Source organism: Emticicia sp. SJ17W-69 (assembly GCF_051209875.1).
Lineage (GTDB): Bacteria > Bacteroidota > Bacteroidia > Cytophagales > Spirosomataceae > Emticicia.
Window position 1 is genome coordinate 5,093,528 of the sequence record NZ_JBNTQY010000001.1, and the last position, 57,671, is coordinate 5,151,198.

At 35.5% G+C, this 57,671-nt stretch carries 41 protein-coding genes (1 of these 41 cut by a window edge); 14 read left to right on the forward strand and 27 right to left on the reverse strand.

What is annotated here, in order from left to right; translation table 11 throughout:
- Together ACQUQZ_RS20860 and ACQUQZ_RS20865 are read right to left on the reverse strand one after the other, a co-directional pair.
- Nucleotides 1-698, reverse strand: the 5' portion of a protein-coding gene (locus ACQUQZ_RS20860) for a glycosyltransferase family 4 protein (RefSeq protein ID WP_435357027.1). The gene continues 430 nt to the left of window position 1, outside the view; only the first 698 of its 1,128 coding nucleotides appear in the window; it begins with the start codon at nt 696-698; its stop codon lies off the left edge, out of view.
- 11 nt (nt 699-709) lie between these two features.
- Nucleotides 710-1,078, reverse strand: coding sequence for an Hpt domain-containing protein (locus ACQUQZ_RS20865; RefSeq protein ID WP_435357028.1), 369 nt, complete (start codon nt 1,076-1,078; stop codon nt 710-712).
- Nucleotides 1,079-1,199: 121 nt separating this feature from the next.
- On the opposite strand from ACQUQZ_RS20865, the gene ACQUQZ_RS20870 reads away from it, so the two are divergent.
- From ACQUQZ_RS20870 to ACQUQZ_RS20880, 3 genes are all read left to right on the forward strand, one after another.
- A complete protein-coding gene (locus ACQUQZ_RS20870) occupies nt 1,200-1,787 on the forward strand; it encodes a Crp/Fnr family transcriptional regulator (RefSeq protein ID WP_435357029.1) in 588 nt (195 codons plus the stop codon).
- 71 nt (nt 1,788-1,858) lie between these two features.
- Complete coding sequence (locus tag ACQUQZ_RS20875; protein ID WP_435357030.1) at nt 1,859-2,530, forward strand: hypothetical protein; 672 nt, start codon at nt 1,859-1,861, stop codon at nt 2,528-2,530.
- A 249-nt stretch (nt 2,531-2,779) separates the two neighbouring features.
- Complete coding sequence (locus tag ACQUQZ_RS20880; RefSeq protein WP_435357031.1) at nt 2,780-3,022, forward strand: hypothetical protein; 243 nt, start codon at nt 2,780-2,782, stop codon at nt 3,020-3,022.
- Between the two features lie 72 nt (nt 3,023-3,094).
- On the opposite strand, the gene ACQUQZ_RS20885 is transcribed toward ACQUQZ_RS20880, so the two are convergent.
- A complete protein-coding gene (locus ACQUQZ_RS20885; protein ID WP_435357032.1) occupies nt 3,095-3,490 on the reverse strand; it encodes a winged helix-turn-helix transcriptional regulator in 396 nt (131 codons plus the stop codon).
- A 117-nt stretch (nt 3,491-3,607) separates the two neighbouring features.
- Between ACQUQZ_RS20885 and ACQUQZ_RS20890 the strand changes: the two genes are divergently transcribed.
- Nucleotides 3,608-4,240 carry a nitroreductase family protein gene (locus tag ACQUQZ_RS20890; protein WP_435357033.1) on the forward strand — a complete coding sequence of 211 codons (633 nt, stop codon included), beginning with the start codon at nt 3,608-3,610 and terminating at the stop codon, nt 4,238-4,240.
- Between the two features lie 98 nt (nt 4,241-4,338).
- Here the strand turns inward: ACQUQZ_RS20890 and ACQUQZ_RS20895 are convergent, their stop codons facing one another.
- The 4 genes from ACQUQZ_RS20895 to ACQUQZ_RS20910 all read right to left on the reverse strand — a co-directional run bounded on the left by ACQUQZ_RS20895 (nt 4,339) and on the right by ACQUQZ_RS20910 (nt 9,596).
- Nucleotides 4,339-6,600, reverse strand: coding sequence for a 3-coathanger stack domain-containing protein (locus ACQUQZ_RS20895; RefSeq protein WP_435357034.1), 2,262 nt, complete (start codon nt 6,598-6,600; stop codon nt 4,339-4,341).
- 86 nt (nt 6,601-6,686) lie between these two features.
- Nucleotides 6,687-7,064 carry a co-chaperone GroES gene (locus ACQUQZ_RS20900; protein ID WP_435357035.1) on the reverse strand — a complete coding sequence of 126 codons (378 nt, stop codon included), beginning with the start codon at nt 7,062-7,064 and terminating at the stop codon, nt 6,687-6,689.
- 139 nt (nt 7,065-7,203) lie between these two features.
- Nucleotides 7,204-9,312 carry a ferrous iron transport protein B gene (gene feoB, locus ACQUQZ_RS20905; protein WP_435357036.1) on the reverse strand — a complete coding sequence of 703 codons (2,109 nt, stop codon included), beginning with the start codon at nt 9,310-9,312 and terminating at the stop codon, nt 7,204-7,206.
- Between the two features lie 56 nt (nt 9,313-9,368).
- A complete protein-coding gene (locus ACQUQZ_RS20910) occupies nt 9,369-9,596 on the reverse strand; it encodes a FeoA family protein (protein ID WP_435357037.1) in 228 nt (75 codons plus the stop codon).
- 278 nt (nt 9,597-9,874) lie between these two features.
- On the opposite strand from ACQUQZ_RS20910, the gene ACQUQZ_RS20915 reads away from it, so the two are divergent.
- From ACQUQZ_RS20915 to ACQUQZ_RS20935, 5 genes are all read left to right on the forward strand, one after another.
- Nucleotides 9,875-10,537, forward strand: a complete 663-nt coding sequence (locus ACQUQZ_RS20915) for a heme exporter protein CcmB (protein ID WP_435357038.1) — start codon at nt 9,875-9,877, stop codon at nt 10,535-10,537.
- A gap of 81 nt (nt 10,538-10,618) precedes the next feature.
- The gene (gene ccsA / locus ACQUQZ_RS20920; protein WP_435357039.1) at nt 10,619-11,278 is read left to right on the forward strand and encodes a cytochrome c biogenesis protein CcsA; all 660 of its coding nucleotides are present in this window, start codon (nt 10,619-10,621) and stop codon (nt 11,276-11,278) included.
- 42 nt (nt 11,279-11,320) lie between these two features.
- Nucleotides 11,321-11,524 (forward strand): CcmD family protein, encoded by a 204-nt coding sequence (locus ACQUQZ_RS20925; protein WP_435357040.1) that lies wholly within the window; start codon nt 11,321-11,323, stop codon nt 11,522-11,524.
- Nucleotides 11,525-11,620: 96 nt separating this feature from the next.
- Nucleotides 11,621-12,067: a cytochrome c maturation protein CcmE domain-containing protein gene (locus tag ACQUQZ_RS20930; RefSeq protein ID WP_435357041.1), complete on the forward strand. Its 447-nt coding sequence runs from the start codon at nt 11,621-11,623 to the stop codon at nt 12,065-12,067.
- Nucleotide 12,068: 1 nt separating this feature from the next.
- Entirely contained in the window at nt 12,069-12,455 is a 387-nt protein-coding gene (locus ACQUQZ_RS20935) for a thiol-disulfide oxidoreductase DCC family protein (protein ID WP_435357042.1), read from the forward strand.
- A gap of 41 nt (nt 12,456-12,496) precedes the next feature.
- Here the strand turns inward: ACQUQZ_RS20935 and ACQUQZ_RS20940 are convergent, their stop codons facing one another.
- Both ACQUQZ_RS20940 and ACQUQZ_RS20945 read right to left on the reverse strand, forming a co-directional pair.
- On the reverse strand, nt 12,497-12,775 hold the full coding sequence (locus ACQUQZ_RS20940) for a type II toxin-antitoxin system RelE family toxin (protein ID WP_435357043.1): 279 nt from the start codon (nt 12,773-12,775) through the stop codon (nt 12,497-12,499).
- Nucleotides 12,772-12,984 (reverse strand): hypothetical protein, encoded by a 213-nt coding sequence (locus ACQUQZ_RS20945; protein ID WP_435357044.1) that lies wholly within the window; start codon nt 12,982-12,984, stop codon nt 12,772-12,774. Before ACQUQZ_RS20945 ends, ACQUQZ_RS20940 begins: the two co-directional genes overlap by 4 nt.
- Before the next feature lie 180 nt (nt 12,985-13,164).
- Here ACQUQZ_RS20945 and ACQUQZ_RS20950 point away from each other — a divergent pair, with 180 nt between their 5' ends.
- Nucleotides 13,165-13,611 carry a LexA family protein gene (locus ACQUQZ_RS20950; protein WP_435357045.1) on the forward strand — a complete coding sequence of 149 codons (447 nt, stop codon included), beginning with the start codon at nt 13,165-13,167 and terminating at the stop codon, nt 13,609-13,611.
- Nucleotides 13,611-14,870, forward strand: a complete 1,260-nt coding sequence (locus ACQUQZ_RS20955; protein ID WP_435357046.1) for a Y-family DNA polymerase — start codon at nt 13,611-13,613, stop codon at nt 14,868-14,870. The genes ACQUQZ_RS20950 and ACQUQZ_RS20955 overlap by 1 nt, the downstream gene beginning before the upstream one ends.
- A 7-nt stretch (nt 14,871-14,877) precedes the next feature.
- On the opposite strand, the gene ACQUQZ_RS20960 is transcribed toward ACQUQZ_RS20955, so the two are convergent.
- Complete coding sequence (locus ACQUQZ_RS20960) at nt 14,878-17,166, reverse strand: ATP-dependent helicase (RefSeq protein WP_435357047.1); 2,289 nt, start codon at nt 17,164-17,166, stop codon at nt 14,878-14,880.
- 363 nt (nt 17,167-17,529) lie between these two features.
- On the opposite strand from ACQUQZ_RS20960, the gene ACQUQZ_RS20965 reads away from it, so the two are divergent.
- The 3 genes from ACQUQZ_RS20965 to ACQUQZ_RS20975 all read left to right on the forward strand — a co-directional run bounded on the left by ACQUQZ_RS20965 (nt 17,530) and on the right by ACQUQZ_RS20975 (nt 21,538).
- Nucleotides 17,530-19,230 (forward strand): GMC oxidoreductase, encoded by a 1,701-nt coding sequence (locus tag ACQUQZ_RS20965; RefSeq protein ID WP_435357671.1) that lies wholly within the window; start codon nt 17,530-17,532, stop codon nt 19,228-19,230.
- 275 nt (nt 19,231-19,505) lie between these two features.
- The gene (locus tag ACQUQZ_RS20970; protein ID WP_435357048.1) at nt 19,506-20,216 is read left to right on the forward strand and encodes a DNA alkylation repair protein; all 711 of its coding nucleotides are present in this window, start codon (nt 19,506-19,508) and stop codon (nt 20,214-20,216) included.
- A gap of 56 nt (nt 20,217-20,272) precedes the next feature.
- Nucleotides 20,273-21,538, forward strand: a complete 1,266-nt coding sequence (locus ACQUQZ_RS20975; RefSeq protein WP_435357049.1) for an aminotransferase class V-fold PLP-dependent enzyme — start codon at nt 20,273-20,275, stop codon at nt 21,536-21,538.
- Between the two features lie 74 nt (nt 21,539-21,612).
- Here the strand turns inward: ACQUQZ_RS20975 and ACQUQZ_RS20980 are convergent, their stop codons facing one another.
- The 17 genes from ACQUQZ_RS20980 to ACQUQZ_RS21060 form a co-directional block, all read right to left on the reverse strand.
- Nucleotides 21,613-22,875: a DUF937 domain-containing protein gene (locus ACQUQZ_RS20980; protein WP_435357050.1), complete on the reverse strand. Its 1,263-nt coding sequence runs from the start codon at nt 22,873-22,875 to the stop codon at nt 21,613-21,615.
- Between the two features lie 238 nt (nt 22,876-23,113).
- Nucleotides 23,114-25,477, reverse strand: a complete 2,364-nt coding sequence (locus tag ACQUQZ_RS20985; RefSeq protein ID WP_435357051.1) for an ABC transporter permease — start codon at nt 25,475-25,477, stop codon at nt 23,114-23,116.
- 108 nt (nt 25,478-25,585) lie between these two features.
- Nucleotides 25,586-28,000 carry an ABC transporter permease gene (locus tag ACQUQZ_RS20990; RefSeq protein WP_435357052.1) on the reverse strand — a complete coding sequence of 805 codons (2,415 nt, stop codon included), beginning with the start codon at nt 27,998-28,000 and terminating at the stop codon, nt 25,586-25,588.
- An 81-nt stretch (nt 28,001-28,081) separates the two neighbouring features.
- Entirely contained in the window at nt 28,082-30,496 is a 2,415-nt protein-coding gene (locus ACQUQZ_RS20995; protein ID WP_435357053.1) for an ABC transporter permease, read from the reverse strand.
- Between the two features lie 84 nt (nt 30,497-30,580).
- Nucleotides 30,581-33,010: an ABC transporter permease gene (locus ACQUQZ_RS21000; protein WP_435357054.1), complete on the reverse strand. Its 2,430-nt coding sequence runs from the start codon at nt 33,008-33,010 to the stop codon at nt 30,581-30,583.
- A gap of 106 nt (nt 33,011-33,116) precedes the next feature.
- Nucleotides 33,117-35,564: an ABC transporter permease gene (locus ACQUQZ_RS21005; RefSeq protein ID WP_435357055.1), complete on the reverse strand. Its 2,448-nt coding sequence runs from the start codon at nt 35,562-35,564 to the stop codon at nt 33,117-33,119.
- Between the two features lie 83 nt (nt 35,565-35,647).
- Entirely contained in the window at nt 35,648-35,941 is a 294-nt protein-coding gene (locus ACQUQZ_RS21010) for a hypothetical protein (protein ID WP_435357056.1), read from the reverse strand.
- 109 nt (nt 35,942-36,050) lie between these two features.
- Nucleotides 36,051-38,426: an ABC transporter permease gene (locus ACQUQZ_RS21015; protein ID WP_435357057.1), complete on the reverse strand. Its 2,376-nt coding sequence runs from the start codon at nt 38,424-38,426 to the stop codon at nt 36,051-36,053.
- Between the two features lie 62 nt (nt 38,427-38,488).
- Nucleotides 38,489-40,882 (reverse strand): ABC transporter permease, encoded by a 2,394-nt coding sequence (locus ACQUQZ_RS21020; RefSeq protein ID WP_435357058.1) that lies wholly within the window; start codon nt 40,880-40,882, stop codon nt 38,489-38,491.
- A gap of 24 nt (nt 40,883-40,906) precedes the next feature.
- Complete coding sequence (locus ACQUQZ_RS21025; RefSeq protein ID WP_435357059.1) at nt 40,907-41,758, reverse strand: alpha/beta hydrolase; 852 nt, start codon at nt 41,756-41,758, stop codon at nt 40,907-40,909.
- Nucleotides 41,759-41,771: 13 nt separating this feature from the next.
- The gene (locus tag ACQUQZ_RS21030; protein ID WP_435357060.1) at nt 41,772-44,204 is read right to left on the reverse strand and encodes an ABC transporter permease; all 2,433 of its coding nucleotides are present in this window, start codon (nt 44,202-44,204) and stop codon (nt 41,772-41,774) included.
- 212 nt (nt 44,205-44,416) lie between these two features.
- A complete protein-coding gene (locus tag ACQUQZ_RS21035) occupies nt 44,417-46,831 on the reverse strand; it encodes an ABC transporter permease (RefSeq protein ID WP_435357061.1) in 2,415 nt (804 codons plus the stop codon).
- Nucleotides 46,832-47,042: 211 nt separating this feature from the next.
- Nucleotides 47,043-49,421, reverse strand: coding sequence for an ABC transporter permease (locus ACQUQZ_RS21040; protein ID WP_435357062.1), 2,379 nt, complete (start codon nt 49,419-49,421; stop codon nt 47,043-47,045).
- 125 nt (nt 49,422-49,546) lie between these two features.
- Nucleotides 49,547-50,062, reverse strand: coding sequence for a DUF4870 domain-containing protein (locus ACQUQZ_RS21045; RefSeq protein ID WP_435357063.1), 516 nt, complete (start codon nt 50,060-50,062; stop codon nt 49,547-49,549).
- Between the two features lie 109 nt (nt 50,063-50,171).
- Nucleotides 50,172-52,565 (reverse strand): ABC transporter permease, encoded by a 2,394-nt coding sequence (locus ACQUQZ_RS21050; protein WP_435357064.1) that lies wholly within the window; start codon nt 52,563-52,565, stop codon nt 50,172-50,174.
- A gap of 153 nt (nt 52,566-52,718) precedes the next feature.
- On the reverse strand, nt 52,719-55,136 hold the full coding sequence (locus tag ACQUQZ_RS21055; RefSeq protein ID WP_435357065.1) for an FtsX-like permease family protein: 2,418 nt from the start codon (nt 55,134-55,136) through the stop codon (nt 52,719-52,721).
- Between the two features lie 97 nt (nt 55,137-55,233).
- On the reverse strand, nt 55,234-57,612 hold the full coding sequence (locus tag ACQUQZ_RS21060; protein WP_435357066.1) for an ABC transporter permease: 2,379 nt from the start codon (nt 57,610-57,612) through the stop codon (nt 55,234-55,236).
- Nucleotides 57,613-57,671: the final 59 nt, after the last annotated feature.

Genomic DNA, 57,671 nt, shown 5'->3' on the forward strand with positions numbered 1-57,671 from the left:
AACTTAACTTTTGGATTTATCTTGGCAAATAATACAAATGCCTTTACTGTATTGCCTACATTTTTACGTGGTTCAACATTTCCCAAAAACAAAAAGAAATCTTCTTCCAAATGCAGTTTGTTCCGCACTTCATTGAGCGTTTCTGCACTTGGTTTTACGCCAAAACGACCACTTACTCCGTTATGAACTACTGCAATAGCATCTTTGTTCAAACCCAAAACTTTAGAGATATTGGCTTGTTCAACAGCCGAAATCGTTACGATTTGTTGGCATTTACCTACAATTTTCGGCACAAGCCATTTGCGATAAAGATTTCCAAATTTTTGGTAATTCGATGAGGTGTTTTTGCCTGAGGTTTTCTCCATAAAAATGACGTCATGAAGTGTCAATACCAACGGCATCGACAAAAACATCGGAGCTGTATTGCTGGTGCAATGAAGTATGTCAACTCCGTATTTTTTTGCATAAATTGGTAGCATGACTTGTTCCCAAAAAACATAGTTTCCTCCTGGTACTTGGATGATGTGAAAATTGGATGTTTCACTCAAACAAGTATGGTCTTCATCTGCTTTTACAAAAACAAAATATTCGTTTTTAGAATCAATTACTTGTAAAGCACGTATTAATTCTAAGGCAACAATATCCATCCCATGCTTATGCGGGCGAAAAAGTCGCTGGGCCTCAATGCCTATTTTCATTTTTGGGGAGATTAAATAAATTCGTTCAAACGCTTTAGTTCGTCTTTGATAACTAATTTTGCGTGATTGATTTCGACTGCTAGTGTTTCGTATCTTTTTTGTAGTTCACCACCATCAGGATTTGCTTTAGCATACGTCTCAAAATCTTGAAGTTTTGGATGCAAAAATGTAAGCCCAACCATTGAAAACGATGGCTTCACTTGGTGTGCCATATCTCCAACTGCCTTATAATTTTTGTTATTGATTTCATCTGAGATTTTTTCCCAAATAGGCATGTTATCATCTAAAAAAGACTCAAACATTATTTGAATGATGGTTAAATCCCCCCCATAGATTTCTTGGAGGTAGTCGGCGTTAAGTAATGGATTGAAAGCAAACATATTAGGAATTTTTATAAATTATTTATTTGCAAATATTGTACCATCAAGCACGTGTGTTTATAAATTTATTATATATTAGCAGAAAACTAACTGTCTAATTCTATTTATCTAATAAAAACGAATGGCTAACAATAATCTGTTACTATTTATCCAAAATATTCTTCCAATTCCGACAACCATAGCAACCGAGATTGTCAACCATTTTAAAGACATTTCTATACCAAAGAATCATTATTTGGTTCAAGAAGGGAAAATCAGCAATGAGTATGTTTTTTTATTGGATGGTTTAATTCGCTCTTATACTTTTGATACCGAAGGTAATGATATTACCACCAATTTTTATACTAAAAACCACATAGTTTTAGAAGTCTCTTCATTTTTTAATCGCACACCTGCTCAAGAAAGTTTTCAAGCACTGACAGACTGCAAAGGACTGATAATCAACTATGAACAAGTACAAATATTGTTTCATTCGATTCCTGAATTTCGAGAATTTGGGAGAAAAGTATTGGTACAAAACATCACTACATTGAAGCAACGCATGCTTTCGATGATTAACCAAACTGCTGAAGAACGATACGAAGATTTGATACTCACCAAGCCTGAAATCCTACAAAATGCTCCCCTCAAAAACATCGCAACTTATTTGGGGATTACAGATACTTCATTGAGTAGAATCAGAAAAGAATTTACGAAAAAAGGAGGATGATTTCTTGCCATTTGCTAAGTAAAATTTCTTTTTTGTAACTGACCTTTGCTAAGCAATCAAAATATACCGCAATGAGCAATCTTCCTTCCTACATCAGCATTGTTTTTACCTGTACAACACTCTTGACTTTATGGTTATTTTCAAGAACGGTCAATTATTCTAAAATTGCATTAATCATTGTCATTCTTTGGGCAATTTTTCAGAGTTTGATGGGTATATCTGGCTTTTACTCTAACCTCAATTCTTTTCCTCCAAGATTTTTATTGTTGATAGCTCCTGCTATTCTTTTGATTATTATTATATTCAATACAAACAAAGGACAGGCATTTATCGATCAACTTTCAATCGAAAAAATAACTTTAATACACATTGTCAGAATCCCTGTTGAGATTGTATTGCTTTGGTTATTTCTGCAAAAAAAGATTCCTCAACTTATGACTTTTGAAGGGAGAAACTTTGATATTTTAGCAGGAATTACCGCTCCGATTGTCTATTATTTGGTATTTGTGAAGCAACTTATGAGCAAGAAAATGCTCTTGTTTTGGAATTTTGCTTGCCTTGCTTTATTGCTCAATATTGTGATAAATGCTTTATTATCAGCACCTTTACCATTCCAACAATTTGCCTTTGAACAACCTAATATTGCCATTCTTTATTTTCCTTTTAATCTACTACCAAGTGTTGTTGTACCTTTGGTTTTATTCGCTCATTTGGTAGCAATTCGTAGGTTTTTAAAGAAATAACTACCCTAAGAAAAATTTGTTTTTGAATTTTTGGTTTGGGGTGTTTTTATTGGGATATTGTGGGGAATTAAGCATTTTTAATAATATACCGACTAAAAAATTAAAATTAATAAATACTGAAAGTGTATAAGTAAACTGCTCGAATAACTCTATGTATTTACTTGTGTTAGAAAGGTATTTAAAAATAGGTTTTTAGAACAAATCAGCAAAACCAATGATTGAAATAGTTACAGTCAAATCAACATTTTTATGAAAGAAAACAAATACTCAAAAATGAGTTTAGAAGAGCTTAAAGCCAAAGAAAAAACAACCAAAAGTGCTATTTCGGCTTTTATTGGAGTCCTCATGGTTCTGGTATTTGCTGTGGTGTTTTTAGGAATTAGACAAGGATTTAGTGCTTTTTCGGTCTTGCCATTAGCATTTCTTCCTCTCGTAATTGTTATTATTAATGGTTTGAAAAAATTGCAAGATGAAATTAAATCAAGATCATAATTAAACCTCCAAAGTGAAGCTTTCTCAATAGTTTCACTTTGGAAAAAATCTTCAGTATCAAAAAATAAATCTTCAAACGCCTAATTTATCCAGTTCGAAAACCTCGATAGGTTTACCCATCACCTCAATGCGATGGTTGCTTCCCCATTTAATCATTGAATCAAGCACCGTCTTTAATGATTTGCCAGAATCACTCAATTCATATTCGACAGTTACAGGTATTGTTGGCTGCACCTTTCTGACAATAATACCATTGATTTCTAACTCTTTCAATTCTTTAGAGAGCATCCTTGGTGTAATTTTCGGGATATTTTTTTCTAAATCTTTGAATCGTCTTTTTCCAAACAATAAAACTCCAATGATGGGTAATTTCCATTTACCATTCATTACGTTTAGCGTGTCTTTAATAGCTAAAATGAAGCCTACTGGACAATCTTGATAGCTATTACATTCTTTCGATGTTTCCATAATACATTGATTATCAAATTGCTATACTTTAGTATAGTGATATTTTTTAGTATATTACTTACTATTATATAGCAAAGGTAGTACATTTGTATCAAAAATTAAAACAAACTAAAGAAAATGGAATTAATTGATAAAATGAATTGGCGTTATGCGGCGAAAGCGATGACTGGAGAAGTAGTCCCACAAGAGAAAATTGATAGAATCATAGAAGCTGCTCGCCTTGCTCCTACTTCAAGTGGGTTGCAACCGTTTGAAATTATTGTTGTAACCAATCAAGCAATTAAAGATGAAATTAAGGCAATTGCGTGGAATCAATCGGTCGTAGCTGATTGCTCTCATTTATTAGTTTTTGCCGCTTGGGATACATACACACCTGAGCGTATCAATAAAATGTTTGACCTGACGAATGAAGTTCGTGGTTTTAGCAACGAAGGCTGGGAAAATTATCGTAAAATGTTGTTGAATACGTATCCTAATCGTGAGGAAGATGTAAACTTTAATCACGCTGCCAAGCAAGCCTATATTGCCTTTAGTTTGGCAGTAGTTGCAGCGGCATTTGAAGGCGTTGATAGCACCCCAATGGAAGGATTTGATGCAAATGCTTTAGATAAAATTTTAGGGTTGAGAGAAAAAGGTCTTAGAAGTTGTGTAATATTACCAATTGGATTCCGTAAAGTAGAAGGTGACTGGTTGGTTAATTTACCAAAAGTAAGAAAAAGTACAGAAGATTTTGTAACGGTAGTTGCGTAATTCATTCAATAATCAAGATTTATTAGACTCCATCCAATGACTTACTTGGATGGAGTTCTTTTTTTATATCCGTTGAAAAAAGAAATTGCAATTTCTTCCTATGGACTTTTTTCATCAGACATAAGTCGGGTATTGATATTGACACAACCGCCAATATTAGCACTAAAGGTTACACCATTTTGAGCCTGAAAACCTGGTAGAAGTATAACAGCTTTGGCGGCATCATAATTAACGTTCGCTCCATTATTAAGTATATTATTAGCTGTAATACTTTGCCCTGCTTCATATTTTAAGAGTGAGTTGGAAGTAATAGCACCAATCAAATTCCATGCAGGTTGACAATTAGCATTGGAGATTTTTATCAAAAAAGTATCAGCCAAACATTGGCTTCCATCTTTTACGATATACTGAGTATTATTGATAGGAGAAACTACTAAACCTCGACTACTAAAATTGGCATTTAGCCAAGCATAATCACCTATCCATGAAGCATTTAGGGCAATATTTGTTAAATTATTAGCTTGTGTAATAGTTTGCTTGATGTTTACATCTTTCATCATTGTAAACTTATCTTTAATTACTCCGTCATCAGCAATCCATTTGGCATCGAGGCGATTTGCTTCTATTTCCAAATACAAAGATCCGGCATTGTCGGTATTTGAAAAATACATGGCATTATGTGGATAACTTGGTTGTGTAATTCCTGCCCAACCTGCCGAGCCTGTCACTACATAGACAATACCAGTATTAGGTAAATTTGAAGTTTTAACATAGGGGCAAGAGTCTGTCGAACCATCGTATTTTCCACTTGAAGAAGTAGGATTATGAAGAGCGGCATTGAAAGTTGGTTCTAAACCTGTATGCCCTTTCATCAGCCTTGAACGTTCATAATTATGGCTATGTCCGCAAAGCACTAAATCAACCTTATACTGTTCCAAAATTGGTACGACATTTTGTCGAATAAATTTTAGTTCACTCTCATTATCGGAATTATGACTGCCCATTGTATAGGGTGGGTGATGCCAATACAAAATCGTCCATTTTTGTGTATTTGCTGCCAAATCAGCCTTCAACCAAGTGATTTGTGGGCTTGTTATGTCGTAAATTCGGTAATTACTGGCTGTTTCTGTACCATAAGAATCTAAACTTACAAAATGGATATTGGCATAATTATAAGAATAATATTCTTTATGCCCAGATGGTACACCACCAATCTCCCCATTAATTGGCAAGCTAAAATTGCTATAATAAGGCATAATATGGTCGCTCCGTGCAGTACCTGTTGCTCCATAATCGTGGTTACCAGGTGTTGGAAAAATTACGGTTTGCTTCATGATTCGGGCATTTTGGTAGGGCTCAAAAAACCTCGTTTGGTACTCCGAATCATAACCATAGTTATAAGCATTATCGCCTAAAAGCAACCATAAATCAATGTATTGACTGCCTACATAGTTGAGAAACTTATCTTTTACAGCCACTTGTGTAGGCAAGCCTGTACCGCAATCGCCTGTTACCCAAACACGGGTTTTCTTTTCTGTACCGATGGTTGGAGCAGTAATAAAATAGTTTAGCTCTGATCCTTGCAAAACCTCGGTAGATGTACCAATTGAGTAAAAATACTGAGTATTTGGCGTAAGTCCAGTAAGATTGACAATATGTTCAGTCGTCAGGGTTACATCTAAAACATTACTACTAAGATTCGTAGGATTTATTCCGTAATTAACTTTTGTAGTAGAAGCAATATTTGTTCGCCAACGAATCTGCATACTATTTGATGTACCCATTTGCAAATAAGGGCCTCGACTAACTGCATAATTTGAATTCAATAATTCACAGTCAAATGAAATATCAGAACTTGTTGCGGTATTTTGGTGAATTTCTACCGCAATCACATTCATTCCAACTTGCAAATTTACACCTGCAATAGTCGTTTCCAACCAAGTATTTCCATCATCTGATGCCAAAGAAGCAAGAGTCTGATAATTTTGATTAATGGCGATATTATCTCTAAAAACTTCATTACCATTGATATAAACAACCGCCCCATCGTCTCGTTTGATACGTAATTTGTAGTACGGAAAAACTGTAGCGACAGAAAAACTCTTACGAAAATAAGTTGTAATATATTTATTGCTTGCATTTCCACCGAAGCTCACCAAAGTTGCTTCATCCCCATCTCCATAGCCTAATTGTGAAGCACCCGAAGCCCAACTTGCATCATTAAATCCTGCACTTTGCCAAGCAGTGCCTTGATCAGAGCCATTATCTAAATATTTCCAAGTATTGCCACTTGATATAATTTGTGCAGAAACTGATTTTAACACAAAACAAAATAGAAGTAAATATAGTCTGAAAATCATAGCTGCATTAACCTTTGATATTTATGCAAAGTTTATGATTTTATCTCGAAAAAGACAAAGAATAGTAGGCTGAATAAACCTTTTTTCTACATCAAATCTTCAAATCGCTCCAGCATCAAAATTGAAGCTTGTGGGAGAATAACATATTTTTCGCCCTCGTATTGCACTTCGATGGCGTGGCGTTGCAGATAAATCGCTAAATCACCCTCTTGGGCTTGAAGTGGCATATACTTTACTTTTTCTTCGGTCTCCTTCCAAGGCTCATCTTCTGTTTGATTGGGCAAAGGATAACCAGGCCCAACTTTGATGATATAGCCGCTTTGCACTTCTTCTTTTTCAGTAACGGTTGGAGGCAAATAAAGTCCAGTATTTGTTTTATCCGAAGGATTTTTAGGTTTTATCAAAACTTTATCGCCTACTACGATTAATCTTTTCAATTTATTATCTGATGTTACGCCTAGCATAAACTAATGAGTGATTGAGTGAATGTTGGAATGAGTGAATATCAAAATATACACTTAATATTTAAAAAATCTCCCTTATGCGAATGCCAGTGGATGCCGAAGGGGGAAAGCCTGACGAAGTCGGCAGGGATATGTAAAATTAACTCAAAACCTGATAGACCACAAATGCCGATACATAAGCAAGCACTGACATATAAATCAATTGAATAATTGGCCATTTCCAGCCTTTGGTTTCTCTATAAACTACTGCCAACGTGCTCATACACATCATAGCAAAAACATAAAATATCAAGAGTGAAAATGAGGTAGCTACCGAAAAAGTTGGCATCCCTGTTTCAATATTTACTTCATTTCTAAGACGTTCTTTGATAGTGGTTTCGTTTTCAGCATCTGCACCTATGCTATAAATGGTTGAAACCGTTCCTACAAATACCTCACGTGCTGCAAACGAAGTAATGAGAGCAATACCAATTTTCCAATCATAGCCCAAAGGTTTGATGGCTGGTTCGATGAATTTCCCAAAATGTCCCGCATAAGAATTTTCTAATCTTACCGATGCAATTTTTGAATCAAGTTTAGCTTGATCAAGTGTTGGATTTTGTGCAATCACTTGATTTTCAGCTTTTTGTATTTTATCACTTGGTCCATAAGATGCTAAAACCCAAAGTACAATCGAAATAGCAATGATGACTTTTCCTGCTTCAAAAACAAAGGTTTTTACTTTCTCTAAAATAGCAAAACCTACCTGTTTCCAACGTGGTTTTTTATAGGTGGGCAATTCCATGATAAAATAGCTTTTTTCGCTTGATTTTAGCATGAATTTCATGATCCATCCTGCTAATAATGCCGAGAAAAAACCTAATAAATAGAGTCCCATCAAGGCCACCCCTTGCATATTGAAAAAGCCTAAGGCTTTTGTTTCTGGTACTACTAAAGCTATCAAAATCGTATAAATGGGTAGCCTCGCCGAACAGCTCATCAAAGGAGTTACCATTATCGTTATCAATCTGTCTTTCCAACTACCAATCGTACGAGCCGACATGATAGCGGGTACTGCACACGCCATGCTCGAAATCAACGGAACGACCGATTTCCCACTCATACCAAAATGCCTGATTAGCCTATCCATCAATACCACTACACGTGCCATGTAGCCCGATTCTTCTAAAATCGAAATAAATGCAAACAAAAATGCGATTTGAGGAATAAAAATAACCACTCCGCCAATTCCTGCAATCAAACCATCAGTCAAAAGGCTAACTAATTGACTATCTGGCAAATGTGACTTTAAAAATTCATTAATAAAAGCGATTCCTGAGTCAATCCAGTCCATTGGAGCTTCGGCAATGGTGAAAACTGACTGAAAAATCAAGAACAAAATAGTTAGAAAAATCACATAACCCCATATTTTATGAAGCAAAATATGGTCAATTTTTTCAGTTAATGTTTCTTTTTTAATACCTTCTTCATGAACTACTTCTGTAAGAGTCGCACTAATATCTTTGTAGCGAGCAATGGTTTCGGCAGATTGAAATTTATCGGCATTGAAATCATATTTTTTAACAATACCTTCTAAATCTTTTTGCTCATTTTCGCCTAAAAACATTAGTTTTTGAGCCTGAGCTGCATATTGAAGTGCTAAATAAGGGTTTTCAACGCCAAATTTATCTTTTACTTCTTCGTAGATTTGCTCTGATTTTTTGTCAAAAACTGGAGGGTTAATGTGTGTTTTTTTATGTTGAAGTTGATTAAATATCGTATGTTTTAGACCTTCGATACCTATCCCTTCACGGGCATTGAGTTCGACAACTGGAATACCTAAAATTTTTGAAAGTTTTCCTGAATTGATTGAAATACCTGATTCTTCAGCAACATCAAGCATATTTAAAGCTAAGATTGCAGGAACACCCAAGTCGCTGATTTGCTCAAAAAGCAACATATTTCGCTTCAAATTTGAAGCATCGGCAACCACCACAGCCAAATCGGGGTAATCTGGATTTTCAGGATTGGCAAGTACTTCCAGCACAACCTGTTCATCCAGCGAATTAGGATATATACTATATGTGCCAGGTAAATCAAGGATTTCTACATCCAAGCCTCCACCCAATCGACAAAATCCTACTTTTTTATCAACCGTTACACCTGGGAAATTGCCGATTTTTTGACGCAACCCAGTGAGTTGATTAAAAAGCGATGATTTTCCAGAATTCGGATTTCCAAGAAGTGCTACAACCTGTTTATTCTTCACAATTTATATTTTCAAATTAACTAAAAGACTAAAGTCAATGAGTTAAAAACTATCGACTATTTCAATACAATTGTAGCAGCCTCTCTTTTTCTAAGCGAAAGATGATAACCTGCCACAGTAATTCCAACAGGACAACCCAAGGGTGCGATAAAGTCCAACATTACTTCGGTGTCAGGCAAACAACCCATTTCGAGTAGCTTAAGTGACATCGTAGCATCTTTGAAATTGTTTACAATTCCTTTCTCCCCTACTTTTAAATCGGCAACAGTTTTTTCGGCTTGCACTTTATACTTTATTTAGACTGATTTCAAATAAACGTAAAATTAGGCTTTTTGGTTCTAAAATAAAAATGATTTTCATCATGTATTTATGTTGATAGATTTCTAAACTATGCCCAAAAAGCTGATAAATTCCTTGATAATGCTCAAAAATCAGTATTCATGAGCTATCTATTCAGAAAAGAAAAAAAACTCTAAAAAAGAATAAAAATCATAAAATTTCTATTTGTTTGAGTAGTATCTTTGCAGTTGTAGAGCAATTTTCTAAATTGTTCATTAGAAATATGCAAGAACTCAAAGCACTTATTGAAAAGGAAATCAGGCTTGAATGGCGTCAGCGTTATGCCCTCAACGGGATGTTGCTCTATATCGTCAGTACGGTTTTTGTGTGTTATATGAGTTTTACTTTGAAAACAAAAGGTATAGAACCTATCACTTGGAACACGCTTTTTTGGATAATTTTACTCTTTACGGCCGTTAATTCTATCACCAAAAGTTTTACACAAGAGCGAGCAGGACGACAATTGTATTATTATACATTGGCAAGTCCACAAGGCATAATTTTATCGAAAATTATTTACAATATACTGCTATTACTGGCACTTTCGTTGATTGGTTTTGTCGTCTATGCAGGTGTAATGGGAAACCCTGTGGAGAACATAGGAATGTATTTGACAGCAATTATTTTAGGAGCAATTGGTTTTTCATCAACACTTACAATGGTTGCGGGAATTGCATCAAAAGCAGAAAATACCTCAACTTTGATGGCAGTTTTGAGTTTTCCAATTATTCTACCCATGCTTTTGATGCTGATTCGTCTCTCAAAAAATGCGATGGATGGCTTAGAATGGAATACCAGTTACGACGAAATTTTAACTTTACTCGGCATTGATGCTATTGTAATCGCATTAAGTTATTTATTATTTCCTTTTTTGTGGAGAAGTTAATCTCTAAACTTCCTATGGGGCATTTGGAGGCATTACCATTGATTATTAACTAAAAAAATCCCCATTGGGGTTATGGTCTATATGAAAAAAACTTGGTGGAAAATTCTTTGTGTTCTGCTTTTGCTTTACACAATTATTCGAGGCTTAACAGGTATTGTGCCACGTCAACCTATTTTGAATGAAACCATTCGGAATGTTTACTTCCACGTGCCATTATGGTTTGGCATGATGACTTTGATGACTGCTTCGATGTGGTTTTCTATTAAATATTTGCGAAATGGACAAACCCAAGATGATGAATATGCTGTCGAATTTGCCAATGTTGCTATATTTTTTGGCATCTTAGGCTTTATGACTGGTTCTCTTTGGGGACAATTTACTTGGGGAGATTGGTTACCAAAAGACCCTAAAATCATTGCCGTAGAAGTTGGACTTTTGATATACTCTTCTTACTTTATTTTGCGAAGTTCATTTGAAGATGAGCAACGAAAAGCCAGATTATCAGCCATTTACAATATTTTTGCTTTTGCTACCTTCATTCCTTTAGTTTGGATTTTGCCAAGACTTACCGATTCGCTTCATCCAGGCAATGGGGGTAATCCTGCCTTTGGAAAATATGATATGGATAATGGCATGAGAATGGTTTTTTACCCAGCCGTTATTGGTTGGACTTTATTGGGTGTTTGGATTTCCAGTTTAAGAATTCGTTTGAGAATTATTGAACGTAGAAGTTCAAATTAATTTTTACTTAGAACGGTGCGGCGTTCCGCAATTTCAACAATAATGAAAAAATTTATATCGTTTTTAATATTACTATTTTCATCTTTCAATTTATTTGCTCAAGAAGAAGTAGCTATGGCTGACCAAATGCGTGCTGATGGCAAAATTTGGGTTGTAGTGGGCGTAATCGCTATCGTTTTTGTAGGAATTATTACCTATTTAGTTTTGTTAGATAGGAAGATAAGTAAGATAGAAAAAAGCCTATAGTCGGCAATCAACAGTCGATCAAAAGACAAAAGGTACAACATTATTTTCAACAAAAACTATCGTCCATCGTCTATTGACTGTGGACTATCAAATATCATGAAAAAATCACATATTATTGCACTTGGCGTTATTGCCATTGCTGTTGCAATCATTATTTCGACTGTTGGCGATGCCAGCACTTATGTTGGTTTCGGTGAAGCCGAGCAAGTTGCCAAAGAAGGTAGCACCAAATCAATGCACGTAGTAGGTACTTTGAAAAAAGATGCTTCGGGAAACTTTGTAGGGATGGTTTATGAGCCTTCGGTTGACCCAAATCGTTTTGAATTTGTCATGGTTGATTCATTGAATTTTGAATCAAAAGTTGTTTATAACCAACCAAAACCAGCCGATTTGGATAAATCTGAAAAAGTAGTAGTAGTTGGCAAAATGGATTTGGAAAATAAATGTTTCAAAGCAGAGCAAATTCTGTTAAAATGTCCTTCGAAATACAATAACAATAAATTAGAAACCGAAGAACCAAAGAAAGCGGTTTCGATGAAGTAAAATGACAGTTTTATTCGACGGTGTTTGTAATTTTTGTAATGCTTCTATCAACTTTGTCATTGATAGAGACATTAAAGGCATTTTCAAATTTGCAGCTTTGCAGTCAGAAATTGGTCAGGAAATTTTAAAAAAATATGGCTTGAAGCAAAACGATTTTGATAGTATCATTTTAGAAAAAGAAGGAAAAATCTATCAAAAATCAGATGCTGCTCTTGAAATAGCTCGAAACTTAGATGGTTTATGGAAAATTTTCTACATTTTCAAAATCGTTCCATCATTTCTCAGAAACCCTATTTATGATTTAATTGCCAAAAATCGTTATCGCATCTTCGGAAGAACCGATGCCTGCCGAATTCCTACTCCTGAATTGAAAGCAAGGTTTTTATAAAATATACCAACAAAAAATCCAGCAATGGTTGCTGGATTTTTTTATTCATAAACTTCTTTTCTGTGTGCAATTTTTGCTATTGTTACAGTAATAATATTATCCCGAATCGCATAAACAATTCTATAATCACCCACTCTTACTCTATAAAGTGGCTTAAATTTTATATTTGGCACCTTGAAGTTAGTAAGCCTTTTATAACCATGAGGTCTCGGATTTTCTACAAGACTATCTATTTTTTCAAAAATCTCATCCTGCACCTCAGCTGGAAGTTTTCTAATTTCTCTTTCAGCACTTGTGGTAAGTATTATTTGGTACTTCATACATTTACACGCTGTGCTAAAATCTCCTTTTTAATTTCATCAAAAGGTCTTGTCGGTTCATCTTGTCTTTCAAATACAGTTAATGTATCAAGCAAATCTTCAAAAAGTTCTTGCATCTGCTGATTCCTTAAATCGAACTGTACAGCAACTTTTTCCCCTTTTGCATCTGTCAAAAAACTAATATTTCTTTTTAATGTTGCTACGGTCATATTCTCATGAGTTTTCATCACAAATATAAAACTTAATTCCAAAATAAAAACTTGTCATGCTTGTTTATCGCCGATTACGCTGTTTTTTTGCCCATTAATCATCCTATCACTTTTGCACTTAGCCAAAACTTTTATACATTTACTCCAAACTTATAGCTTGCTATATTTTATTTCAACTTTATGCCATTACTTCAAATAAAAGACTCGACCATTGAGGTTACGCCTGTTTCTGCTGATTCAGAGCTAAAATTGCCATTTGTTGATGTAGGAATTAGTGCTGGATTTCCTTCACCCGCTCTTGATTTTACCGAATTATCAATAGATTTGAATAAATACCTCATCAAAAACAAGCCTTCTACTTTTTGTGGATTTGTGAAAGGTCATTCAATGAAAAATATTGGGATATTCGACGGCGATATATTGGTGATTGATAAAAGTTTAGAGCCTGTCAATAATAAAATTGCGATATGTTTTATTGATGGTGAATTTACTTTGAAGAGAATAAAAATTGAAAAAAAACAATGTTGGCTAATCGCCGAAAACGAAGATTATAAACCTATAAAAGTGACCGAAGAAAACGATTTTATTATCTGGGGAATCATTACTTTTTCTATCAAATCATTCTGATGTTTGCCTTAGTCGATTGCAATAATTTTTACGCATCATGCCAGCGAGTTTTTCAACCAAATCTCATTGGCAAGCCTATTGTTGTTTATTCCAACAACGACGGCTGCGTTATTGCTCGAAGCAATGAGGCTAAGGCATTGGGCGTTCCGATGGGGGCTGCGGCTTATCAGTGGGAGCAGTTTTTTAAAGACAATCAGATTCAGGTTTTCTCAGCAAATTTTTCACTTTATGGTGACATGAGTCAGCGAGTAATGACTATTTTGAATGATTTTAGTCCAGAAATGGAAATTTATAGCATTGATGAGGCTTTTATAAAATTTTCAGGTTTTGAGCGTTTTAATCTCCAGCATATAGGAGAAACCATGTACCGCCGAGTAACAAAAGGTACAGGAATACCGATAAGTGTAGGCATTGCTCCAACGAAATCATTGGCAAAAGTAGCTAACAGAATAGCCAAAAAATTTCCACAACATACCAAAAACGTTTATCTCATTGATAATGATGAAAAACGCATAAAAGCCTTAAAATGGTTAAAAATAGAAGATGTTTGGGGGATAGGTCGCAAACATGCCAAACGTTTGCAAGCCATTGGCGTAAAAACCGCCTTCGATTTTACGATGCTTGAAGATGAATGGGTAAAAGAAAATATGGCCATTATAGGCTTGCGTTTGAAGCGTGATTTAGAAGGAAATCCTACCTTAGATTTGGAAGAAGCACAACCCAAAAAGAACATTGCTATCACTCGATCATTTGAAGGGAATCATTCTGAAAAGGATTTTCTACAAGAACGTATCTCTACTTTTGCTGTTTCTTGTGCCGAAAAACTACGCTTACAAAAGGCTTGTTGTAATTCGGTGATGGTCTTTATACAAACCAACCGACACCGAGTAGATTTACCTCAGTATAACCGAAACATTGTACTGAACCTACCTTTTCCGACCAATTCGAGTATTGAAATTTCAAATTTTGCTTTGCAAGCACTTACTATTATTTTCCGTGAAGGTTATCAATACAAAAGAGCAGGCGTAATCGTGCAAGATTTTACAGACGAAGACAAAACTCAGATGAATATCTTTGAAAATAGCGATGAACGTCATAAAAAATTGATGCAGTCGATTGATAAAGTCAATGCGATATTTGGCCAACAAAAAATAAGATTAGGAACGCAAGACCCTAAAAAAATTTGGAAAATGAAGCAGGAAAATCTGTCGCCAAATTATACTACCAAATTATCGGATATTATTGTTGTTCATGTATAAACGCCATTTATTCCACAATCCTCAACTTCGCAAAACTCAACAATAAAGTTTTCTCTCCTTGCCCTTGTCCATCAAATTTGATGGTTGCTTTGCGGTCGTTGCCATTGATGTCCATTTTTGTAACTGTACCATAGCCAAACTTTGGATGTTCCACTTTATCACCTTGCTTTAAGTTTGAAGTATCGCTCGCTACAAAATCACCCGTTGGTGTATGATTGACAGGCGTAGCTTTCTGCACAGGTCGCAAATTAGAAATAATGCTATCCTTCTTAGAAAAAGGCAAAGCTGAACTTGGAAGGTCATTCCGAGTTTCTGTTCCTGCAAAAGAAACAACTCTATTTCTTGAAACTTGCAAATATTTTGGGTCAATTTCTTCAATAAATCGACTCGGTTCGCAATAATTTAAGCGACCATAATTATAGCGAGTTTCGGCATAGCTTAAAGTTACTTTTTTCTCTGCTCTTGTGATTGCCACATAAAAAAGTCGGCGTTCTTCTTCTAAATCACTTCTCTTTGCCAACATCATTTGTGAAGGGAACAAGTTTTCTTCCATACCTACAATATAGACATACTTAAACTCCAAACCCTTTGCTCCGTGAATGGTCATCAATGTCACTCGGTCGTGGTCGCCATCTTCATCTTCTTGGTCGGCAGTGGTCATAAGCGTAACAGTCTGTAAGAAACTGCTCAAAGTTACCTCGTCATTTTCAGGATTATCAACAAATTGCTTAATCGAGTTGAGTAATTCTTGCATATTTTCATAGCGAGAAAGTCCCTCAACGGTTTTATCGTCATACAATTCTTTCAAAAGTCCCGACGTTTTGGCAATATAGGAAGCTACCGTATGGGCATCTTTGCCTTCTTCAATCATCAAACCATAACTTTTGATGAGCGTTGCAAAATCATCAATCGTTTGTGCTGCTCGACCTGCCACATATTGATTGATATTGCTTACCACTTCCCAAATCGACTTATTATTTTCGGCCGCCGTGACTACGATTTTGGCAACTGTTGTGTCGCCAATACCTCGTTTGGGCAAGTTAATAATTCGTTTAAAAGCCTCCGTATCACTTTGGTTGATGGTAAATCGCAGATATGCCAACAAGTCTTTAATCTCTTTTCTTTGGTAAAAAGATAGTCCACCAACAATTCTGTATTTGATATTGAGCTTTCTTAATGACTCTTCAAATGCCCTCGATTGTGCATTAGTACGATAAAGTACAGCAAAATCGGTATTTTTTAGGCTTTCGTTATTTTTGATTTCAAAAATGCTATTGGCAATCAAACGCCCTTCTTCGTTATCAGAAGCCGCTTTGATGATTTCAATTTTATTGCCTTCTTCATTTTCCGAGAAAACGTTTTTTTCTAACTGCTCTTTGTTGCGAGCAATCACCGAATTGGCAGCATTGACAATGTTTTGAGTAGAACGATAATTTTGTTCGAGTTTCACCACTTTCAAATCAGGGTAATCTGACTTGAAATTCAAGATATTTTGAATATTTGCTCCACGGAAAGCATAGATACTTTGGGCATCATCACCCACAATGCAGATATTTTGATGCACCGAAGAAAGCTTTCGAGTAATCAAATACTGAGAAACGTTGGTATCTTGAAACTCATCGACCAATACATGCTTAAATTTGTGTTGATATTTGTTCAGCACATCCAAATGGTCACGAAAAAGCACATTTGTATTATACAACAAATCGTCAAAATCCATGGCATTTGCCTGAAAACAACGCAAAACGTAGAGTTTATAAAGTCTGCCGATTTCGGGCATTCGGGCAGCTTTATCGTCTTCCATATAAATCGGACTGCTGTTATATGCCTCCCAAGAAACCAAGGCATTTTTGGCACTCGAAATACGATTCAATACATAATTTACTCGGTAAGTTTTATCATCTAAAGCCAATTCTTTGATAATCGAACGCATCAAAGATTTCGAATCATCGGTATCATAAATGGTAAAATCGGAGGTATAACCTAATCTTTTTCCTTCAAAACGCAAGATTTTGGCAAAAACTGAGTGAAAAGTACCCATCCAAAGATTTTTGGCATCGCTTCCTATCACATTTTCGATACGCTGACGCATCTCGCCTGCCGCTTTGTTGGTAAAAGTCAATGATAAAATATTGAAAGGGTCAACACCTTGCTCAATCAACCACGCAATTCGGTAAGTAAGTACACGAGTTTTGCCCGAACCAGCACCTGCAATAATCATTAGTGGACCTTCGGGGTGTGTTACAGCCTCACGCTGCGGAGCATTGAGTTTCTCTAAATAATTTTTATCTGCCATTCAATTCTTTTTTGGACTGCAAATTTAACAGTATATTATCAATACATTCCATATTTTGAAAATTTACCTTCCATATTTTAAAAATCCCTTTCCTTATTTTTATGTTTTCCCCTCCTTTTTTCAAGGAGGGGTGGCAAAATTCTGACGGAGTCGAATTTTGACGGGGTGGTTTGTTCCAAATTCGCCTATTTTCAAAACATTTATAGACCAACAACCACCCCGTCCGACTTCGTCAGGGCACCTCTCCTTGAAAAAAGGAGGAAAAATTATTCACATTAACTATTCTCTCACCCCATAAAAAACTCAAATACCCTTTTAAATATGACTGATTTTCTTAATTTTGGAGGAAATTTAATCAACCTTATGCCAAACTTAAACATTGACGATATAAAATCTCGCACTTTTGATGCCATTGTGGTCGGTTCGGGCATTAGTGGTGGCTGGGCTGCCAAAGAATTGACACAAAAAGGTCTGCGAACTTTGGTGCTTGACCGTGGGCGTGATGTAAAACACGTAACCGACTACCCAACAACCATGATGCAACCGTGGGAATTTGAGCATCGGGGGCAAGTACCGAATGAAATCAAAAAGGAGTACCAAATCGCCAGCAAAAACTTCATTTTTACCGAAGCAACTGCTCATTTCTTGACCAAAGATGCCGAACAAGAATATATCCAAGACCGTCCCTACGATTGGATTCGAGCCTATCACGTAGGCGGTCGCTCACTGCTGTGGGGCAGAATGACTCAACGTTGGAGCGATTTCGATTATGAAGGTCCAGCCCGTGATGGCTATGCGGTCGATTGGCCTATTCGCTACGCTGATATTGCTCCGTGGTATAGTTATGTCGAGAAATTTGTGGGTATTTCGGGTAATCGTGATGGCTTGGCCATTTTACCCGATGGCGAGTTTTTGCCACCTTTCGAGATGTCGTGTGTAGAGAAACATTTCAAAAGCAGTGTTACCAAAAAATATGCTGACCGCCATGTGATTATGGGGCGAGTTGCTCATTTGAGCGAACCAAAAGCCATTCATCTCAAACAAGGACGTGGGCAATGCCAAAATCGTACGATTTGTGAGCGTGGTTGTCCTTATGGTGGCTATTATAGCAGTAATTCCTCGACCATTCCGTGGGCAGAAAAAACTGGCAAAATGACGCTTCGCCCCCATTCGGTGGTTCATTCTGTCATTTATGATGAGAAAAGAAATATCGCTACTGGCGTACGAATTATTGATGCAAATACTAAAGAGATGATAGAATATTATGCAAAAATCATATTTTTGAATGCCTCGCCACTCAATACCAATCTTATTTTATTGAATTCTACCTCGAATCGTTTTCCAAATGGTTTAGGAAATGATAATGGTTTGCTCGGAAAATTCATGGCTTTTCATAGTTATCGTGGGCGTATTTCGGCAGAATACGAAGGTTTTATGGACTCCACCTCTGATGGTCGCCGACCAACGGGCACTTATATTCCACGTTTTCGCAATGTTTTGAAGCAAGAAACTGATTTTCTACGAGGCTATGCTACAAGTTTCAGTGCTGGACGAATGGACGGCATTAAACGAGATGGTTTGGGAGAAACTTTGAAGGATAATTTGTTGAATACTTCATTGGGTTTGTGGGGAATCAATGCCAGCATGATGGCCGAAACGATTCCAAAGGAAAGCAGCGTTGTGAAATTAGACAAACAATTGACCGACAAATACGGCATTCCTCAGCTAAGAGTTTCAATTGGCTACGATGATAATGACGAGAAAGTATTGAAAGATTTTCATGAACAATTTTCAGAAATGTATCATGAAGCAGGCTTTAAAAATATTCAACCGATTGATACAAAAAGGCTTCCAGGAAATGAAAACCACGAAATGGGTGGCGTTAGAATGGGTAAAGACCCTAAAACTTCGATGCTCAATAAATGGAATCAATTACATGAATGCAAAAATGTCTTCGTAACCGATGGTTCTTGCATGACTTCAACCTCAACCCAAAATCCATCTTTGACTTACATGGCTCTCACGGCTCGTGCGGTTGACTATGCTGTGAAACAAAGATGGTAGATAAAATACATATTGTCTTTAAAAAAAGACATAAATAAAGCATTTTGGCACAATCAGAACATTTAATTGTACTTTATCAAGTAAAAATTCTTAAATTTTAAAATAATCTCTTGCGTATTCAAAAAAAAGCATCTATATTTGATTCAAAGTTGTGTGGATTTAGTAGTAGAAAAGGCTATGGGAATTTTTACCCATAGCCTTTCTTTATTTTAGTTGGTATAAGTAGCCAAAATTTTCTTATTTTTAGGTTCTATTTTCAAGCTACTATTTTACTGATGAATAATATTATTGACGAGCTTCAAGCTATTGCTACACCTGAACGAGCCAAAGCTTCAGCATGGTTTTTCAAGACTGGTAAAGGACAATATGGCGAAGGAGATGTTTTTATTGGCGTGTCTAATCCTGATCTTCGAGCAGTTTGTAAAAACTATAAAACACTGACTTTAATCGAGTTACAAGCATTATTAGATAGTCCAATTCACGAATATCGGTTTGCTGCATTGGTTATTTTGGTTGAACAAATGAAAAAAGCCAAAGCCATTGGCGAAGGCGAAACTCTTCAAAATATCTATGATTTTTATTTAGATAATGCTTACAATATCAATAATTGGGACTTGGTTGATTGCTCGGCTCGTGATATTATAGGTGCCTATTTATTCGATAAAGACCGTAGTATTCTTTACGATATGGCTCGCACCAACCATCTTTGGACACAACGAATTGCTATCATTGCTACCTCCTACTTTATCAATCATCAACAGTTTTATGATACACTTAAAATCTCTGAAATTCTACTTTCGCACAAACACGATTTGATTCATAAAGCCGTCGGTTGGATGCTTCGTGAGGCGTGGAAAAGAGGTGGAGAACGCACAGTTGAAGATTTTTTAGAACAAAATATTGGTCGAATACCTCGTACGGCACTTCGTTATGCCATCGAAAAAATGACTGATGAACGAAAAAAATATTTTATGACACTTCATTAAAAAATCATTCTTCAGCATTAAAAAAACCTATTTTTACTCATCAATAAATTAAAATAATGAACAAACGCCAGTTTATCAAAACCTTTGCTGCATCAAGTCTTACTTTGCCAGTTTTGGGCAAAAAAATAGATAAAGCATTATCTAAATTCGAGCAACAAACACCTGAAGAAATTGCACAAAACGAAGATTTTTGGGCCGAAATTAGGCGTGCGTATCGCATAAAACCTGATTATATTAATCTCGAAAATGGGTATTATTCTTTTGCTCCACAAGAAACTTTAGAGGCTTTTATTGGCCATGTGCGAGAAGTGAATTTTCAAGGTTCTTATTATATGCGTACCCGACAATTTGATGATAAAGCAGAAGTACGTAAAAAACTGGCAGTTTTGGCAGGTTGTTCACATGAGGAACTGATTATCACTCGCAACACAACCGAGTCGCTTGATACAGTCATTGCGGGCTATGATTGGAAGGCTGGCGATGAAGCAGTGATGGCCATGCAAGATTACGGAGCAATGCTTGATATGTTCAAATTACAAGCCCGTCGCTATGGTATTGTGAATAAAATTATTTCGATACCGAATCATCCAAAATCTGATGAAGAAATTGTAGAAATCTATGAAAAAGCCATTACACCTAAAACTCGGCTGCTGATGGTTTGCCATATAGTCAATATTACAGGACATATTTTACCAATCAAAAAAATCTGTGATATGGCTCATGCCAAAGGCGTCGATGTGATGGTTGATGGAGCTCATGCTTTCGCTCATCTCGATTATAAAATCAGCGATTTGGGTTGTGATTATTATGGCAGTAGCCTTCATAAATGGTTGAGTGTACCGCTTGGAGCTGGACTTTTGTATGTAAAAAAAGATAAAATTAGTAAATTATGGCAATTATTTGGCGATATGGGCTATAAAGACGATGATATTAGGAAATTGAACCATACAGGCACACACCCAGTGCATACCGACTTGGCGATTGCCAATGCCATTGATTTTCATCAAAAAATTGGTATTCAACGAAAAGAAGCAAGGTTGCGTTTTTTGCAAGAATATTGGACAAAACAAGTACGTGATTTACCAAATATTGTTCTCAATACTTCAGCTGATAGCCAAAGAGCTTGTGGTATTGCCAACGTAGGAATCAAAACGATAAAGCCAGCAGATTTGGCAAAAACATTACTTACTCAATACAAAGTTTGGACGGTTGCGATTGATTATGCCAATGTACAAGGTTGTCGAATTACACCTAATATTTATACTTCTACCGCAGAGTTAGATACTTTTGTAGCTGCTTTAAAGGAACTATCTAAGGCCTGAGAAAATGAAATGAGCCATCAGTTTTATACTAATGGCTCATTTTATTACAACTATTGTCTTATTTTTTCAAAAAATTATCGCTTAACTTTTACAGTAACCTTCGCATTCGACTCTTTCACCGTTGAACTTTGAACAGAAAGTTGATTTTCTGAGACACCTTTTTCAAACAATACCTCACGTACTGCATAGGCACGATCTTCTGCAAGTGTCCCTCCACTACTTTGTGAACCACCAGCAATAATTGCTTTAGCTTTACGGTTATTTTTTAAGTATTTAGCAAGTTCTTCCAATGCTCCTTTTGATTTAATTTCAGCACTGTTTTTTCTAAAATCAGTATCTAAACTAATCCAATCATTACTATTTTTTAGCTGATCACTTATTGAAACTATTGACGAACTATTATCAAAACTATCAGTTTTAGGTATTTCTTCTACTTTTCTCTCAATCGGTTGTGATTTCGCCACTTTTTCTTCTTTCTTTGGCTCAATCTTTTCAGCAGGGATTATTTCTTCAGGCTTAGAAAAATCTGTTGATGAAAAACTGCTACTGGTATCTGTTGGTAATGTCGTAAAAGAAGAATCACTTACAGCCGTCGAATCTGCTTTGGGTGGTACAACTACCGTAGGCGTTTCAGAACCTTTGAGTGATTGTTTGCGATACTTTAAAAAATAGGCAATTCCTGCTAAAAAAAGCATTCCTATCAAAACCCAAGGAATCCAAGCTGGAAAAGTACGACCTCCTGACGAAGATTTTTTTTCTTCCTTTGACTTTTCTTCTTTCGTTGATGAAACTGGGGAATTGGCACTTTTGAAGTTTAATAGATTCGCAATTGCAGGAGGCAAAGCTCCAAAAACTATTTCTCGTTGTTCGCTAAGTAGCTTTGTTAGCCCCGATACGCCAAGGCCTTCTCTTCCAACCACTTTCCCTAAAGCCCCTAAAACTAAGGGAGCAGCCAAACCTACCAATGATGAAGCAGACGTTTTACGAATACCATTCAATGTTGATAATTTTTCGACGATACTATTGCCTTTATTTCCTGAAAAATGATTAAAAATATTTGAACCAATGGTGATAAGTAATTGCGTTTTATCAAAATTCCCAAGCAAACTTGGTAAATCATCAAGAATTTCGCCTGTATGTCCCCCATCTTTCAACACATCCATTACTTTCCCCGTCCCTTCATCAGTTGAAGCACTTCGGATAATTGCACCTAAAACAATCGGAACAGCACTATTTAAAGCTGGGCCTATTGTATCAGGATGTTCGCCTAAAAAACCACTAACTTTTTCGATAACCGAATCTGTTAGTCTGTCTTTAATGAATCCAAGTATATCCATAAAATTGTGAATTCGTGATTAATAAATGTCTTTGGGGAGTTTTATTACTCTTATTGATTTTAACAAAAACTATGCCCAAAAAATTTTATCCCTCAAAAATTATGTATCCTTTGGATAACAAACGAAATTATGGGAGAAATTGTGTGTTTCGCATTGGGATTTTTGGCTTGGTTCATACACCGATATAGTTGCACGGTGTCAATTTCGATGACCGAGCGTAAGTCGAAGTCCATCGAAATCACTCACTCCTTAAACTCCTCACAGGATTCATCATAGCTGTTTTGATAACTTGGTAACTTATGGTGAGAATTGCAATCATGAAAACTAAACAGAAAAACAGGCTCATCAATTCAATATTGATGCTTGTATGAAAAGTAAAAATACTAAGCAAGAAAAGCCCCGAAACATAGCCAATCGGTAAAGCAATGATTCCTGCAATAAGCAATAATTTCATAAAACTCCACGAGAGAATTTTTACTATTTCCCAAATAGATGCTCCCATTACTTTGCGAATTCCGATTTCTTTGATGCGTTTTTCGGTACTATAAGTGACCATTCCAAGCAAGCCCATGATGGCAATTACAAAAATAACCATCGAAGCCATGCCCATCATTTTCATATCTTCGGCAGGGTAATAGCGGTCGTACATGTCTTTTTCGTACCAAGAATACACTATTGTTTGGTATGGATATTTAGCTTTCCAAAGTGTTTTCATTTCTGCTAAAAAATCATCTTGCGAAATCTTTTCGGTAGTTTGAACCGAAAGTACCTGAAACTGTGCTGGATTATATTGAAAAACCAAAGGTTGAATTTCAAACTGATAATTGAAATGACAAAAATTTTGTACTACTCCCACTACTTGGGCTTCGGTAGCATTATTGAGAATGATTGACTTACCAATTGCCTCTTTGATTGTACCCAAATGAAGTCGCTCTACCGCTTTTTGGTTGATTACAACAAAGTTTGTAGCAGAATCAGATTTTGAAAGGGGCAAATTTTGACCAGCTAAAAACTTCAAGTTCATGTTCTCGATGAAATTTCTGTCTGCTGCATAGTAATACGCCGCCTCATTTTTATCTGTTTTTTGAGCTTTCACCGCAAATTCGGCTGTCATTCCACCAAAAGGATTTGAGGTGAGACCAACTTTTTCTACATTTTTATTTTTTTCAATTTCATCTATTAGCAAAGCATAATTTTTATCGACAAGCGTAATATTAAAAATACCTTTTCGATTAAAATTATCATTTTCAGTAGCCATATAATCAAACTGGCTGTACATGTGAACGATAAAGAAAATAAAACTCATCGTAACCACAAACTGAATGACTACAAGACTTTTACGGAAACTTATTTTACCAAAAGATGCAGGCGAAAGCGTACCTTTCAACACACTTACTGGTTGAAACCCTGATAATATCCAAGCGGGCAATGCTCCAGCCAAAATGCCCAATAATAGCGTAAAAGCTAAGAAAATAAGCCAAATAATACCTTGATTTTCAACATCCCATGTTACCCATTGCACATGAATGGTTTGTTTCATCAAAAACAAAATCGTTACCCCAATAAATAGAGCAAACACAGCTATTACAACAGCCTCGCATATAAATTGAAAAATCAATTGACGACGAACGGCCCCCATTACCTTTCTTACACCCACTTCTCTCGAACGACTCAATGAACGAGCCAAAGTAAGATTGGTATAATTGAAGCCCGCCAATAAAAGAATCATAATTGGAATCGCAAAATTGAAAGAAATGTCTGCCAAATCTTCAACATAAGGATTAAAACGAAGTTTTTCCAAACTCGGCGAAATGTCTTTGAGAGCTTGTTTGCGAAATTGATTAGTTTTTTTGGCAGAAACGATATTTTCGTTACTCTTACTGGCAATTTCATTGAGTGCCAAATCAAGCGAATTTGGCTGTGCATTGGCTCGTAGTTTAACAAAAGTATGGGTTTTATAGTCTCCCCAAGACTGTGGTTGAGTGGCTTCTTTATTAATATTAACATAAGTTGCCATCGAGACCATTACGTCACTTCTGAACTGGGTTTGCTTCTTAAAAGGTTTCAAAACGCCAGTTATCTTAAACGAACCATAAGTTGGGTGTGTTAGAATTTTCCCCACAGGATTAACCTCATTAAAGAAGTTCTCTGCCATTTCATGACTCAAAACAAGACTATTTGGCTCGGTTGGCAACGAACCGTTGGCTAAACTAAAGCCAAAAACATCGAAAAAAGTAGGTTCAACATAGATAGTATTTACACGTATTGTTTTTATTCGATTGTTGAGTTCCCAACCAAAATCTCTCACAACTTTTGTGGCTTTTTCGACACAAACATAGTTGTTTTTCAAATTATCAGCCAACAAATAAGGCGAAGAAGCATAGCTGACGGTACCGCCTTCATTCGATTTTTCGTCAGTAATAATGCGATAAATTCGGTCGGAATTTGGATGGAAATTATCAAACTCGAAAGAACTTTCCAACTGCATCAAAGAAAGCAAAGCAAACGGAATTGCCAAACCCAGACCCATGATATTGATGAAAGAAAAAAGTTTATTTTTCCAAAGATTACGAAAGGCGATTTTTAGATAGTTTTTTAGCATAAGACTCCTAAGATTACGAATCCCGCCCCTAAAGGGGGATTTAAAATGTAAATAAAAAACTATCCCTTACTCCCAATCGGGAGTTTGGGTCGGACCGCCGAAGCGGGTTCACTCCGCTTTCAAACTCTCCACAGGATTTATCAATGCTGCTTTTAATGTCTGAAAACCTACTAATAATAAGACTATTAAGGCAAAAACTACTCCGACCAAAGCAAAGGTAAACCATGTTAAATCAATGCGATAGGAATAATTTTGTAGCCATTTGTTCATACCCATCATCGTAAAAGGCAATGAAATGATTATTGCCACTAACATCAAAACCAAAAACTCTTTCATAAAAAGTATAATAATGCTTATACTCGAAGCTCCCAGCACTTTTCTGATACCTAACTCTTTGGTTCTGCGAACAATACTGAGCGAAACCACGCCTAAAATACCCAGCAAGACGATGATAAGAGCAAGAACAGTGGCTACTTCGGCAGCACGCTTGAGTTGAATTTCTGACTGATAAAGCTTTTGGAGCGTATCATCAGTAAAAGTATATTCAAAGGGAGCATTAGGCATTAATTGTTTCCATTTTGCTTCAATCTTCGTCATCGTTTCACCAAGATTAGTAGGGTGAATTCTGAAAGATAAATACCGATAAAAGTTATTGTCTCGCACGTGCATAAAGGCAATCGGCCCAATAGTTTTGTGCATCGACTCAAAGTGAAAGTTTTTGCAAATCCCTGCAATCGTAAAAATTGTAGGCGAATAGTGCATCCTAATTTTTTGTCCTAAAGCATCTGAAGGCTGCTTAAAACCTAAAGATTTGATAGCTTCTTCGTTTAAAACTATTTGATTTGGCTGAAAACTACTTCCTTTCGCTTGAAAAAACTGACCTTCGAGCAATGGAATCTGATAAGTTTCAGCATATTTTTCGTCGGTAACGAGCGTGGGCGTATAAACAGCTTGAGTAGAATCTTGTCCCATTTTATAAATACCACTGCTAAAACCAAAGCCACCATCAGGAATTATCCATGATAAACTTACTTGGCTCACTTCTTTTAGTTTTGCCATTTCATTACGAATCGTTTCCATCTTTTCAACACCCGCAGGTGACCAATCACGGGGAACTCTTATCGAAAAAACTGAGGCTTTATTATAGCCTAAATCTTTATTGAAAAAATAATTTACTTGCTTAGAAACAACCATCGCTCCGCCAAAAACAAAAAGTGCCACGGCAAATTGAGAAACAATGAGTAATCTTCTGAATAATACATTTTCTTTGACAGATTTTAGTTTTCCTTTCATCGAGTCAACCGATGGCAAAGTAGCCAATACAAAAGCTGGATATGCTCCTGATAATAAGCCAATTAGTAAAGCAAGTATCAATCCTGCAAGAAAAAAGTAAAGTGGGGCATGAAATACCGATATAATTTCTTTTTGCAAGACTTTTTCAAAAGAAGGTCGGAAAATTTGATATAAAACCAAAGAAAACACCAAGCTAAAGATTGAGATAATGATAGATTCAGTCAAAAACTGGCGAAGCACTTGTTTTTTTGTGCCACCCAACACTTTTCTTACGCCAATTTCTTTGAGTCTTGAAGAAGATGCTCCAATGGAAATATTGACAAAATTGACAATCGACATCAATAAAATAAACACAGCCACGAGCGAAAGCGTCCATATTGTCTTTTTTACGATTCCATTGTTTGCCTCTTGATATACATCTTTCAAAGGCACTAAATAAGTGTGTAAGTTTTGACTGATTTCACTCGGTACATTGACTGCGATTAATTGTGCCAAAGGTTTTTCTAAATCTTCTTTTTTTACGCCGTTATTGAGTTCAACATAATGGACAATGTATGGATTATTCCAAGAACTGTATTGATTTCTACCAAAAAAATTGGCATTACTAAATGACATCAAAATCGGGAAAGATTTTCCAGCATTAGTAAGATTTGTAATTGAATTATAGGGTAATTTGTCCAAAACGCCCGTAATCATAAACTCTTGTTTACCGCCTGAAAAGGATTCTACCGTGAGCGATTGTCCAATAACATCTGATTTTCCAAAATATTTAATCGCTTGATCGGAAGAAATAACGATTGAGTTGGGTTGTTGCAAAGCCGTACGAGCATCGCCATGAATGAGCGGAAAACCATACATCGTAAGAAGCGTAGAATCTCCCAATTGCAAATCTTCACGAAATATTTTTTCGCCTTTGGAAACAACCGTAGAAACCCCATCAAATCGGTAATAGTTTTCTACTAAATTGGGGTAGCTTTGTTTCAATGCTTGGCTCAAAGCTCCGAGCGAAGCTATTTCTACACCCATGTTTTCTTTTTTCCATTTACTCTGAATCATGTACTGGTTTTCTGCATTTTTCAATGCTCCATTAGTCCGTAATTCTCCCCACACGTAGCTACCGATGAGTAAAGTAAAAGTGATTCCAACCGATAGACCGAAAATGGTTATCAATGAATAAAATTTGCGTTTTATTAAATTACGCCAAGCGATTTTTATGTAATTTTTTAACATCATTTTTGATTTTAAAGATTAAATCTTTAATCTACGCCATAATCCAAAAACTACCGTTAAGTTTAACCTTTTTTAACTTTTTTACTCCGATTTTAAGCTCTTCACAGGATTCATCAAAGCTGCTTTTATTGATTGGTAACTCACTGATAATAAAGCTGTTATAATTCCAACAAGTCCAGCAACAGCAAATATTTTCCAATTTAAATCTATGCGAGAAGCAAAATTTTCGAGCCATTTTTGCATGAAATAATAACCAATCGGAATAGCAATAAGGAGCGAAATAATTGTCAATCGAATAGTATCTTTATTCAATAAAATCAAAATTTGAGAAATATTGGCTCCCATCACTTTTCTAATACCTATTTCTTTTGTACGATTGAGAGCATTGATTCCTGAAAGTCCAAATAGACCCAAACAGGCTACAAAAATCGCCAATAATGTAGCCGCATTAATGGTTCTCATCCAACGCAGATGGTCACGATACCCTTCTTTGATTCTATCATCTAAAAAACTTAGTTCAAATGGTTGATAATCAGCCATTTGTTTCCAGTCTTTTTCTAATTGTTGAATTGTTTCAGGAATATGATTGGGGCGTAATCTAAAATAAAACTTCCCAATTTGACTTGGATTACAGCGAATAACAATTGGTTTCTGTTCGTCGATCACACTAATAGAAGTAAAGTCTTTGACCACGCCGATGATTTTAGTCTTCAAAAAGTCATTATAAGCTCCCACTTTGGCAGTTTTTCCTAATGCTTTAAATAGTTTTTCATTCACAATTATAGCTTCATTGCCTAAAGTATCAGTTGCAAAAGCCGCTGAAAAGTTACGTCCATTCAAGAATTTTACACCTAAAAAAGGCAGATAATTATAATCAACGTTATATACAGCATATTGAAGTGGCTTATTATCAAGTGAATCCAGATTTATGTCATACATGCCAAAGGTGTGGCTTGTTCCCGACATATCAATAATATTGGGATTTTGTTGAGCGTATTGATGTAGTTTTTCGGTAAGTAGTTTTGTCTTCGCTTTATTTCCCCAAGCAGTATTATTGACCACCACAATTTGTTCTTTATCAAAACCCAAATCTTTTTGGTCTAAAAACTTCATTTGTTGGTAAATCACCAAGGCACAAGGAAGCATAATGAGACAAAGCGTGTATTGAGCCACTACCAAGGTTTTATAAAAAAATGGATTGACACGAAATGTTTTGTTATTACCCAAAAATGCAATTGGATTTTTGCTCGAAACAAGCATGGCAGGATAAAGCCCCGCCAGCAAACAAACGATTAAAATAATGGCAATCATCCCCAAAGCTATTGACCAAACGCTAATATCTTGGATTTGTAATTCACTATCAATCAGCGAATTATAATAAGGCAAAGCAAGATTTGCTAAAAGCAAAGCAATGCCAAGTGCAATGACAGCAATCAAAAAAGTATCTAAACAAAACTGGGCAATTATTTGCCGACGGTTTGCCCCCACTATTTTACGAATTCCTACTTCTTGCATCCTGCGTGCAGAATTGGCAACTGCCAAAAGCACGTAATTGAGGCAAGCAATTATCAAAATCAAAGCAGCTATGTAGCTTAGGTTTTTCAGTTGAGAAAGGTTGACGCTATGAAACCACGGGTGAACAGCTAAAAAACTTACTTTGGTCAATGGACTACAAGTGAAAACAAAATCAATAGGTTTTACATCGGGAGTGTTTTGAAGATATTGGTCAAAATATTTCAAGCCAAAATGATGTAATTTTTTCTTGAAAACATCAACAGATACATTTTTATCAAGCTCAATAGCAGTGATGGTATTAAAACTATTCATGCCCGAAGACATATTTTGTTGGTAATCTGGCGAGCTTTCGATAGGGATTAAAAAATCGAATTTCATAGAAGAATTACTCGGAATTTTATCCAAAACACCTGTAATTGTACAAATAGTAGGTTTTTCCCAACTTACATTGATATTTTTACCAATCACGTTTTCCGAACCAAAATAACGATTAGCAAATTGCTGACTTACAATAATACCATTGCGTTGGTTCAAGGCTTGATTTTTATTGCCATATTTTAGGTCGAAAGAAAAGACTTCTAAGAAATTTTTATCGACAAAAAGTCCTTTCTTTTCATTATAAGTTTTATCCGCATATCGGAATGTTTCTTCCGTTTGCTTGATTCTGACAACTTCTTTTATTTCGGGCAAAGCAGCTTTCATATCACCCGCTAAAATATGTGGCATGGTTGTGCTATTTCGCTTCACGCCCAAATTCATTCCAAATTTTTGGAGCATAATATCAGTAAAGTCGGTCATTTCAATAATATGAATTTGTTCAGACTTTTGATGAAATTTGTCAAAAGAATATTCAAATTGAATCTGCAAGTAAACCAGCAAACAAAAAGCACTGGCAACCGACAATCCTAAAATATTGATTGTGGAATAAACCTTGTTTTTTACAAGATTTCTGAAGGCGATTTTTAGGTAATTTCGTATCATATTTTTAGGTTTTTAGGATTTAGGTATTAGGTTTTAGAATTATTTGACGTGGAAACTAATCCCTAAATCCTAATACCTCATTACTTACTCCGTCTTCAAACTCTTCACAGGATTCATTAACGCTGCTTTAATTGATTGATAACTCACTGTTAGCAAGGCAATTACAACAACCAAAATACCTGCTAAAGCAAATAGCCACCATTCGATATTGATATGATAGACAAAACCTTGTAGCCATTTGTCCATAGCAAAATAGGCCAACGGCGATGCGATAACAAGAGCTATTAAAACAGGTTTGAGAAACTCCTTTGATAGCAAAGTGGTAATGCTCAAAACGGATGCTCCGAGCACTTTTCTTACGCCGATTTCCTTGGTTCTTTGTTCGGCCGTGAACATTGCCAAACCAAAAAGCCCCAAACAACTTATCAAGATTGCAATGAAAGTAAACGAATTGATGATTTTTCGAAGCGTTTTTTCTTCTACATAAAGGCGTTGTATGTCTTCATCCAAGAAAGTGTATTCAAAAGGTGCATCAGGAATTAGTTTTTTCCAAACTTGCTCAATATTTGATAAAAGACTCGCATAATCTTTGGTTTGTGCATCTAAAACTACGTAATCGGGATATACATCATAGTAAGAAAACATTGGGTCAATATCGGTTTTAAGCGAATTGTTATTATAATTTTTATGAACACCAATGACCGTGAAAGTTCTAATATTATTGCCAACACCGTTAAAAATCTGTGTACCAATTGCAGTTTCTGGTGTCAGTTTTAAATCTGCTACTGCTTTTTCATTCAAAATCACTTGGTTATTAGTATCCGAAGGCATGAAATTTCTTCCAGCAATCATTTTAATACCCATTGTTTTGAAAAAATCTTGTTCGACACCATTGTTTTTTATCAAAAACCCTTGGTTCATGCTACCGCCAGCCTTAAAAACTCGCATATCTTGCAAGATTTGCAAAGAAGGATAATAAGTAGTTCCTCCCAAGCTTTTCACTTGCTTTTGGTTCAATAATTCATTTTTAAGGGCATTAAATTGTCCTTTGGCTTGGTCGGTTGGTAGCGAAAATACAATCTTTTGATTTTGTTCAAAGCCTAAATCTTTGTCTTGAATAAAAGCCAATTGCTTGGAAATCACCAAAACACCAATGATAAGTGTTATGGCAATAGAAAACTGAAAAACAACTAAGCTTTTACGAAGTAAAACTGAAGCTGGATTGAACTTAAAAGTACCTTTAAGTACACTTACGGGTTTAAAATTAGATAAATAAATGGCTGGATAAACTCCTGCAACAAAACCAGTCAGAAGAGCAATCAGAATGGTAATAAATACAATATCAAAATCTTGTAAGAGATTGATTGTCAAGCTACTATCAGTCAATGAATTAAGAAATGGCAATAAAATAAGAACAATAGGCAAAGCCAATAAAATGGCAATAAATGCAATGAGAAGCGACTCTCCCAAAAACTGTCCAACCAAGGCCGAGCGAAATGCTCCAACAGCTTTTCGGACTCCAACTTCTTTAGCTCGTCTGACCGAACGAGCAGTGGTAAGATTGACAAAATTGATACAGGCAATGAGTTGAATAAATGCAGCAATTGTCAGTAAAATATACAAAAACGAAATATCTGAAACCTTACCCACTTGATTTTGAATTCCTTTAGAATAAAGATGTATATCGGTTAGTTTTTGCATGAAAACTTGCTTTTTCATGCCTAATTCAGCCATTCGTTTTTCGCCGTATCTTTTCAGAAAAGCTGGTATTTTGGCTTCTAAAGCTTGAGCATTAGCTTTTGGACTGAGTTTTATGTAGGCATACATAAAATTATTCCCGCCCCATTCGGTGTCATTTCTGGCAAATTCGCCTAAACCACCGCTATTAAGGTTGACCAAAAAAGTTGGCTTCAAATGTGATTTCCCGAAGTTTTCATCAAACACACCTGTTACTGTATAAGTTGCTACACTAACATTATTGCCAATTTTTATGCGTTTGTTGATAGCTTTTTCATCACCGAATAGTTTTTTTGCTACTGCACTCGACAACACAGCCGTATAAGGGGCATCTAACGAATGCTCGGGCGAGCCTTCTACAAAACGATAATTGAAAACTTTAAAAAAAGTAGAATCCACCAAATACCCTTTCTCTTGTGTGAAAGTCTCGGTTTTGCCTTCTACGCCCAAAATATTATTCTTTGAGGTAAAAAAACCAAGTACTCTTGTATATTCCAGCACTTCAGGGAAGTCTTTTTTCATAGTTGGAGCTATAACAGGCGAAACTGTACAACTATTGAAGATTGGTTGGTCTTTATTAAATTCGATATAGCTTCTTAGTCGATAAATATTAGAAGCATCTTTGTGATGCGTGTCATAACCGTATTGGTCTTTGACATATACCAAAATATAAAGGCAACAAACAGTTCCAGCGGTCAAACCCAAAATGTTAAGAAAACTAAACATCTTGTTACGGAAAAGATTGCGAAAGGCGATTTTTAGGTAATTGCGTATCATAATTTTTTAGGTTTTAGAAATTAGGTTTTAGGATTTAGGAATTGGGCTTTAGAATTGAGTAAAGAGAGAACTAATCCCTAAATCCTAACACCTAAAACCTCATTATTTACTCCGTCTTCAAACTCTTCACAGGATTCATTAACGCTGCTTTAATTGATTGATAACTCACTGTAATTAAGGCAATTACCAATGAAGCGATTCCTGCCAAAGCAAAAATCCACCAAGACAAATCTGTTTTGTAAGCAAAATCTTCGAGCCATTTACTCATCAAATAATAGCCGATTGGCGTAGCAATTACAAATGCCACCAAAACTAATTTCAGGAAGTCTTTTGAGATAAGCGTAACGATATTTGGGATACTCGCACCCAGTACTTTTCTTACACCGATTTCTTTGGTACGTTGTTCAATAACAATTAAAGCAATAGCAAAAAGTCCCATACAAGAAAGCAAAATAGCAATTCCTGCGGCAGTTGTAAATATCTGCGAAAGTCGTTCTTCTTTTTTATACCAACGATTTACATTTTCATCAATAAACGAACCTTGAAACTCTGTTTCGGGAGCAATTTCTTTCCAAGTTTTTTTGACCAAATCCATTGAAGCTGACATATTTTGAGGATTAACTCGCACCAAAATATAAGTAACTCCTCTCATTTTTCTTGTTAACTGTAATGTAATTGCTTCTCTTTTTTCATGCAATGAATACAAATTAAAGTCAGGAACTACGCCAATGATTTTTATTCTTCCGACCGATGAATCAGGCATGATAAATTTATCAACTGCATTTTTTTCACCCATTTGTTTGGCAAAACTTTCAGTAACTACAATCGCAGTCGAATCTGTCCCAAATTGTTTAGAAAAATCACGCCCTTGCAAAGGCTTGATGTCCATCGTTTTCAAAAAATCATATTCAACAAATACCCAATGAGTCAAAATTTCTCTCGAATCGTCAAGATTATTGGCATTTGGGTAATAATTAAATCCTGACATACTTTTTGATGAACTTCCATCAAGCCCACGACCGATGTTTATTCTGGAGCCAGAAATACTCACAATTGAGGGGTATTTTAAAAGTTCATTTCGCATTTTCTCAACAGCAATCGAGCCTTGCATCGCACCATTAATTGGCACACTTATAACCTGCTCCTTGTTATAACCAAGAGGTTTGGTACGTAAATATTTGAGTTGTTGAAAAACCACTATCGTACAACTAATAAGCAAACAAGCAATTGTAAATTGTGTGGTTATCAAGGAGTTACGCAAGAAACCTGGTTTTTTCATGGTCAATTTCCCTTTCAAAACCTCAACAATATTAAATCTTGAAGCTACCATTGCGGGGTATCCTCCTGCAATAAATGTAACCAACAAAAACCCAACTGCCAAGATAATTAGATTACTCAAAACCAAGAAATTATTAATAGAAAGATGCGAGCGAAACATCTTATTGAACTGTGGTAAGCTCGCATAAGCCAAGCCCAAACCGATGATTAATGCAACCGAACAAACCAAAAAAGCTTCGCCCCAATTTTGTAAAAAGAGCTGGCTTTTATTAGCTCCTAAGGATTTTCTAACTCCTACTTCTTTGGCTCGTGTGAGTGAGGTAGCTACGGTAAGATTGATGAAATTAATAGAGGCAATGAGCAAAATCAGGCCTGCAATAGTGAGCAAAGTATAAACGTATGCTTTACTCGTACCTTGCCCACTGACAGTAGCAGTATCAAAATGGATGTCGTTCAAAGGCGTAAGTAACAAACTAAAATATTGCCCTAGCTCATTTTTAGGTTGTCCTTCTTTTTTGGCAGCATCAAAATTGGCTTTCATGTATTTTTGCAAGAAAGGCTCAAGTCGTTTTTCAAAGGCTGCTTGGCTTACATTAGGTGGGAGTTTCACAAAAACCTCATGGTTTTGAGAATTCCACTCATTTTTCATACGTTCATATTCAGGAAATGTTTCTGTCCTGATATAAGCATCGTACTCTATCGACGAGTTTTCTGGAAAATCATCCATTACTCCTGTGACAATAAATGGCGAAAGTTTTCCTGCAATATCAAGCATCAATTGCTTGCCCATTGGCTCTTCTTTGCCAAAAATATCATCCGCCATATTTTTACTAATCACAATATTATTTAATGCCGACAAAGAAGTATTTACATTGCCTTTTAGTAATGGAAATGAAAACATTTTCAAAAAATCGGCATCAGCACTGCGTATCATTTTATCAAACTTTTTGTCTTTATATACTACGCTATTCGCCCCCCAATTGATACGAGTTACACCTTCTAATTCTGGAAAATCAGCCTTCAAAGCAGGTGTAAGTGGATAAGCCATAGTTCCGCTTATATTTGAAGTCCCATCTTTTTGTTTAGAAGAAAAATACAAACGAAAAATTCGGTCAGAATCTTTATGAAAATTATCGAATGAAAGTTCAAACGCCGATGTGAGGTAGAGTAAAATACTACTCCCGAAGGCAACCGACAAGCCAATGATATTAATGGCTGTATAAGTTTTGTTTTTCCACAAATTGCGAAAGGCGATTTTTATATAATTGCGTATCATTTGTTTGAACCTTGATTTATTTGATTCTTTTGATTTTTCACAAACATTAACATAATAATCTGATAATCAAATAGTTAAGTTAATTATGCTACTTGCATTAATTGTCTTTGTATAGCCCATTCACCTTTTTTTACGAAGGTTATTGGCACAAAAGTGTCAGTGGGCGAGCCAATGTAGTAGAGTGTCCAATCTTGGTCATAGCCCGAAAGCATCTGGCGAATACACTCAGCTCGGTCGATGGTCGGAACATCGCAATCTGCCCAGTAGAAAAGCTCTACTCGATAATGTAATTGTTGGCGTTCGCCATTGATTGTTACCTCGATTTCGACTTCTTGTTTACCATTTCCCAAAGGAAGCGGAATTGCGATATGTGCCATAATTATATAAGGTTTTAGATAGTTTCTATAAAATTATTTAGCGTTGTAAGTATCTTTTCTGTCTTTGTCTCTTCTGCTCTACCTTTGTCAGTGTCCTCACTGACAACATTTATTCCGATTTCAAACTTTTCACAGGATTCATCAAAGCTGCTTTAATTGCTTGAAAACTTACTGTAAGTAAAGTAATTAACAAAGCTCCAAATCCCGCAACAACAAAAATCCACCAAGAAATATCGGTACGATAAGTATAGTTTTGAATCCAACTATTCATAAAATAATAGGCGATTGGCGAGGCTATTAGTAAGGAAATAAGTACCAACACCACAAAATCTTTGGATAATAAAGCCCAAAGATTGGACACCGTTGCTCCTAAAACTTTTCGGATTCCTATTTCTTTGGTGCGTTGTTCGGCTACGAAACTTGCCAAACCAAATAAGCCTAAACAACTAATAAAAATTGCAAGAATGGCAAAGAAAGTAGCGAGTTTACTGATACGTTCTTCCAAACCGAATTTCTGAGCATATTCTTTATTGACAAAAGAATAGATAAAAGGACTGGAAGGATTCAATTTTTTAAAAACCACTTCCATTCTTGCCAAAGATTCACTTGAAGAAAGCTGTGGATTAAGCTTGATATTTATCACCGAGACATTGTTTTTGGTCAACATAAAAAATGAAGGGGTCACAGGCGAAAATGGAGATTCTCTTACAATATCTTTAACTATTCCTATTATTTTATATGCTTTATTTCCAAATTTTACAAACTCATCCAGAGGATTTTGTAGCCCCATTAGTTTCAAGGCGGCTTCGTTTAAAATAATGGCAGAAGAGTCCGAAGAAAAAGCCTTAGAAAAATCTCGTCCCTGTTTGATTTGCCAACCGACTGTTTTACCAAATTCATACGTAACATCATTTTTGGCTAAAAGTGGGCGAAACTCTGGGCTTTTACCTCGCCAAGAAACATTCGTCACACCACCCCCTTGTTGCGTTATCGGAAAAGAAGATTCTGATATTTCGGCTATCGCTCCTGTTTTGAACAATTCATTTCTTAATACTTCATAATGTTCATAAAGTTCGGGGGTATCAATTTTTACCTCTATCAAACCATTTTGATTATAACCCACAGGGCGTTCTTTGGCAAACTCGATTTGACGATAAACCACAATTGTACCAATAATAAGAGTTACAGAAACCGTAAATTGTACAACTACTAATGCTTTTCGGGGGATTGAAGCAAAACGCCCCAATCGAAATGTACCTTTCAGAACTTTTACTGGTTGAAACGAAGATAAATATAGTGCAGGATAACTTCCAGCGACCAAACCCGTGAGTATGCTAATACCAAGTCCAATTAACCAAAACCAAGAATTTGACCATAAAATGGCCATATTTTTGTCTGAAACTTCATTGAAAAATGGCAAGAAAAGATGCACAAATAACAAGCAAAAGACAAAAGCAAGTAAAACTACCAATAATGATTCGCTCAAAAACTGTGAAATCAGTTGCCCTCTAATTGAACCAATTGCTTTCCTTATTCCCACTTCTTTGGCTCTTTTTTCAGAACGAGCCGTACTCAAATTCATGAAATTGATACAAGCTAAAAGCAGCACAAACAACCCAACAATTCCAAAAAGCCAAACATAAGTAATAGTTCCGCCTATATTAACTCCGTTTTCAAAATCAGCATATAAATGCCATTTACTCATCGGATGTAAGAAAAAAGCTGGCTTATATGCTGGCGGGTTTTCTCTTCTCATTCTAATGTCCTTAATCTTGCGAGAAGCCGAGTTTATATCCACACCCTTCTTCAGTTGAGCGAAAATCAAGTACGAATTAGCATCCCATTCATCTTTTGTAACCTTAGCATTATTTTCAATATCTCCGTATAAATTCCAAGGTGAAAGAAACTGAACATTCTTGAAAGTGCTATTATTCGGAAAATCTGCATATACTCCAGTTACTTTTACGCTTACTTTATTATCAATTTTGATAACTTGATTGATTGGGCTTTCTGAACCAAAAAACACCTTTGCCAAAGATTCAGAAAGCATGATTGAATTAAGTTCTTTCAAACCTTCGCGAGTGCCTGCGAGCATTTTCAAAGACATCATTTCGGCAAAATAAGGTTCTACAAAACTTCCTTCTTTTGAAAACTTTTCATCCTTTGTTGCCAAGATATGTGCATAGTTGTTTGATGACAAACTTACTGCTTCAAAGTCGGGGTATTTACTTCGCAACTCCTCAGCCAATGGAATAGGTAAAGAAGAATACGATGCCACATCGACATCAAATTTTACATTTTGCCAAACCTGAGCTACTCGGTCATAGTTTTCATTATCTTTATCAAAAGATAATTCATCATAAACCCAAAGACCTATGAGCATAGCTACCGACATGCCAACGGCAAGTCCGCCAATATTGATGAATGAATAAACCTTGTTTTTGACAAGGTTTCTGAAGGCGATTTTTAGGTAATTGCGTATCATTATTTTTTAAGGTTTAGAATTTAGAATTGTTTCATGAACTTTACTAAAACCCAATTCCTTAATCACTCGGTTTTCAAACTTTTCACTGGATTCATCAAAGCGGCTCGAATTGACTGCCACCCAACTGTAAGCAAGGCGATACCGATGGTTACAATTGCTGTAAAAGCAAAAATCCACCAATTAAAACTTTCTCGATATGGGTAGTTTTCGAGCCATTTTTGAGTAGCAAAATAGGCCGCTGGAAATGAGAAAATAAATGATAAACTTACTAATTTGATAAAATCAGTCGAAAGTAAGGTAACTACACTGGCAATTGATGCTCCTAAAACCTTACGAATACCAATTTCTTTAGTACGTTTCTCGGCAGAAAGTGTGGCTAAACCAAATAATCCAATACAAGAAATGAAAATTGTCAAAATTGCTCCAAAAAGCATAATTTGCTTCCATTTTTCTTCAGATTCGTAGGCTTTTTTATTTACTAAATCTCTAAATCTGTAAGAATATGGGTTGATTGGAAAAAGTCTTTTGAAGTTTTTTTCGATATGTGCCAAGCTTGCACTTTCAGAGTTTGGCTTTATTTTGATATTTACCATGCCAAAACCATTGCTTTTCATAGTAAACATTTGCGGTTTTATTTCTTGCGTAAGAGCATCGAAATGATAGTCTTTTACAACACCAACCACTTTATATTTTTCATTATCTCGATAAAAGAAATCAACAACCTGCCCGATGGGGTCTTTCCAACCTGCTTTTTTCACAAAGGCTTCATTAACAATAACCGAGTTAGAGGAATCGGCAAAATCTTTTGAAAAATTGCGTCCTAAAATTATCGGAATTTTATATAATGGTAAATATTCTTCATCAACCGTTTCGTAAGCAAATTGTATATCTGTTTTTCCATTTACTTGGGCAACAGTTCCCCAATTTCCACCATTTTTTGGGGCTACTTGTATGATATTTGGATTTTTCAATAATTGGTCTTTCAAAATCGCAGCTTTATCTCGAAATATATTTTGTCCGAAATCAACCATTATCACATTTTTATCATCGTAACCTAAATCTTTGTTTATTAAGTAGTTAAATTGCGTAAAAACGGTCAATGTAGCAATGATCAAGAAAGAAGCCAAACCAAACTGCAAAACCACCAACGACTTTTGAAGATAGTTTTTTCCTGATAAATTAAATCGGTTATAGAGGGTTTCGACAGGGCTAAAACCAGACATCATTATTGCAGGATAAAATCCTGATAATAAAGAAGTTAGAACAAATATTCCGACATAAGAAATGACTAATTTTGCATCAAATAAATATGAAAGTGATAGTACTTTATTAGAAAGTGTATTAAAGGTTGGTAAAACCAATTGAAGCAGTAAAATAGCCAAAATAAATGCAACAAAACTCAGTAAAAATGACTCTCCTAAAAACTGCCAAATCAATTGTTTTCTATCGCCTCCAACTACTTTTCTAACGCCGATTTCTTTGGCACGTTTGAGCGAACGAGCTACTGTAAGATTGACGAAATTGATACAAGCAATGAGTAATATAAACAGAGCAATACCCATAAGAATATAAGAAAACGTAGGGTTACTGGCATCAACCAAACCATTCTGTGCAGGATAGTCAGTGCTGAGGTGCATATCTAAGAATGGTTGCAAACCATAAACCGCTTTTTCTTTCACATTGTATTTAGCCTCCATCATTTTCATGGTTTCAGCGGCATCCGTTTCATAAACTTGCTTCATTTTTGCTTCAACTCGCTTCATTTCGGCTTTTGGATGCAGCAAAACAAAAGTGTTTTGAAAGAAATTGAACCAGTTTTCATTATTACTGTATTCATTTTCAGCGACAATTTTTGGCAGCAGAAAGTCAAATTTAATAGACGAGTTTTGCGGACATTTTTTTGAGATTCCTGTAATTTGATAAGGCACGAATTTCCCATCTTCTTTCAGTTCTAAAGTTTTACCCAAAGCATCTGTTGTTTTGAAAAATTTCTCAGCCATTTCTTCTGAAATCACGATACTATTAGGCTTTTGCAAAGCAGTAGCTGCGTTTCCGCTTGATAAAGGGAAACTAAAAACCGAAAAGAAATTGGAATCAGCAGCAAGCATTTCGTAGCCTTTGATTTCGTTTTTTGTTCGAACATCATTAAATCGACTCTGAACTCTTACGAATGCCGAAATTTCTGGAATTTTCTCCTTGAACTTTGGGCCTTGAAAATCACCCGTATTGCCATCTTTATTATTAATGCTTCCATCGGGTTTTATCCAAGCATTAGTAACTCGATAGATATTTGGGTTATTGGCATGAAATTTATCATAACTCACCTCGTCTTTGGTATAAAGCAAAATGAGCATGGCGGAGGTTAAGCCAATGGCCAAACCAGCAATATTGATAAAAGTAAAAACCTTATTTTTCCAAAGGTTTCTGAGGGTGATTTTTAAGTAATTGCGTATCATAATTTTATTTTTAAAAAAACTTACTCAGTTTTTCTTATTTTTATAGTCAGCAAAAATATTTTTTAGTCCATAATAAGTACCAGGAAAAACAATTGTCCCGTGCGTTTCATTGGGTAATTCTAAATAATTATACTCCAATGATTTAGGTCGTTTTTTTTCTAAATAGTCAAGCAATTCAATATTCGCTGGAAATCTGACTGGGATTTTTATATCTTTTCGGCATTCAAATATTTTACCTTTAAAATCTGGATTTTTACTCAAAAAATCAATCAATTCTTTACCAATCTTGCCTTTATTCCACCACGTACTGCCATCAATTGATATGATGGCTTGAAAAAGATTTGGCTTTTTATATAAAGCATAATAAGCCAATAATCCACCTGTGGAGTGGCCAATGATTACATTATAAGGCTGAGTCCGGTATTTTTTTTCAACAGTTGGAATCAATTCTTTTTCTAAATATTCAAGAAAATTATCAGCTCCTCCTGCGGTTTTCAAGTCTTGTGCTTGCCCCGAATCTTCATCAACTTTTGGCGAAAAATCTCTACCTCTATTATTTGTTGTGATGCCTATGATAATACAATTAGGAGCGAGGCCACTCTGTGCCAATAAACTTGCGGCATCGGTAGTCAATGAAAAATAATATTCCCCATCTAAAACATATACCACTGGGTATTTTTCTGCGTTTTTATCGTAATCATCTGGTAAATAGACAAATGCCTTGCTTTTTTCTTTCAATACATGAGATTCAATCGTAAAATCAGACATATTGCTTTTTGTATAAGCAAATTGAGCAAATACTGTACTTACTGAGAAGAATACCAATAAGCTAACTTTAAAAATTGGATCAAGATTCTTTTTGATTATCAGTATCATAGGTTAGTTTTTTTTATTCGGTCTTCAAGCTTTTCACAGGATTCATTAACGCTGCTTTGATGGCTTGATAACTTACAGAAATAAGTGTAATAACGATTGCTAAAAGTCCTACCAGTACAAAATACCACCATTGAATATCAGTACGGAACTTAAAATCTTGCAACCATTCACTCATAAAATAATAAGCCACAGGAAAAGCAATGACCATCGAAATTAAGACCAACTTTACAAAGTCTTTAGAAAGTAAACCTGTGATATTGACCATCGTTGCACCCAAAACTTTACGAATGCCAATTTCTTTGATGCGTTGTTCTGCTACGAAAGTTGCTAAGCCAAAAATACCCAAACAAGAAATAAAAATGGCTAAAAGTGAAGCTATTCGATAAAGTAAGCCTAATTGCTGTTCAGCTTTATAAAACTCTTTGAGCTTATCTTCATAGAAAGTGCCACTGAAAACTACTTCTGGAAAAACTTCATTATACACCTTCTCAATTTTTGCAACAGTTCCAGTCAGATTGCTTGAAGATAATTTAATACCTCCTCTCCAGTAAAATTTCGGAGCAATGGTGGTTAAAATCGGAGCGATTTCATCTTTGGCCGAGCCTACTTGAAAATCTTTTATTACGGCAACAATGGGATATGGTTCCCAGCCACCTACACGTATCATTTTGCCAATGGCTGTCTCAGGGTTTTTCACACCTAATTTGCGAAGCAATGTTTCGTTGACAACCAATTTTCGAAGCGTATCAGTAGCCAAATATGGCTTTCCTGCAATGACTTTTATGCCATAAGTTTCAAAATAATCGCCATCCGCAAACTTCATATTTACATTAAAATCAGCGTCTTTTGGCGAATTATCATAACTGAAATTTGCCTGCCAATTATTCTGTGACGAAGGTTCATCATTTGATAGACTTACAGCCTCTACCTCAGGAATTTGTTTGAGTTTTTCTTTGAATGTCTGAAAACGACTTTTGTATTCAGTATCAGTACTAAATGTGAAAACACCTTCTTTTTTATAGCCCGTTTCCATGTTATCAATAAATCGCATTTGCTCGAAGTTTACCAAAGTTCCCAACATCATAATAATTGCGATAGAAAACTGAAATACGATCAAACCTTGACGAAGTGAAAGCCCTTTTGTCCAGCCCACTTTAACTTTTTGTCGGAAAGCATCTAATGGGGTGAATGACGAAAGCACCAAAGAAGGATAAATTCCTGAAAGTACATTGATTATTATAAAGATGCTTATCACAAATACCCAAAGCATCGGTTCAGCAAATGGTTTTGCAGCAAGCGGATAGTCGAACATGCTGCTCAACAGGGGCAAAGACAAGCGAGCTATCAACAAACCGATGCCTATGGCAAAAGCTACCAAAATCATTGTTTCGGTCATGAATTGCTTGATCAACTGTGCGTTTGCCGAACCGAGTGTTTTGCGTACACCCACCTCTTTGGCACGTTTACTGGCAATTGCTGTGCTGATATTAATAAAATTGATACATGCCATGAAGATTATCAACAAACCTACTAAAGCGATACCCATGATTTTTTTCTTTGAGATGGTGCGGTCGTTATAATTACTGTAACGGTCGTCGTAGTGCATATTTGAGATTGCACTGAGCGTATGTTTCTTTTTATCGTTATCTTTTTTGGCATCCCAATGCTTTTGAGTGAAAAAAAACAGTTGTTTATTGGCCTGTTGTTCGGTATATTTTTCTGGTAAAACCACAAAAATATTATCCATACTACTCGTGCTTCCCCAATTATCAAACTGACCAAAACCAAAGTTTTCAGCATTACTTCTTTTACTGGCATAGGAAAAAACGATGTTGGCTGGTAGGTCTGTATTTAATGGAATATCATCTAAAATTCCTACCACCTTAATTACAGTATTATTGTTATATTTCAGGTATTGCCCAACAGCCGTCTCATATTTACCAAAATATTTTTCGGCATACTTTTTAGAAAGCACTACCACATTAGGCTCAGTCAGCACTTTTGGTGAACCAATGAGCCATTTGAAATCAAAAACCTCAAAAAACTCAGGCCCTGCACAAATTCCCTGATTGTCTTCAGTGTATTTACTGCTATTGGTATTACTATTAGGATCTTTACCCAAAACCGTAATTTGAGGTTCGAGCGTACCACACACAGGTACAATTTTTTCAAACTGGGGAATTTCTTGTTTAAGGGCATCAACCATTGCCAAAGGAGCTCCAGAAGTATAATCTACGTTACCATCATTAGTGGTTACTTCTCGTACAACCCGATAGGTTCGATCAGCTTTTTGATGAAAATTATCAAAACTTAATTCATAATGAATCAAGGCAAAGAGTAGAACAGCGGCGGCAACACCCATAGCCAAGCCTACGATGTTAATCCCACTATAAACTTTGTTTTTTAATAAATTCCTGAAGGCGATTTTAAAGTAGTTTTTTAGCATAGCTTTTTCATAATTTATTATTGATTATCTAATGCTATGCCAAAACTATAACTATTTAATAATCAACCACTTACATACAACAGAAAGACAAAAAATGTCCGAAAACGGACATTTTTTGTACGACTATGGACAATAGGTCTAATGTCTTATTATTTACTGAACATTTGTTTATTAATAACCGCACGGGTGAACCTGCAATTTCTATCAACCTTCTATTCTGCCTTCAAACTCTTCACAGGGTTCATTAACGCAGCTTTGATAGCTTGATAACTTACTGTTAGTAAAGTAATTAGCAAAGCTCCAAAGCCTGATGCAACAAAAATCCACCAAGAGATTTCTGTTCGGTAATTGTACTTTTGCAGCCAATTACTCATAAAATAGTAAGCAATTGGTGCAGCTATTAGGCAAGAGATTATCACCAGAACCACAAAATCTCTTGATAACATTTGCCATAAATTTGCTATACTTGCCCCAAGTACTTTACGAATGCCTATTTCTTTGGTCCGTTGTTCGGCAACGAAACTTGCCAAGCCAAAAAGCCCCAAACATGAAATAAAAATGGCCAAAACCGTAAAAAGGGTTGCCAGTTCGCCTATTAATTGTTCGGATTTGAATTTTTGTCCGTATTCGTCGCTCGTAAATTTGAACTGAAACGGTGCAGATGGAACCAATTTCTTTTGAATTAATTCTATTTTTTTCAAGGCCTCATTTGCCGATAAATTTGGGTTGATTTTTACCAGCATTTGACCAACATCATTTGGATTTTTTACATACCAATAAAATCCCATTTTTACAGGCTCATAGGGTGAGTCTGCTATTACGTCTTCAACAACTCCTATGATTTGGCGGCGTTGTTTAGTATCATCATTCGTGATATATTCGCCAATTGGATTTTTTAATCCGATATATTTTGCGGCTGATTCATTGATGATTACAGCAGCAGAATCGGTACTAAACTCTTTAGAATAATCTCTTCCTTGTTTTATTTTCCATTGGATAGTCTTGCCATAATCTTCGTTTATATAAGTTACAGAAAACGAAGACTCTGACTCTGGCTTTTTTCCTTTCCATGTAAATCCTCCCCAGTTATCCCAGATTGAGGTAACGGGGCTACTCGAAAACGCCACATTGTCTGCCACTCCGTTTCTGAGAATCTCTTCTTTCATTATCAATTTGTTATTATTAAAATTGGGGTCATCCATCGGAATTCTTATCAAACTCTCTTTATTGTAGCCAATTGGGCGATTTTGTGCATATTGGATTTGTTGATACACGATGACAGTTCCAATAATTAGTATTATCGAAACTGTAAATTGTACCACAACCAATACTTTACGAGGCAAAGAAGCATATTTGCCCAGTCTGATTGTACCTTTTAGCACTTTTATGGGTTCAAATGAAGACAAGTAGAATGCAGGATAAATACCTGATAACAAAGATGTTGAAATGATAAAAGTCAAGCAAATCAACCAAAAATAAAGGTTATCAAATGGCATTTTGATATTCTTATCAGTTAGCTCATTGAATGGAATAATAGAAACCGAAACCAAAATGAGCGTGATGATAAATGCGAAGAAAACAACTAAAAATGACTCACTCAAAAATTGATTGACTAACTGAGCTTTTACAGAGCCAATAGCTTTTCGGATTCCTACTTCTTTGGCTCTTTTTTCGCTACGAGCTGTACTTAAATTCATGAAATTTATACATGCCAATAATAATACAAATAAGCCAACAATAGCAAAAAGCCATACAAAGGTTATTCGTCCATCTGATGGATAACCATCCTTAAACTCAGAGTAGAGATACCAGTTTTTCATGGGATTCAAGTAAAGAATTGCCTGATATTCTTTTGCTAATTTTTTGTAATCATCGGGGGCATCTTTGAAATAGAAATTCTTTATTGCAGCATTTGCTTGTTCCACACTTACGTTGTCGGCGGTCTGAACAAAAAGCCTTTGTGAGCTATTGTGCCAGTTGGTTTCGTTTGCTTTTACTTCTGGAAAACTTGCCTTTGTGTTCTCAAAGTTGCCTATGAATTGAATATCTCCCAAAAATGAGTTTTTGGCAATGTCTTCATAAACACCCGTAATTTTGCAGTTTATCTTATTATTTAGTTTAATAATTTGGCCAATAGGGTCTTTTCCTGCAAAAAGAGATTTTGTGGTCGATTCTGAGATAACGATTGCTTGTGGCTCGTTTAGGCTTTCTTTGCTGCCTTTTATCATTTTCAAAGAAAACATATCAATCACTCCATTATCAAAAAATTGACCTTTTTTTACATAGTTATTTTCGCCGATTCTCATCGAATAATCACCCGCCCATTGTAACAGGATTACATGCTTGAATAGATGTCCATATTTTTCACGGAGAACCTTTGCCAATGGCTGTGGCAAAGTAGTTGCGTAATCTGCTTTTTTTTCTAATGGCTCAATGATATGATTATGAACCTGGGCAATTCGGTCATAGTTTTGGTAGTTACGATTATAACTTACTTCGTCATAAACCCAAAGCCCAATGAGCATAGCTACTGCCATACCTACGGCAAGTCCACCAATATTGATGAAGGAATAAACCTTGTTTTTGATAAGGTTACGGAAGGCGATTTTTAGGTAGTTTTTAAGCATAGTTTTTTCATAATTTATTATTGATTATCTAACGCTATGCCAAAACTACAACTACTTAATAATCAAGTATTTACATTTATAAAAATACAAAAAAATGTCCGAAAATGGACGTTTTTTGTACGACTATGGACAGTGTGATTAATTACTGAAAATTGGTTATATTCCCCAATTTCAAAATAACCAATTTCTTGATAACCAATAATCAAAAGAATCACTCAGTTTTCAAACTCTTTACAGGATTAGCTAAAGCAGCTCTCACTGATTGATAACTCACTGTTAGTAAAGCAATTATAACAATCAAAAGAGCAGATATTACGAAAATCCACCATTCGATTTTGACTTTGAAAGCAAAATTATTTAGCCATTTATCCATAAAATAATAGGCAATTGGAGAGGCAATGACAATTGCAAGCAAAACCAATTTCAGGAAGTCTTTCGAGAGTAAAAATGTAATACTCGGAACACTCGCACCAAGCACTTTTCTGATGCCAATTTCTTTGGTTCGCTGCGAAACAGTTAAATTTACCAAACCCATTAAGCCTAAGCACGAAATGAAAATGGTTAGCAAGGCAAATGAAATAACGATATTTCGGGTTAGTTCTTCTCGCTTATAAAACTTGGCAAGTTCTTCATCATAAAAAGAGTATTCAAAAACTTCGTTTGGATAAATCTCACGCCAAATTGTTTGTAGTTCGGCAAGTACATTACTCGAAAAGGTGTTTAATCTGATTGCTGCAAATCTGTATCTTTCTTTTAATGGAAAAATAACAGTAGGCTCAACTGGCGTGTATAAATCGGCATTATTAAAGTCGGCTACTACGCCTACGATTACTCCAGTTCCGTCGGCATCGCCCACCAACAAACGCTTATTTAATATTGATTCTGGCATTTTTAGACCCAAATCTTTAACCAATTTTCGGTTGACCAAAATCTCCCTTATGGTATCAGAAGCTACTGGTTTTCGGCCTGTTAGGAGTTTGATTTGATAAGTATCTGTATAATTTTCATCAGCAATTTTTGACCTTGCCACAAATTTCTCCCAATCACGGTTTTCAAATTTTATTGTTCCACCTGAGCCTCCTTTTTCGGCCGAAGGAGCTCTTCGAGCAAAAGATATACTTTCAACAAAAGGCTTTTGGGCTATTCGATTTTTAAGTGTTTCCAAATGGTCGGTTTTGGGTACTTGCACATGAATTATCAAATCTTTGGTGCTACCAATATCTTTGTTGTGCAAAAATCTTATTTGCCAAACCACCAAAATGGATACCGCCACCAAAACTATTGCTACACTAAACTGACTTACCACCAAGCCTTTTCGGAGTGAAAATCCTTTTTTTGAGCTTTTTGTCATTCCTTTAAGTATATGAATTGGATTGTAACCCGAAGCAAGCAAAGATGGATAAAGTCCTGCCACTAGAAGCGTAAAAATGATTAGAATTGGCACAAAAATCAGCATTTGTTTATCAAAAAACTGCATAAAAGTGATATTGATATTCAGCCAATCATTAACCAATGGTATAGCCAAGTAAGCTAAAATAATGGCAAAAAATACCGATATAAGAGTAATTAAGCCTACTTCAACAATAAATTGCCAAAGAATTTGGGCTTGCGAACTTCCCAATGTTTTTCTGACACCAATTTCTTTGAATCGCTTAAAAGATTGAGCCGTTGAGAGATTAATAAAATTAATACAGGCCACTACAAGCAGCAAAATTCCGATGACTGAAAATAAATAAATGCTTGATTTTGAGATTTTTCCACCAAAATCTAAATTAAAATGAACATCTGAAAGTTCTTGTAGCTGAAAACGATAATATTTTGACATTTCGCCATAATATTTCTTAGAGAAAGCTGGCAGTTGAGCTTCAATAGCTACTTTGGAAGTATTGTTTTTGAGTGAAATATAAGTTTCTCGTGATTTGATAAACCATGCCCATTCGGTATAACTTTTGTCAGAAACAATGGTTTTAAGAGTGGGTAATGAAACAAAAACTTCAGTTTTTAAGTCGGTGGTTTCAGGTATATCTTCTAAAATACCTGTGACTTTTACAGGAGTTAAGTTATTTATTATTAATATTCTACCAATTGGATTGGTATTGCCGAAGTATTTTGTGGCGTACCTTTTGGTTAGCACAACACCATTAGGTGCATTTAAAGAACTTGCTTGACCTATCATCCATTGATAATCAAACACTTTGAAATAATCGGTGCTAATAAATGCGACAGCTTCTTTTTCGAGAAATTTAGTGGAAGCATTATTCTTATTTGGAATACTCAGCGTAAGTTCTTGTTGGCCAATATAAGCCACATTTTCGACACTTGAAAAATCATTTTTAAGTGCTTCGTGCAAAATATAAGGACTGCCTTTTTCGTGTTCGACACTTCCATCATCTAAGTGTAGATTCATCACAACCCGATAAATATTCTTCGAGTTATGATGGTGGGAATCGGTCTGTAAATGAAACTTTATTAGTTGAAAAATTACAAGACTCCCGAAGATTCCCAATGATAAACCCAATACATTGATAAATGTATAAACTTTGTTTTTGGATAGATTTCGAACTGCGATTGTTAGGTAGTTTTTAAGCATTGGTGGTAAGAATGAATTAATTTTAGACTAAAGATAATCTCTAAAACCACCAATGCTTATTCACTTAACTTTATTTAACATTTATTCTGAGCTCAAACTTTTCACGAGATTTATCAAAACAGGTTTTATGGCTTTAGAAACTTGATATTTAATGGATATTTATAAGGTTGATTATTATTGACTTTCACGGTATTAAGAATTATAAATATTTGACTAAAAACTACAAAAAATACTGTGAATGGATGGATTGAAAAAAGTAAACAAGGAAGTAAATAAAGTGACATACTTAGCTGAAAATTAATCACATCATAAGCATGATTTTTTATATTCTCAACCTTATTCTTTTTCCAAATCCAAACAATAATAGGTGCAACAATCGTCAACAAAAGCCCACTCAAATGCAATAAAGGCAGCCATTTCTTAGCTTCATTGTCATTTCTATCATCTTCATAAATATTCAAAATTTCAAAATCAACATCTAAAGCTGCTGCAATAGACTGCAATGTATAAGCCCGTGGGTCCACATCACCATTTTCAATGCGTTGAATTGTCCTTACACTTATTTCGGTTTTTTCTGCTAATTCTTCTTGAGTAATGCCTTTTTTCAATCTAAGTGTTTTAATTAGATGCCCTGTTTTCATAATTTTTTGTTTTAAATTTTTGACAAATTTAAATGTATTGCAAAAAGATAAAAACTACACTTACACGACATTTGCACGACATTCGATTTTGAAAGGCATAAATACTCACTTACTCACTCCTCAAACTCTTTACTGGATTCATCACTGCGGCCTTGATGGCTTGAAAACTTACTGTCAGAAGCGTAATGGTCAATGCACCAATTCCTGTTAAAGCAAATATCCACCACGAAATATCTGTTCGGAAGGTATATTTTTGCGTCCACTGGTGCATAAAATAATAGGCTATTGGTGAAGCGATAAACAAGGAGATGATTACCAAAAAAACAAAATCTTTCGACAATAAAGCCCATAAATTCGTAACTGATGCTCCAAGCACTTTTCTTACACCAATTTCTTTGGTACGTTGTTCGGCCACGAAAGATGCCAAGCCAAAAAGTCCTAAACAGCTAATAAGAATAGCAAGAATGGCAAAAAAAGTAGCCAATTTTCCTACTCTTTCTTCGTCACCAAATTTTCTGGCATATTCTTCATCCACAAATTTGTACTCAAAAGGTTGAGCAGGATTATATTTTTGGAAGACAGTTTCTATTTTACTTAAAGATTCGCTCGCACTTTTTTCAGGATTTAGTTTAATGATAACTACATTTCCATCATCTCTGGTCAAATGAAAAAGTGAGGCACGAGAAGGCTCATAAGGCGACTCAACCACCATATTTTTGACCACACCAATTACTCTATATGGTTTGCCTTCCCATTTAATTATTTCATCTATCGCTGCCGCTGGACTTTTATATCCTATGAATTTCACCGAAGCTTCATTCAAGACAAAAGCTAAAGAATCTGATACATAATCTCTCGAAAAATCTCGCCCAGCTACAAATTGCCAACCAATTGTTTTACCGTATTCGTGCGTCACATTATTATTCGGAAAATCAACTGCTTGATTGGGGTCTTTTCCTTTCCAATCAAAACCCCCATTCGTATTCCAATGTTGTGTCAAAGGGCTTCCCGATTCTGCCATTTCAACGATTGCTCCTGATTTTTTTAATTCATCACGAACCACATCAAAATGCTTGTGAATATCTTGGGTTTGCATATAAATATTTATCAAACCATCTTTGCTATAGCCCACAGGCCGATTTTTAGCAAACTGAATTTGTCGAAAAACAACGATAGTACCGATAATCAAAGTCACAGAAACTGTAAACTGAACCACCACCAATATCTTACGTGGCACAGAAGCGAAACGCCCAACCCTAAAGGTACCTTTCAACACTTTTACTGGTTGAAAAGAAGATAAATAAAGGGCTGGATAACTTCCTGCAATCACGCCAGTAAGTATGCTAAAGACAATTCCAAGTAGCCAAAAAACAGGATTTGCCCATAAAATAGACATCTTTTTGTCAGATAAATCATTGAAAAATGGCAAAATCAACAAAACCAAGAGAATAGACAATACAAAAGCAAAAGCCACTACGAGCAAAGATTCACTAAAAAATTGACTTATCAATTGTCCACGCACCGAGCCAATGGCTTTTCTAATACCTACTTCTTTTGCACGTTTTTCGCTGCGAGCTGTGCTTAAATTCATGAAGTTGATACATGCTAAAAGCAATACAAAAACGCCAATAATGCCAAAAAGCCACACAAATTCGATGCGACCACCTGTGTTTATTCCTTCTTTAAATTCGCCATATAAATGCCATTTCGACATCGGATGCAAGAGAACCTCTGGTTTGTACTTCGCCTCATCTTTGCTCACTTTATTGAGCTTAACATTCTTGATTTTAGCAGAAACCTTTTCCATATCGGCGTTGTTGGCAATTTGGGCAAAAGTTTGTGTAAAATTACTTCCCCATGGATTTTCCATTTTCTTAATCCACTCGTTGTTGATTAAGTATAACTCCCAAGGCATGAGATACGACAAATCTTTTAAGCTCGAATTATAAGGTAAATCTTCATAAACACCTGTTACTTTTACATCGTATTTATTATCAATTTTTATGATTTTATCCATTGGATCGGCATCTCCAAAGTAAGCTTTTGCAACCGATTCTGATAATAAAATTGAATAGGGTTCTTTCAAGCCCGCACGAGTTCCTTTCAACATTTTTAGCGAAAGCATTTCGGTTACCTGTGGCTCGAAGAAACTACCATTTTTTGTAAATTTCTTTTCCCCTACCGTCAAAATATGGCTTGAATTCCAAGATGATTGCAGCACGTACTTAAAATCACTGCCATAATTAAGACGAATTTCTTCGGCCATCAGAGCAGGCACCGAATTATAGGTTTCTTTCTTACCATTAAATGACTGGTGTTGCTTTACTTGAGCAATACGGTCATAGTTTTCATGGTTTTTATCGAACGTCACTTCATCATAAATCCAAAGACCAATGAGCATAGCCACAGCCATACCCGTAGCCAAGCCAAAGATATTGATGAACGAATAAACCTTATTTTTAACAAGGTTTCGGAGGGCGATTTTGAAATAATTTTTTAGCATAGTTTTTTCATAATTTTGTAATTAGGTGTCGGGGCTTCGGCGGCCGAAGTCATTCCATTTTCTATTAATATTTAATTGGAAACTTGCATACCCACAAATGGTTACAAATATTCATTAAACTTATTAGAATTTTTATCTTTCCTTACAACCGTACTACTCCGTTTTCAAACTCTTCACAGGATTCATTAAAGCTGCTTTGATAGCTTGATAACTTACTGTTAGTAAGGCAATTATAATTGCTACAAATCCTGACAAAGCAAATATCCACCAAGAAACATCAATTTTATAGGCAAAATCTTGTAGCCATTTGGTCATGATCCAATAGCCCAAAGGAAGTGCCAACAAACAAGCAATGAATACTAATTTCAAGAAATCAATCGACAATAATTGCGTAATGCTTATTACTGAAGCTCCCAAAACTTTTCTAATACCAATTTCTTTGGTACGTTGTTCGGCAGTGAACGTAGCTAAACCAAATAATCCTAAACAAGCTATTACGATTGCAATAAGTGTGAAATAGATAATTATACCAGCAGTACGCTCTTCTTTTTCATAATTTCGCTGAAATTCTTGGTCGAGAAAAGTGTATTCAAAAGGGGTTTCGGGGTTTGTATGCTTCCAAATTATTTCAAAAGCACCAATGATATTTTTATAGTTACTTGTTTTTACATTAGCAATTAAGTAGGAGGCTTGGTCGCCGTCATTGAGTTTCACAAGTCCAAAAGGACTGATTGCTTCGTGCAAACTACGATAGTTGAAATCTTTAATAACGCCGACGATTTCTCTTGATAAAACTTTATTATTCCAAGCATAGTATATCTTTTTGCCAATAGCGTTTTTAACATCAAAGCCTAATTTTTTAACGGCAGATTCGTTCAATACAATGGCAGATGAATCGGCTTGGGGATTATTTGACAATTCTCTTCCAAATAATGTTTTATAACCAAGAGTGGCACTATAGTCTTCATTTGCCCTTACATAGTGAATATCCACATTTTCATTTTGTGTTTTACCTTCTGCATAAAACATTTGGTCCTCAATGAGTTGAATTCCAGGATAACTCGTACCCGATGTAATGGCTTTTACATCTGTTATTTTCAGCAATTCATTCTTCAAAACACCTACGTTATTGGCTGAAGTGGTGCTTTGTAAGGGTAAAATAATTTGTTGATTTTTATTAAAGCCTAAATCTTGATTTCGGACTAAATTCATCTGCTGCCAAATGATTACTACGGCAAAAATCAGGGAAATTGAAATAGCAAATTGAAAAACCACCAATCCTTTACGAATAGCTACCGCAGAAATACGGTTGATTAATCTTCCTTTCAAAACCTCTATGGGTTTAAACGAAGCCAAGTAAAATGATGGATAGAGGCCTGCTAAAAGGCCCGTTATAAGAGCAATTCCAGGAATCCAAAGTAAGGAATTTGAGTTTTGGAAAAGGCTTAAATCTTTGAGAGTAAATTGATTAAATAGTGGTAAAAATAATTTTACCAAGCCCAAAGCAAAGCAAAGTGAAATCAGACACATAATTAAAGACTCGCTCAAGAATTGAGCTACAAGTCCACTCTTAACTGCTCCAATTGCTTTTCTGATGCCAACTTCTTTAGCTCTTTTTTCGGCACGAGCCGTTGAAAGATTCATGAAATTAATACAGGCAATGAGCAATAAAAATACTGCAATTGACCCAAAAATATAAATATAGGTCATACTACCATTGGCAGCAATCTCATTTCCAAATGATGATTTCAGATAAATATCTTTTACTGGTTGCAAAAAAAGCGATTTTGAAACACCTGCTGCTTTCAAATCTGCTCCGCCGTTTCTTTGAAAAAAATCGTCTAATTTAGCTTCAAACTTTACGGCATCAGCACCTTTCTTTAATTTTAAGTAAGTATGGAAAATCGAATTATTTGACCAAGAGGTTTGACTTTTAGCCCATTGTCCAATATCATTATTTTCCATTGAGAGAAAAAAATGAGCATTAATATGCGATTTTTGCTGATTTTCGTCAAATATACCCTTTACAATAAAGTCCGTTTTTCCGTAAGGAATTTCAACAGATATGGTTTTATTAAGTGGGTTTTCATTTCCGAACATTTTTGAGGCTACATTTTCAGAAATAACTATCGAGTTGGGTTCAGTAAGGGCATTTTTAAGGCTCCCGTATTTAGACTGATAGGAGAAAATTTCAAAAAAAGTATCATCTACATAATAGCCATTGTCTTCATAAAATTGCTTATTCAACTTTGTGTTTTTCAGTAGCATCTTATCCATATTCGGAAATTTCAGAAAACGTGCTACTTGCTCAACTTCCGCAAAATCCTTTTTCAATCCTTGAGCCACAGGAGCCGAAACCGATGTCCATTTCTCGTCTTTTGCCAAAGTTCCGACTCGATATAATTGTTCTACATTTTCAAATTGTTTGTCATAGCTCAGTTCATCAAAAATGTATAAATTAATCAACAAGCAAATTGCCATACCTACGGCAAGTCCACCGATATTGATGAATGAATAAACCTTGTTTTTAACAAGATTTCGGAGGGCAATTTTGAAATAATTTTTTAGCATAGTTTTTCATAATTTTTAAGATTTTAGGAGTCAGGAATTAGGTTTTAGGTTATTTTTTTTTCTATTTTCCCTAAATCCTACCTCCTAAATCCTTGAATCACTCCGTTTTCAAACTCTTCGTTGGGTTCATCAAAGCTGCCCGAACAGCTTGATAACTCACTGTTAGAAAGGCAATTACGATTGTTAATATTGCTGCCAAAGCAAAAATTTGCCATGAAATATCAATCTTATAAGCAAAGTTTTCGAGCCATTGGGTGGTTGCATACCAAGCGGCTGGAATAGCCACAACAAAAGCGATGAAAACCAAACCAATATAGTTTTTAGACAATAGACTCGAAATTTGGAAAATAGTTGCACCCAAAACTTTTCTGATACCAATTTCTTTAGTCCGCTGCTGAATCGAAAGCATTGTCAGGCCAAACAAACCTATACAAGAAATAAAAATCATTAAGATTGCACCAAAACCTATAATTTGCTTCCATTTTGCTTCTGATTCATAATTTTTAAAATTCATATCTTCCATGTAGTCGTACTTAAAAGGACGATATGGCACAAGCGAATGATAAATTCTTTCAATGGCTGCTAAGGTTTTTGGCTTATTTTTAGGGTCAATTCTCAGTAGGAATCTTCCATAACCCATTTTAGGCTGCATCGAGAAAAGTTGAGGTCTAATTTTTTCTCTTAATGAACCATAGTGATAGTCCTTCACTACACCTACAATAAGTATTTTTGTGGCCTGTCCATTCAAAAAATCAATAGTTTTGCCTACACCCGAACCTTTCCAACCGGCTTCTTTTACGTAGGCTTCATTGACCAAAACCGAGTTTGTAGAATCGCTGGGAAAACCTTTAGAGAAATTTCGACCTGCAGCTAAAGGAATTTGAAGGGTTGATAAATAATTTTCATCAATATGCTCGAAAGCCACAGGAATATCTTTTCCATTGGCTTTTGAGCCTGTTCCCCAAAAACCATTTTGTCGAAGAGCTACCGACTGAATGCCTGGAATTTTTGAAAATTCATTTTTAAATGTTTGCTGTAATGCTTGATTATCATCTTGTCCAACGCTGACAACAAGCAGATTTTTATCATTATAACCCAAACTTTTGTGAGTCAAATAATCAAATTGATTATAGATAAAAAATGTAGTAATAATCATGAAAGTAGCCAGCGAAAATTGCAAAACTACCAAGCCTTTTGAAAGATAATTTTTATCTGAAAATTTGAAGCGGTTATAGAGCGTTTTCACAGGGTCGAAGCCCGACAAAACCAAAGAAGGATAAAAACCCGCTGCAAAAACTGTTAGCACAAATAATAAAACAAACCCAATAATTAATTGATAATCAAGCAAATAACTTAACTCTAAGCGTTTATTCGCTAATTCATTGAAAACGGGCAAAGCTAATTGAGCTAACAAAAATGCCAAAGAAAAAGCAATGAAACATAACACAAATGACTCGCCCAAAAACTGCCAAATCAGTTGTTTTCGCTCGCCCCCCACTACTTTTCTGATACCAATTTCTTTCCCTCTTCGCAACGATTGTGCTACTGTAAGATTGACAAAATTGATGCAAGCAATCAATAAAATAAACAAAGCAATACCCGATAAAATATAAGAATAAATTGGATTACTGGCTGCTGTATACACATATTTGGTATTGAGGTGCATATCCAACAAAGGATTTACTCCATATACAAAGCTGGCATCAAAACCATGTTTTCGTTCTTCTACTATCTCTTTTCCTGCTTTGGATGCAAAAACCTGAGCCATTTTTGCTTCTACATTCTTGATATTTGCTTTCGGATTCAGCACAAAATAGCTTGGATAGTTTAGATTTAACCAATGGTCATCATTGTTTTTTTCTTGATAATATTTGAAAGGCAATAACATTTTGAATTGAATGCTCGAATTTTGAGGGGCATTTTTGGCAATACCAGATACCACAAATGGCTCAAATTTGTTATCAATTTCCAATTGCATTACTTTCCCGATGGCATTGGTTTTGCCAAAATATTTTTCAGCTATTTCTTCAGTAAGCACTACCGAATGAATATCAGACAAAACTGTTTTTGGATTGCCTTCAATCAAAGGAAAAGAAAAGACAGTAAAGAAGTTATCATCTACCCAACTTCCCATTTCGTAGAAAGTTTCGTTTCCTTTTTTTACTACATAATCTCGTTCATTTACTCGCACACAAGCTTCAATTTCAGGAATTTCTTCCTTAAATGTAGGCCCTTGAATCATAGAAGCAATACCATAATCAGTTACTCTCCCATCTTTTTCAGTGATTTTACAAGTAATTTGATACAAATTATCTTTCTTTTCATGAAATTTATCAAAACTCACCTCATCTTTTGTATAAAGCAAAATGAGCATACAACATGCCAAACCTATGCTCAGTCCAGCGATGTTGATGAAAGAAAAAACTTTGTTTCGAGAAAGATTTCTCCAAGCTATTTTTAAGTAATTGCGTATCATATAGGTTTTAGCGATTAGCTTTTAGCAATTAGCTAAAAAATTTAAATAAAATATTGTTA

What these genes read in the sequence shown, in the direction of transcription:
- ACQUQZ_RS20930 (WP_435357041.1), top strand. Translation starts at nt 11,621, where the DNA reads ATGAAAAAATCACATATTATTGCACTTGGCGTTATTGCCATTGCTGTT.
- ACQUQZ_RS21055 (WP_435357065.1), bottom strand. Translation starts at nt 55,136, where the DNA reads ATGCTAAAAAATTATTTCAAAATTGCCCTCCGAAATCTTGTTAAAAAC.
- ACQUQZ_RS20985 (WP_435357051.1), bottom strand. Translation starts at nt 25,477, where the DNA reads ATGCTAAAAAACTATCTAAAAATCGCCTTTCGTAATCTTTGGAAAAAT.
- ACQUQZ_RS20945 (WP_435357044.1), bottom strand. Translation starts at nt 12,984, where the DNA reads ATGACCGTAGCAACATTAAAAAGAAATATTAGTTTTTTGACAGATGCA.
- ccsA (WP_435357039.1), top strand. Translation starts at nt 10,619, where the DNA reads ATGAAAAAAACTTGGTGGAAAATTCTTTGTGTTCTGCTTTTGCTTTAC.
- ACQUQZ_RS21000 (WP_435357054.1), bottom strand. Translation starts at nt 33,010, where the DNA reads ATGATACGCAATTACCTAAAAATCGCCTTTCGCAATCTTTTCCGTAAC.
- ACQUQZ_RS20990 (WP_435357052.1), bottom strand. Translation starts at nt 28,000, where the DNA reads ATGTTAAAAAATTACATAAAAATCGCTTGGCGTAATTTAATAAAACGC.
- ACQUQZ_RS20900 (WP_435357035.1), bottom strand. Translation starts at nt 7,064, where the DNA reads ATGCTAGGCGTAACATCAGATAATAAATTGAAAAGATTAATCGTAGTA.
- ACQUQZ_RS21060 (WP_435357066.1), bottom strand. Translation starts at nt 57,612, where the DNA reads ATGATACGCAATTACTTAAAAATAGCTTGGAGAAATCTTTCTCGAAAC.
- ACQUQZ_RS20960 (WP_435357047.1), bottom strand. Translation starts at nt 17,166, where the DNA reads ATGGCAGATAAAAATTATTTAGAGAAACTCAATGCTCCGCAGCGTGAG.
- ACQUQZ_RS21040 (WP_435357062.1), bottom strand. Translation starts at nt 49,421, where the DNA reads ATGCTTAAAAACTACCTAACAATCGCAGTTCGAAATCTATCCAAAAAC.
- ACQUQZ_RS20980 (WP_435357050.1), bottom strand. Translation starts at nt 22,875, where the DNA reads ATGGATATACTTGGATTCATTAAAGACAGACTAACAGATTCGGTTATC.
- ACQUQZ_RS21005 (WP_435357055.1), bottom strand. Translation starts at nt 35,564, where the DNA reads ATGATACGCAATTATATAAAAATCGCCTTTCGCAATTTGTGGAAAAAC.
- ACQUQZ_RS20935 (WP_435357042.1), top strand. Translation starts at nt 12,069, where the DNA reads ATGACAGTTTTATTCGACGGTGTTTGTAATTTTTGTAATGCTTCTATC.
- ACQUQZ_RS20925 (WP_435357040.1), top strand. Translation starts at nt 11,321, where the DNA reads ATGAAAAAATTTATATCGTTTTTAATATTACTATTTTCATCTTTCAAT.
- ACQUQZ_RS21030 (WP_435357060.1), bottom strand. Translation starts at nt 44,204, where the DNA reads ATGCTAAAAAACTACTTTAAAATCGCCTTCAGGAATTTATTAAAAAAC.
- ACQUQZ_RS21025 (WP_435357059.1), bottom strand. Translation starts at nt 41,758, where the DNA reads ATGATACTGATAATCAAAAAGAATCTTGATCCAATTTTTAAAGTTAGC.
- ACQUQZ_RS20955 (WP_435357046.1), top strand. Translation starts at nt 13,611, where the DNA reads ATGTTTGCCTTAGTCGATTGCAATAATTTTTACGCATCATGCCAGCGA.
- ACQUQZ_RS20895 (WP_435357034.1), bottom strand. Translation starts at nt 6,600, where the DNA reads ATGATTTTCAGACTATATTTACTTCTATTTTGTTTTGTGTTAAAATCA.
- ACQUQZ_RS20865 (WP_435357028.1), bottom strand. Translation starts at nt 1,078, where the DNA reads ATGTTTGCTTTCAATCCATTACTTAACGCCGACTACCTCCAAGAAATC.
- ACQUQZ_RS21015 (WP_435357057.1), bottom strand. Translation starts at nt 38,426, where the DNA reads ATGATACGCAATTACCTAAAAATCGCCTTCAGAAACCTTGTCAAAAAC.
- ACQUQZ_RS20995 (WP_435357053.1), bottom strand. Translation starts at nt 30,496, where the DNA reads ATGATACGAAATTACCTAAAAATCGCCTTCAGAAATCTTGTAAAAAAC.
- ACQUQZ_RS21050 (WP_435357064.1), bottom strand. Translation starts at nt 52,565, where the DNA reads ATGCTAAAAAATTATTTCAAAATCGCCCTCCGAAACCTTGTTAAAAAT.
- ACQUQZ_RS20890 (WP_435357033.1), top strand. Translation starts at nt 3,608, where the DNA reads ATGGAATTAATTGATAAAATGAATTGGCGTTATGCGGCGAAAGCGATG.
- ACQUQZ_RS21010 (WP_435357056.1), bottom strand. Translation starts at nt 35,941, where the DNA reads ATGGCACATATCGCAATTCCGCTTCCTTTGGGAAATGGTAAACAAGAA.
- ACQUQZ_RS20965 (WP_435357671.1), top strand. Translation starts at nt 17,530, where the DNA reads ATGCCAAACTTAAACATTGACGATATAAAATCTCGCACTTTTGATGCC.
- ACQUQZ_RS20940 (WP_435357043.1), bottom strand. Translation starts at nt 12,775, where the DNA reads ATGAAGTACCAAATAATACTTACCACAAGTGCTGAAAGAGAAATTAGA.
- ACQUQZ_RS21035 (WP_435357061.1), bottom strand. Translation starts at nt 46,831, where the DNA reads ATGCTTAAAAACTACCTAAAAATCGCCTTCCGTAACCTTATCAAAAAC.
- ACQUQZ_RS20885 (WP_435357032.1), bottom strand. Translation starts at nt 3,490, where the DNA reads ATGGAAACATCGAAAGAATGTAATAGCTATCAAGATTGTCCAGTAGGC.
- ACQUQZ_RS20970 (WP_435357048.1), top strand. Translation starts at nt 19,506, where the DNA reads ATGAATAATATTATTGACGAGCTTCAAGCTATTGCTACACCTGAACGA.
- ACQUQZ_RS20880 (WP_435357031.1), top strand. Translation starts at nt 2,780, where the DNA reads ATGAAAGAAAACAAATACTCAAAAATGAGTTTAGAAGAGCTTAAAGCC.
- ACQUQZ_RS21045 (WP_435357063.1), bottom strand. Translation starts at nt 50,062, where the DNA reads ATGAAAACAGGGCATCTAATTAAAACACTTAGATTGAAAAAAGGCATT.
- ACQUQZ_RS21020 (WP_435357058.1), bottom strand. Translation starts at nt 40,882, where the DNA reads ATGATACGCAATTACTTAAAAATCACCCTCAGAAACCTTTGGAAAAAT.
- ACQUQZ_RS20870 (WP_435357029.1), top strand. Translation starts at nt 1,200, where the DNA reads ATGGCTAACAATAATCTGTTACTATTTATCCAAAATATTCTTCCAATT.
- ACQUQZ_RS20975 (WP_435357049.1), top strand. Translation starts at nt 20,273, where the DNA reads ATGAACAAACGCCAGTTTATCAAAACCTTTGCTGCATCAAGTCTTACT.
- ACQUQZ_RS20915 (WP_435357038.1), top strand. Translation starts at nt 9,875, where the DNA reads ATGCAAGAACTCAAAGCACTTATTGAAAAGGAAATCAGGCTTGAATGG.
- ACQUQZ_RS20950 (WP_435357045.1), top strand. Translation starts at nt 13,165, where the DNA reads ATGCCATTACTTCAAATAAAAGACTCGACCATTGAGGTTACGCCTGTT.
- ACQUQZ_RS20875 (WP_435357030.1), top strand. Translation starts at nt 1,859, where the DNA reads ATGAGCAATCTTCCTTCCTACATCAGCATTGTTTTTACCTGTACAACA.